General features: G+C 36.8%; 41 protein-coding genes and 2 pseudogenes (1 of these 43 cut by a window edge). 35 read left to right on the forward strand and 8 right to left on the reverse strand.

From position 1 onward, the window contains the following. The 8 genes from cas7c to BCR24_RS04630 all read left to right on the forward strand — a co-directional run. Positions 1-780: the 3' portion of a type I-C CRISPR-associated protein Cas7/Csd2 gene (gene cas7c / locus BCR24_RS04595; RefSeq protein ID WP_069639390.1), read on the forward strand. The gene continues 84 nt to the left of window position 1, outside the view; 780 of the gene's 864 nt are visible here — the last part of the coding sequence; its start codon lies beyond the left edge, outside the window; it ends in the stop codon at positions 778-780. A gap of 1 nt (position 781) precedes the next feature. After that, positions 782-1,435, forward strand: a complete 654-nt coding sequence (gene cas4 / locus BCR24_RS04600) for a CRISPR-associated protein Cas4 (protein ID WP_069639391.1) — start codon at positions 782-784, stop codon at positions 1,433-1,435. Then, entirely contained in the window at positions 1,432-2,460 is a 1,029-nt protein-coding gene (gene cas1c / locus BCR24_RS04605; RefSeq protein WP_069639392.1) for a type I-C CRISPR-associated endonuclease Cas1c, read from the forward strand. The genes cas4 and cas1c overlap by 4 nt, the downstream gene beginning before the upstream one ends. A gap of 9 nt (positions 2,461-2,469) precedes the next feature. Beyond that, positions 2,470-2,760 carry a CRISPR-associated endonuclease Cas2 gene (gene cas2, locus BCR24_RS04610; RefSeq protein ID WP_069639393.1) on the forward strand — a complete coding sequence of 97 codons (291 nt, stop codon included), beginning with the start codon at positions 2,470-2,472 and terminating at the stop codon, positions 2,758-2,760. Between the two features lie 489 nt (positions 2,761-3,249). After that, positions 3,250-3,957, forward strand: a complete 708-nt coding sequence (locus BCR24_RS04615) for a response regulator transcription factor (RefSeq protein ID WP_069639394.1) — start codon at positions 3,250-3,252, stop codon at positions 3,955-3,957. Then, entirely contained in the window at positions 3,944-5,323 is a 1,380-nt protein-coding gene (locus BCR24_RS04620; protein WP_069639395.1) for a sensor histidine kinase, read from the forward strand. Before BCR24_RS04615 ends, BCR24_RS04620 begins: the two co-directional genes overlap by 14 nt. A 102-nt stretch (positions 5,324-5,425) precedes the next feature. Further along, on the forward strand, positions 5,426-6,040 hold the full coding sequence (locus BCR24_RS04625) for a PepSY domain-containing protein (RefSeq protein ID WP_069639396.1): 615 nt from the start codon (positions 5,426-5,428) through the stop codon (positions 6,038-6,040). Between the two features lie 254 nt (positions 6,041-6,294). Beyond that, complete coding sequence (locus BCR24_RS04630; protein WP_069639397.1) at positions 6,295-6,831, forward strand: HdeD family acid-resistance protein; 537 nt, start codon at positions 6,295-6,297, stop codon at positions 6,829-6,831. 99 nt (positions 6,832-6,930) lie between these two features. Here BCR24_RS04630 and BCR24_RS04635 read toward each other — a convergent pair whose 3' ends face one another. Further along, positions 6,931-7,296 (reverse strand): hypothetical protein, encoded by a 366-nt coding sequence (locus tag BCR24_RS04635; protein WP_069639398.1) that lies wholly within the window; start codon positions 7,294-7,296, stop codon positions 6,931-6,933. A gap of 333 nt (positions 7,297-7,629) precedes the next feature. Between BCR24_RS04635 and BCR24_RS16380 the strand changes: the two are divergent. From BCR24_RS16380 to BCR24_RS04655, 5 genes and pseudogenes are all read left to right on the forward strand, one after another. After that, a pseudogene (locus tag BCR24_RS16380) lies at positions 7,630-7,788 on the forward strand (fibronectin type III-like domain-contianing protein); the annotation flags it as partial. A 197-nt stretch (positions 7,789-7,985) separates the two neighbouring features. After that, the gene (locus BCR24_RS04640) at positions 7,986-8,609 is read left to right on the forward strand and encodes a nitroreductase family protein (protein ID WP_069639399.1); all 624 of its coding nucleotides are present in this window, start codon (positions 7,986-7,988) and stop codon (positions 8,607-8,609) included. Between the two features lie 35 nt (positions 8,610-8,644). Continuing rightward, positions 8,645-9,736: a FecCD family ABC transporter permease gene (locus BCR24_RS04645; protein ID WP_083244317.1), complete on the forward strand. Its 1,092-nt coding sequence runs from the start codon at positions 8,645-8,647 to the stop codon at positions 9,734-9,736. Between the two features lie 2 nt (positions 9,737-9,738). Continuing rightward, positions 9,739-10,515, forward strand: a complete 777-nt coding sequence (locus BCR24_RS04650) for an ABC transporter ATP-binding protein (protein ID WP_069639400.1) — start codon at positions 9,739-9,741, stop codon at positions 10,513-10,515. 25 nt (positions 10,516-10,540) lie between these two features. After that, complete coding sequence (locus tag BCR24_RS04655; protein WP_069639401.1) at positions 10,541-11,548, forward strand: ABC transporter substrate-binding protein; 1,008 nt, start codon at positions 10,541-10,543, stop codon at positions 11,546-11,548. A gap of 189 nt (positions 11,549-11,737) precedes the next feature. Here BCR24_RS04655 and BCR24_RS04660 read toward each other — a convergent pair whose 3' ends face one another. Both BCR24_RS04660 and BCR24_RS04665 read right to left on the reverse strand, forming a co-directional pair. Then, positions 11,738-12,256, reverse strand: coding sequence for a LysM peptidoglycan-binding domain-containing protein (locus BCR24_RS04660; RefSeq protein WP_069639402.1), 519 nt, complete (start codon positions 12,254-12,256; stop codon positions 11,738-11,740). Between the two features lie 388 nt (positions 12,257-12,644). Then, entirely contained in the window at positions 12,645-12,971 is a 327-nt protein-coding gene (locus BCR24_RS04665) for a hypothetical protein (protein ID WP_069639403.1), read from the reverse strand. Between the two features lie 246 nt (positions 12,972-13,217). Between BCR24_RS04665 and BCR24_RS04670 the strand changes: the two genes are divergently transcribed. Both BCR24_RS04670 and BCR24_RS04675 read left to right on the forward strand, forming a co-directional pair. Further along, entirely contained in the window at positions 13,218-14,549 is a 1,332-nt protein-coding gene (locus tag BCR24_RS04670; protein ID WP_069639404.1) for a dihydrolipoyl dehydrogenase family protein, read from the forward strand. 264 nt (positions 14,550-14,813) lie between these two features. Next, complete coding sequence (locus tag BCR24_RS04675) at positions 14,814-16,073, forward strand: MFS transporter (protein WP_069639405.1); 1,260 nt, start codon at positions 14,814-14,816, stop codon at positions 16,071-16,073. 57 nt (positions 16,074-16,130) lie between these two features. On the opposite strand, the gene BCR24_RS04680 is transcribed toward BCR24_RS04675, so the two are convergent. The 3 genes from BCR24_RS04680 to BCR24_RS04690 are packed head-to-tail and all read right to left on the reverse strand — an operon-like array spanning position 16,131 to position 19,888. Beyond that, entirely contained in the window at positions 16,131-17,276 is a 1,146-nt protein-coding gene (locus tag BCR24_RS04680) for an ArgE/DapE family deacylase (RefSeq protein ID WP_069639406.1), read from the reverse strand. Positions 17,277-17,291: 15 nt separating this feature from the next. Beyond that, on the reverse strand, positions 17,292-18,689 hold the full coding sequence (locus BCR24_RS04685) for an MFS transporter (protein WP_069639407.1): 1,398 nt from the start codon (positions 18,687-18,689) through the stop codon (positions 17,292-17,294). A 2-nt stretch (positions 18,690-18,691) separates the two neighbouring features. Next, positions 18,692-19,888, reverse strand: coding sequence for a M20 family metallopeptidase (locus tag BCR24_RS04690; protein ID WP_069639408.1), 1,197 nt, complete (start codon positions 19,886-19,888; stop codon positions 18,692-18,694). 187 nt (positions 19,889-20,075) lie between these two features. Here BCR24_RS04690 and BCR24_RS04695 point away from each other — a divergent pair, with 187 nt between their 5' ends. From BCR24_RS04695 to BCR24_RS04745, 11 genes are all read left to right on the forward strand, one after another. Further along, the gene (locus BCR24_RS04695; RefSeq protein ID WP_069639409.1) at positions 20,076-22,415 is read left to right on the forward strand and encodes a helix-turn-helix domain-containing protein; all 2,340 of its coding nucleotides are present in this window, start codon (positions 20,076-20,078) and stop codon (positions 22,413-22,415) included. Between the two features lie 81 nt (positions 22,416-22,496). Further along, positions 22,497-22,970: a glutathione peroxidase gene (locus BCR24_RS04700; RefSeq protein ID WP_069639410.1), complete on the forward strand. Its 474-nt coding sequence runs from the start codon at positions 22,497-22,499 to the stop codon at positions 22,968-22,970. A gap of 354 nt (positions 22,971-23,324) precedes the next feature. Next, complete coding sequence (gene kdpA / locus BCR24_RS04705; RefSeq protein ID WP_069639411.1) at positions 23,325-25,007, forward strand: potassium-transporting ATPase subunit KdpA; 1,683 nt, start codon at positions 23,325-23,327, stop codon at positions 25,005-25,007. A 20-nt stretch (positions 25,008-25,027) separates the two neighbouring features. Next, positions 25,028-27,088, forward strand: a complete 2,061-nt coding sequence (kdpB, locus tag BCR24_RS04710; RefSeq protein ID WP_069639412.1) for a potassium-transporting ATPase subunit KdpB — start codon at positions 25,028-25,030, stop codon at positions 27,086-27,088. A gap of 36 nt (positions 27,089-27,124) precedes the next feature. After that, positions 27,125-27,655: a potassium-transporting ATPase subunit C gene (locus tag BCR24_RS04715; RefSeq protein WP_069639413.1), complete on the forward strand. Its 531-nt coding sequence runs from the start codon at positions 27,125-27,127 to the stop codon at positions 27,653-27,655. Between the two features lie 15 nt (positions 27,656-27,670). Continuing rightward, complete coding sequence (locus BCR24_RS04720; RefSeq protein WP_069639414.1) at positions 27,671-30,346, forward strand: sensor histidine kinase; 2,676 nt, start codon at positions 27,671-27,673, stop codon at positions 30,344-30,346. Continuing rightward, positions 30,331-31,017, forward strand: coding sequence for a response regulator transcription factor (locus BCR24_RS04725; protein WP_069639415.1), 687 nt, complete (start codon positions 30,331-30,333; stop codon positions 31,015-31,017). The genes BCR24_RS04720 and BCR24_RS04725 overlap by 16 nt, the downstream gene beginning before the upstream one ends. Before the next feature lie 153 nt (positions 31,018-31,170). Then, positions 31,171-32,289 carry a glycerate kinase gene (locus BCR24_RS04730; protein WP_069639416.1) on the forward strand — a complete coding sequence of 373 codons (1,119 nt, stop codon included), beginning with the start codon at positions 31,171-31,173 and terminating at the stop codon, positions 32,287-32,289. A 243-nt stretch (positions 32,290-32,532) separates the two neighbouring features. Further along, positions 32,533-33,225, forward strand: coding sequence for an ABC transporter ATP-binding protein (locus BCR24_RS04735; protein ID WP_069639417.1), 693 nt, complete (start codon positions 32,533-32,535; stop codon positions 33,223-33,225). Then, positions 33,215-34,498, forward strand: coding sequence for an ABC transporter permease (locus BCR24_RS04740; protein ID WP_069639418.1), 1,284 nt, complete (start codon positions 33,215-33,217; stop codon positions 34,496-34,498). The genes BCR24_RS04735 and BCR24_RS04740 overlap by 11 nt, the downstream gene beginning before the upstream one ends. 132 nt (positions 34,499-34,630) lie before the next feature. After that, the gene (locus BCR24_RS04745; RefSeq protein WP_069639419.1) at positions 34,631-35,572 is read left to right on the forward strand and encodes an NADP-dependent oxidoreductase; all 942 of its coding nucleotides are present in this window, start codon (positions 34,631-34,633) and stop codon (positions 35,570-35,572) included. A gap of 34 nt (positions 35,573-35,606) precedes the next feature. Here BCR24_RS04745 and BCR24_RS04750 read toward each other — a convergent pair whose 3' ends face one another. After that, positions 35,607-35,906, reverse strand: coding sequence for an ArsR/SmtB family transcription factor (locus tag BCR24_RS04750; protein ID WP_239574219.1), 300 nt, complete (start codon positions 35,904-35,906; stop codon positions 35,607-35,609). Positions 35,907-36,018: 112 nt separating this feature from the next. Between BCR24_RS04750 and BCR24_RS04755 the strand changes: the two genes are divergently transcribed. The 7 genes from BCR24_RS04755 (at position 36,019) to BCR24_RS04785 (ending at position 42,004) form a co-directional block, all read left to right on the forward strand. Next, positions 36,019-36,657 carry a nitroreductase family protein gene (locus BCR24_RS04755; RefSeq protein WP_069639421.1) on the forward strand — a complete coding sequence of 213 codons (639 nt, stop codon included), beginning with the start codon at positions 36,019-36,021 and terminating at the stop codon, positions 36,655-36,657. 10 nt (positions 36,658-36,667) lie between these two features. Beyond that, positions 36,668-37,033, forward strand: coding sequence for a DUF1304 domain-containing protein (locus tag BCR24_RS04760; RefSeq protein ID WP_069639422.1), 366 nt, complete (start codon positions 36,668-36,670; stop codon positions 37,031-37,033). A 163-nt stretch (positions 37,034-37,196) separates the two neighbouring features. Continuing rightward, positions 37,197-37,793: a nitroreductase family protein gene (locus BCR24_RS04765; protein ID WP_069639423.1), complete on the forward strand. Its 597-nt coding sequence runs from the start codon at positions 37,197-37,199 to the stop codon at positions 37,791-37,793. A gap of 25 nt (positions 37,794-37,818) precedes the next feature. Continuing rightward, the gene (locus BCR24_RS04770) at positions 37,819-38,664 is read left to right on the forward strand and encodes a VOC family protein (RefSeq protein WP_069639424.1); all 846 of its coding nucleotides are present in this window, start codon (positions 37,819-37,821) and stop codon (positions 38,662-38,664) included. A gap of 301 nt (positions 38,665-38,965) precedes the next feature. Further along, positions 38,966-40,288, forward strand: a complete 1,323-nt coding sequence (locus tag BCR24_RS04775; protein ID WP_069639425.1) for an LPXTG cell wall anchor domain-containing protein — start codon at positions 38,966-38,968, stop codon at positions 40,286-40,288. A 401-nt stretch (positions 40,289-40,689) separates the two neighbouring features. Continuing rightward, positions 40,690-41,238, forward strand: coding sequence for a sigma-70 family RNA polymerase sigma factor (locus BCR24_RS04780; RefSeq protein ID WP_069639426.1), 549 nt, complete (start codon positions 40,690-40,692; stop codon positions 41,236-41,238). Beyond that, the gene (locus tag BCR24_RS04785) at positions 41,228-42,004 is read left to right on the forward strand and encodes a hypothetical protein (RefSeq protein WP_069639427.1); all 777 of its coding nucleotides are present in this window, start codon (positions 41,228-41,230) and stop codon (positions 42,002-42,004) included. Before BCR24_RS04780 ends, BCR24_RS04785 begins: the two co-directional genes overlap by 11 nt. 413 nt (positions 42,005-42,417) lie before the next feature. Here the strand turns inward: BCR24_RS04785 and BCR24_RS04790 are convergent, their stop codons facing one another. Then, on the reverse strand, positions 42,418-42,816 hold the full coding sequence (locus tag BCR24_RS04790; RefSeq protein WP_069639428.1) for a pyridoxamine 5'-phosphate oxidase family protein: 399 nt from the start codon (positions 42,814-42,816) through the stop codon (positions 42,418-42,420). A 157-nt stretch (positions 42,817-42,973) separates the two neighbouring features. Here BCR24_RS04790 and BCR24_RS04795 point away from each other — a divergent pair, with 157 nt between their 5' ends. Both BCR24_RS04795 and BCR24_RS04800 read left to right on the forward strand, forming a co-directional pair. After that, the gene (locus tag BCR24_RS04795) at positions 42,974-43,234 is read left to right on the forward strand and encodes a transposase (protein ID WP_069639435.1); all 261 of its coding nucleotides are present in this window, start codon (positions 42,974-42,976) and stop codon (positions 43,232-43,234) included. Between the two features lie 563 nt (positions 43,235-43,797). Then, positions 43,798-44,034: pseudogene (locus BCR24_RS04800) on the forward strand (integrase core domain-containing protein); the annotation flags it as partial. Between the last annotated feature and the right edge of the window lie 1,290 nt (positions 44,035-45,324).

A 45,324-nucleotide genomic window follows, 5' to 3' on the forward strand; every position in this document is an offset into this window, starting at 1 on the left:
AACCGACCACGCCAAAATTTTGAAGGCTATGGCGAGATTTCGGATGTAGCGATCAAACGTAAAATCCGCAATCGTCTACAAGATATGGGAGAGAAAATTTTTGTGCAATCTGATGATCGAGCAGATGATGGATTGAAGAGCTTAAAAGACCGTGTAGATTCTGTCGAAGAATTAAATAAAATTGCTGCTGATAAAAAGAAAGCAGATGTGAACCGATTTAGTGAAGTAGCTTGTGAAACGTGGATTGATACGCGTAGTTTTGGACAGGTATTTGCATTTAAAGGATTGGAACTTTCTGTAGGTGTTCGTGGTCCAGTTTCGATACAAACTGCAGTCAGCCTTGAACCAATCGACATTAATACAATGCAAATCACGAAAAGTGTCAATTCAGTCAGTGAAGGTGGCGGTAAAAGCTCTGACACCATGGGGACCAAACACTTTGTAGACTTCGGAGTATATGTCTTCAACGGCAGTATCAATGTTCAACTAGCCGAAAAAACAGGTTTTACCGAAGCGGATGCTGAAAAAATCAAAGAAGCTCTGACCACTCTTTTCGAAAACGACGCATCGTCCGCTCGTCCAGATGGCAGTATGGCTGTCGAAAAGGTTTACTGGTGGGAGCACCCAAGCAAAATGGGTAAAGCGTCATCTGCGAAAGTCCATCGTTCTGTAAAAATCGAAAAAATTCCTGAAGTCGACCGCGCAAAATCATTTGACGATTACAAAGTAACCGTGGAGCCACTAGAAGGAATCGAGCTAACTGTCATCGAAGGGCTATAATATGTACGATGAACAAGATTATTTAATGATTTCAGGTATCCAACATTTTTTGTTTTGCCGTCGTCAATGGGCGTTGATCCATATTGAGCAGCAATGGCAAGAAAATGTGCTGACATTGGAAGGTCAATATTTACATGAAAAAGCCGATCAACCAACAATTCGTGAAAAGCGCAAAGATTGTTTGATTGTTCGCGCATTGCCGATCCATTCACCAACTTTAGGAATTACTGGAATCTGTGATGTTGTGGAATTTGTGCAAGATCCAAACGGTGTAACATTAAACGGAGAAACGGGAACTTATTTACCTGTACCAGTTGAATACAAGCATGGTAAACCCAAACAAGAGCTTAGTGATATATTCCAATTAACAGCTCAAGCCGTTTGCTTAGAAGAAATGTTAGTCTGTGAAGTACCTAAAAGCTATTTATATTATCATGAAACAAAACGCCGAGAAGAAATCGAAATCACGTCTGCTTTACGTGAAGAATTACAAAAAAACGTAGCAGAAATGCATCAATATTGGAAAAGACGCTATACGCCAAAGGTTAAAACTGGAAATTTTTGTAAAAAGTGTTCATTACAAAATATCTGTTTACCTAAATTAATGAATGTTCAAACAGTAAAAGGCTACTTAGATCGGAGGTTATGCGAGTGAAAAAACTGTTGAATAGCTTATTTGTAACAACCCGAGATGCCTATTTAGCTTTAGACGGTGAGAATATTGTGGTCAAAATTGATGAACAGAAAAATAGAGTTCCACTTCATAATATAGAAGCGATTGTCACTTCTGGTTATTTAGGTGCTAGTCCAGCGTTGATGCGTAAATGCGCTGAAAAAAATATAGGCATAACCTTTTTAACAAATTCTGGTAAGTTTGGCAGTCGAGTGACTGGCGGCACAACTGGTAATGTCACATTGCGGAAAAAGCAATACCGTCTATCGGATACAGAAGCAGAAAGCTTAGAAATTGCTCGTCATTTTATTATTGGTAAATTGTACAATCAACGTTGGATGTTGGAGCGAATGACTAGAGAAAACCCGATGAGAATTGATGTCGAGCGTTTTAAGCAAATTTCTGGCGAATTAAAAAAATACATTGAAGATATTCGCCAAGTTGGGGATTTAGAAACATTAAGAGGAATCGAAGGACAAGCTGCGAATCGTTATTTTCTATTGTTTGATCAAATGATTTTACAGCAAAAAAGTGATTTCGGTTTTTATGGTAGAAACCGTCGGCCGCCTTTGGATAATGTAAATGCTATGCTTTCTTTAGCGTATACTTTGTTAGCGCAAGAATGTGCTGCTGCATTAGAAACGGTTGGACTGGATCCTTATGTCGGCTTTATGCATCAAGATCGACCAGGTAGAGCTTCTTTAGCATTAGATTTGATGGAAGAGTTGCGAGGTATTTATGCGGATCGTTTTGTTTTAACGTTGATTAATAAGAAAATGGTGACCGAAAAGGATTTTGTCAAAAAAGAAAGTGGTGCAGTCATTTTGACGGATGATGGTAGGCGTACCTTTTTTCAAAAATGGCAAGAGAAGAAACAAGAACAAATTCAGCATCCGTTTTTAGGTGAGAAAATCAATTGGGGATTAGTTCCTTACGCTCAGGCATTGTTATTAAGTCGCTTTTTAAGAGATGATTTAGATGGTTATCCACCGTTTTTATGGAAGTAGGTGAAAAGTATGTTAGTGTTGATCACTTATGATGTCGCGACAAGTTCAAAAAATGGGACTCGTCGTTTAAGAAAAGTGGCAAAAAAGTGCCAAGATTATGGACAGCGTGTTCAAAATTCTGTTTTTGAATGTGTTGTTGATGCGACGGAGTTAACGAAATTAAAGAAAGAACTGATTGATTTAATTGATGAAGAGCTGGATAGTTTGCGCATTTATCGATTAGGAAATAATTATCAAAATAAAGTAGAGCACATAGGGGCAAAGGAGAGCTTTGATGTAGAAGCGCCACTGATATTTTAATAAGAAAATTAAGTGCGAACCCTAAGTACACATGAAATCGCTAAGGGATCCGCACCAAAATTTAGCCATTTTTATTAATAAAAAGTTGTTCCTCTCATGGAAATTTAATTTTACAAGTGTTTTTTTGTGGAAAGGTGAAAATTTGTCGTATATTTTTGCTAATTTCACAGTCTAGCTCTGTATAGAGCTAGTGGATTGAAATGTAAACTGCCAGATGGAAATAATATCATCCTGTTTTGTCTAGCTCTGTATAGAGCTAGTGGATTGAAATAGGACAATTACCGTATTTTTCCATTAGTTTGATACGTCTAGCTCTGTATAGAGCTAGTGGATTGAAATATAGCTGCTTCAGCTGCCAAAATATCAGTTTTTTGAGCCTAGCTCTATAACAACTTCAAATCAAAAAAATCAAAATGAAGATTTTTTCATCATCTCCTGATTGACCTGACTTAAATTACTAGGTACTCTATAAAAAAGGCGGGTGGGAGAATGAATGAAGTAGTCATTTTATTAATAGAAGATGAAGCAAGCTTAGCAAATTTCATTTCGGAGGAACTTCGGTTTGAAGGGTATAATGTTCTTTACGCCTCGGATGGTGAACAGGCATTGGAACTATTTAAACAAAATCAAAAAAGAATCACCATGCTGCTACTGGACTGGATGCTGCCAAAATATGATGGGATTACAGTTGCTAGAAGGATTCGAAGAACTAGTCAAGTACCAATCATTATGATGACCGCAAGAGATCAGTTGACCGACAAAGTGACGGGTTTAGATGCTGGTACGGACGATTATATTACAAAACCTTTTGAGATAGAAGAATTATTAGCGAGAATTCGAGTAATTATTCGTCGCTTAGAACAACAAGAGAAAAAACAAAAACAGTTTGTGTATCACTATGCTGATTTAACACTAGATTTGACCAAGCATGTAGTAGAACGTTTTGGCGAAGTCATTCAACTGACTCAAAAAGAATTCGAACTACTAGCAGAATTGATGAAGCACTCAGAAGTCGTATTAACGCGCGATGAGCTGCTTAATGCTGTATGGGGCTACGATTATTTTGGCCAAACGAATGTGGTGGATGTATATATTCGTTCTCTTAGGAATAAAATGGATCGCAATCCCAGTCAGCGATTACTTCAAACGGTTCGAGGAGTTGGCTATGTGCTGAGGTTAGATAATGAGGAGAATTAAAGAGACTTTTCAGCAGCAAAAAAATACGACTCAATTTCAATTGATGGTTCGTTTTGTCAGCCTGCTTGTTTCAGCAATAGTGATTTTAAGTATTGCTATCATGGGTATCACAATTGCGGAATTGTATGAAGTAACGGAGGAACAAGCGGTATTACTAGAAGGATCGCTAAAAAATAATGAGGCACAAGAGGCAGTTGAATGGCAAAAGACTTTGGTGAATTATGGCGTAACAGATAATTCACCTTACTTGATTCGGGTGGGATTAACTAGCGGTGAGACTGTTTTTTCTTCAGAGGATGCTCAAGAATTATATGCTGAATTTCCTCGTTTAAAACAATTGATTTTGTTTGATCAAATTTTATGGACAAGTGAAATGGAACCTTACTATTATAGAAGTTTCCAAAAAAGAAATGCGCACATTACTATATTAGTGGATCTAGAAGATCAATTTGAGGTAATTGGTAGAATTTTTTCTTTAACCCTTTTTTTGACTGTGATCGTAATCCTGATTGGTGCATTTGTCACGTATCGGTTCTCTAGAAAAATTAGCCAATCATTAGTTAAAATGAACGAGGAAATCAGTCAGCTGGAAAGCTCAGCCATTGAACAAAAGCTAACCGTTTCTAAGACACCTTTGGAGGTTCAAAATATAGCGCAGTCTTTTAACGAATTATTGGAAAAGCAACGCCAATCTCTAAAAAGAGAACAGGAATTTGTCACAGATGCCTCTCATGAATTGCGGACGCCACTAGCAGCCATTAGAGGACATGTCAATTTAATCAAACGTCGTGGAAAAACACATCCACAAGTGATCCCAAAATCACTAACTTATATTGATACAGAGTCAAAACGAATGGAGACGCTTGTTGAACAGCTTTTAACCTTAGGGCGATTAACAAATCAAGCAAGTTTACAAGAAGTTGATTTATCTTCCTTGATCCAACAAACAGTCACTGAGTTAAGTGTAATGGGTACGCAAAACGTAACGGTTCAAATAGAAGAGGGGATATTGATCACAGGTCAAACTGAACATTTCTATCAAATAGCGAGAAATTTGATTGAAAATGCCATGAAATATACTGAGGATACAGGAACAATTGGTGTAACCCTTTTTTCTAATGCCAACAATATTCAGTTGGTCGTGGAAGACTCTGGAATAGGTATTTCAAACGAAGAAAAAAAGAAAATCTTTGAACGCTTTTATCGAGTCGACCAATCACGTTCTAGTAAAATTCCTGGCTCTGGTATTGGACTATCGATTGTAAAAGAGCTGGTTGAACTTTATCAAGGGGAAATCACAGTAACGGATAAGGCTCCATTAGGAAGTTGTTTTACCGTGTCCTTTACAATAAATCATGAAAAATGAAAATTTCTTCATTTAACTTTCACCTTTATTTGTTTTTATTGAGTCGTTTAACTGTTAAGATAAGGGTATAAAGCGAATGGAAAACAGAGAGGATTGAATGAAATGAATAAAAAAATGATGATTGGAACAGTCTGCTTAGGATTATTATTAGCAGGTTGTACAAGTAATAACAAATCACTGGAAAATCAAGCACAGACAAGTAACAGCTCTATTAAGCAAACAACGCCAACGGATTCAGGTACGATTGCAAGTGATTCAACTAAGACAAGTCAAATAAAAGTAACGGTTGATGAAGCTATCAAAGCCTATGAAGCGGCCTATCCCAATACAGCAGTGACGTCCCTTGATTTAGATCCTTCGTTTGGCATTTACTATTATGAAATCAAAGGAGTAGATGATTCAAAGGAATATGAAGTGAAAATCCATGCTGAAACTGGCGAATTAACAAAAGATCGTGAAGAAACATTAGATCAAGATGAACAAAATGGCGTGGAAAAGAAAAACGAAGCACTAGATTTGACCAAACTAAAATCACTTGACGAAGCGTCAAAAATTGCCCAAGATACTGTAGGTGAGGGAACTGCGATCGAATGGTCACTAGAACGTGACTTGTCCATTACTTATTGGGAAGTAAAAGTCCAAGCAGGCAAAAAAGAAGTATCTGTAAAAATCAATGCCCAAACAGGGGATGTCTTAGAACAAGAATTGGATGATTAATAAAATATGGAGCGCGAGACAAAACTAAAAAAACAGTTTTGTCTCGCGTTCTCTTTATCCAAATAAACGGCGAGAAAAAAGTAATTCCTTCGAAAATAAACACTTTCATTTCGGACTATTTATCTTTTAAAGTCAATAAAAAGACTATGTTCATTATGAAGTCACAGATGTAATAGACCATATTATTCGTTTTATTCAAAGAAATTCTATACAATATATAGTGAAACAAGTAAAACGTTAATGGAGGGATATTTATGAATAATGTTATGGATCAATTAAGAAAATATGCGCTTTTAAGAGGAATTGTCTATATGATTTTTGGGCTCTTGATTTTGATCAATCCAAGAAGTGTCTTTCAATGGGCTGTCTATTTTATTTCTGCTTATATTGCAATTATGGGTGTACTGAATCTTTATGATGGCTTTAAAGTTAAAAAGGAAACAGGAACATATGGGATGAGTTTTCTTGGTGGAATCATTTTATTGGTGATCGCAGGAATCGTCTTGGTATTTGCAAAGGGGATCGTTAGTATTTTACCGATTTTCCTTGGGTTAGTGATCGTTGTCGTGGGCGTGACACGTGCGATTCAATCCGTTAATTTACGAGCTTATGTTAATGTGAGCTGGTTGCCAATGCTGATCTACAGCGTGATTTTGATCATTGCTGGCTTAGTATTGACATTCAATCCATTCAGCAGTCTTTTAGTACTGTTCCAATTGTTTGGTGGTATTTTGATTTTCATGGGAATCGGCGAAATCGTTTCGTTCTTTCAATTGCGCAATATTAAGTGATTGAACAAATGTAGTCGAGAAAAAAAGTATTTTGTTCCTTTTCGTTGTGAAGGAGCAAAATACTTTTTTTACGTGGTTTCTTCGGGTTTAGAGCATTAATTATTTTAATTCTTTCAATTCGGCTTCAGCATCAGCTAATTGTTTTTGTAGATCTTCAATCCCTTGTTTGCCTACAGCAACACTTTCATCAAAATTCGCTTGTATGTCTTCAAACGTATTTTCGGTTGCCATTTGTTCACTTTCTTTTTGGAATTTTTGCATAGTGGCGATTGATTCTTTCATGATTGAGATTTCTTCCACTAATTCTTGTTTTCTTTTTGCATCTTCTTCGCGTTTTTTTGCTTCTTTTTCAAATTGCTCTTCTGTTTTTGTACTTTCGGAAGTTTTTTTGTCCCCAGTTGAATTACCACAACCAACAAGAGTCAGCATTGATAAAATAGTTACTGCTACTATTATTTTTTTCATTTTTTCCCCTTCTCCCTAACAAATATAAGATTGAATGATCCCCTAAAAATCTTGAGTTCAACCACTATTAACCGTACCATAAAACATGCGCTCACTCAATCTAAAAATGAACCATTATTTCCGTTTGGATATGGATTATCGTACTTTACAGTTGAATATAGCAAACCACAAGTCAGCAGTAAAACAATGGAAGAGGAGCTTCAGGTTACTGTAACGGTGAGAAATAGATCGGAACGTACTACTGTGGAAACTGTACAATTGTATGTCCAAGATATGGTGGAATTAGTGGCGCGTCCGGTAAAAGAATTGAAAGCTTTTTAAAAAGTTGAACTTGCTCCTGATGAGGAAAAAGAAGTTGCTTTTCGATTGACTAGAGAAGACTTGAAGTTCTATACCAAAGAAATGTTTTTTGCAGCAGAATCGGGGAAATTTATTGTTTTTGTAGGTGCAAATGTAACAGAGGTACAAGAAGAACGATTCACATTAAGCTAAACTTAGAGAAAGCCGTAGTTCTGGATATCATCTGGAGCTACGGTTTTTTGTTAACAAGAGCAAATTTGACTTGCAAAAAAAATAGTGCAATGGTACTCTTAATTTCTAATTGAGAATGATTTTCATTTTCAACTGAAGAGGAATCATCATGATAAGGACGTGTTCGTCCTAAAAAATAAAAGACTAGGAGGAATAAGATGGAGACCTATTCAATCGAACAGATTATAAAAAAACGCAGAACCATCCGAACCTTGTTGGATCAGGATATTGCTATGAATGTTATAGAGGAATTATTAGAGATTTCTAGCTATGCGCCTTACCATTCAAAAAAAGAACCGTGGGAAGTCATTACGGTCAGTGAAGAACAAGAACGGCAATTATTTGTAGAAGAAATCATGAATAGCTATGATCGTTTGGATATCTGGGCGCGATATGATCAGCAAAATCTAGCGACTGCTAAAAAAAGAACGCAGGATTATTTCCTAGATGTTCCGTTGACCTTGATTGTAACGGCTCCTATTCATGCAAGTGAAAAATTGAACTTAGAAGCGGTCGGTGCAGTTTCAGCATTTATTCAAAATTTTCAACTAGCAGCTTGGTCCAAACAAATCGGTGTCACTTGGCGGACGATTCCTGTCATTTTCGATGAAGGATTTAAAAAAGCTGTTGGTGTACCAAGCCAGCGACAAATTATCGGCTTACTTGATCTGAGTTTAGTAGATGCCAAAATGAAACTGCCAACAAGTCGCAGAATCCCAGTAGAAAACTGGACAGCAGGGCTAGCTGAGAAATTAGCAGAGAACGGTGGCAGTAATGAGTAAAGTTGATTTTTCAGATATACAGGGGGCGTATTTTTTTGCAAGTAATGAAGTCAAATGATGCAAGAGTCAAAGCGAAGACACAGCATTATTATCCATTAGTTTTGGTCTGTTTAGTCCTTTTTATTTTGTTATCCATCATCTATTCTTTGATCAATGGACAGGCGAATATTTCAATTGAGGATATTGTTCAAATTTTATTGAGTAAGGTATCTGGTGGTAGAGTAGGATCGCTTGATACTATTACAAGTAATTCTGCGGTAAATATTATTTGGTTTGTGCGGACACCGCGTGTGATTTTAGCTGTTTTTGTGGGAATGGGACTAGCAATCACTGGAGCTGTAATGCAGGCGGTTGTACAAAATCCATTAGCAGATCCCTATATTTTAGGAATCTCTTCAGGCGCTTCTCTAGGCGCGACGTTTGCGATTTTGGTCGGTTTTGGAACAGGAAGTATCTTTTCACAGTTTGGATTAGCTTTTGGTGCATTTGTCGGGGCCATGGCAGCGGCTTTTGGCGTCCTGCTCTTGTCTAGTATAGGTGGACGGATGACGTCTGTAAAATTAGTTTTATCAGGTTCTGTGATTGGCGCTTTATGCAGTTCAATTTCTAGTTTCATTGTGTACTTAGCTAATAACGCGGAAGGCATCAAAACAGTGACCTTTTGGGCGATGGGCAGTTTGGCTTCTGCTAGTTGGAATAAACTTGCGATTTTATCGACGGTTGTTGTATTGATTACTGTTTTCTTTTTATTTCAGCATCGTATCTTGAACGTGATGTTATTAGGCGATGAGGCAGCGATTACGTTGGGTGTTCCTTTGAGTAAGTATCGACAGCTGTATTTATTATTGGCGGCTCTATTAACAGGTGTGATCGTGGCCTATTCTGGTATGATCGGCTTTGTCGGGCTGATTATTCCACACATTGTTCGTGGGTTGGTGGGGTCAGATCATAAACGTCTATTGCCGATCGTAGCTTTGTCAGGTTCTCTTTTTATGATTTGGGCGGATGTTCTTTCAAGAATCTTGATCCCAAGTGTTGAATTACCAATCGGAATCATTACTTCGGTGATCGGAGCGCCATTATTTATCTACATTATTGTCAAAAAAGGCTACAATTTCGGAGGCTAGCAATGGAATTACATGTAAAAGATTTAGAAATCCTGATCGGACAAGAAGCAATCGTTAAAAGTATCTCTTTTCAAACACGAAAACAACAGTTTGTGGGGATCATTGGGGCCAATGGCTGTGGTAAATCAACAATGCTCAAAGGAATTTATAAAGGCATCAAACCTCAAGCAGGTAGTGTCTTTTTAGATGAGTTAGATTTACTCGCTGTTTCTGAAAAGAAAGTTGCGCAACAATTAGGCGTCGTCAATCAATTCAATGAGTTGAATTTCGATTTAAGTGTCTATCAAATGGTTTTGTTAGGTCGTACGCCGCATAAAAAATTATTAGAATCGGATACACAAGCAGACGTTGAAATCGTGATGGATGCATTAGCCAAAACCAATTTGACTAACTATTGTGACCGGAGTTTTTTATCTTTATCTGGCGGTGAAAAACAACGTGTGATTTTAGCACGAACAATTGCACAACAACCTAATTATATGATCTTAGATGAACCAACGAATCATTTAGATATTCGTTATCAACTGGAAATTTTGAGTTGTGTAAAACAATTGGGTATCGGCGTTTTAGCAGCCCTTCATGATTTGGAATTAGCCGCTCATTATTGCGATTATATCTATGCAATGAAACAAGGCAAAATTATTGCAGAAGGACAGCCAGAAGCATTATTTACGGCAGAATTGATTGAAGAAATTTATGGTGTGAAGTGTACGATTTATCAAAACCCTGTGACCAAGCGTTTAGGGTTTGCCTATTCTTTAGGTGAATCACTAATGTAACAATAAAAGAAGAGGAAGCGAAAAAATGAAAAAAGCATACATTATTAGTTTATTAGGTGTACTATTTTTAACAGGTTGCAGCCAAACCACTCAACAAACTACAGAAAAAGGACAAGGCGAAGGCTATCCTGTAACGGTTCAGAATTTTTCTAAGGCCGAAGGCGCAGAAAGCTGGCAAAAAAAAGAGCAGACCTTTGAGAAAACTCCTGAAAAAGTTCTAGCCAATACGCAACCTGCAGCAGAGTTACTACTTCATTTAGGTTTAAAAGATAAAATCGTTGGTGTAGGTGCTGTTTTCGGAGCGCCAGATAAAGAGGTTGAAAAAGAATTTAATCAATTGAATCATTTGTCGACGGATTATATTGGCAAAGAAATGGCATTAAGCGTAGATCCAGATTTAGTTTACGGACGAGGCGGTTTATTTGATAACCAAGATTGGGGTGTGGGGACTGTGGACACCCTAAATGATATGGGAATAAAAACATTTGTCTTGAACTCCTCTGTAACAGGTGGAACTTTTGATTCGATTTATGATGATATCGATAATTTAGGAAAAGTATTCAATGTAGCGGACAAAGCGAACACATTCAAGTCCGAGTTGAAAGAACGTCAGACAACGCTCAATAAGAAATTAGCTACGATCAAAAATGATCAAACATTTGCCTATCTTCATACCACAGATCCAGAAGAGTTATATGTGTACCCTGCTCATAATGAAACCTTTTTCAATGATATTTTCAAAATGGTAAAACTAGACAATGTCTTCAAAGCTGAAAAAGGTGAAGTCAGCGTTGAAAAATTAATCGAAACAGATCCAGATGTTTTGATTGTAGCAGATTGGGGAACAATGAAAGATGGAATCTCTGGGGAGACGATGATCGATGCAGTATTGAAAAATCAAAAACTTTCTAGTATGAAAGCTGTTAAAAATAAACAGGTTTATGCTGTGGATTATAATTATATGTTTGGTTATGGTTATCAATCATTAGAGGGAATCGAAAAATTAGCGGACGAAATGTATCCAGCAAAATAAGTGTTCGATTTTTGATGAAAGTTCTAAAAATAAGTTAATTCCCCAAAATTTAAAGTATCAAATAGAGTATTTTTACTTGTATTTTTATGACCTAAAGAAGCGGGCAGTAAACTGATTTTCAGTTTACTGTCCGCTTCTTTAGTGTGTAACTATTTTGATTAAATTAGTTATGTAGGGGAAAATAGACCGCTATTGTAATGATAAGACTTGTCCGATATAAACGGTGGAATCACTTAGATTATTTTTTGTCATTAAATCTTGAAGCGATAGCTTATTTTTTTCAGCAATAACAGAAAGTGTATCACCAGCTTGAACAGTGTAAGTAGTTGCAGCAGGTGTTTGGACAGGTTCTGTTGAAGGTTCAGTTTGCGTCACAACTTCTGATGAGGATGCAGGTGTTTGAACGACTTCACTTGAACTTTCAGTACTCGAACTAGATTCATCTGTTGTACTTACTTGGGACGAGCTTTCGCTAGCTAAGACGTTTTGTTCCGTATTGTTAGTTACTTGTGCTTTATCAAGTTGGCTAACTTGTTCTTCTATACTGTTTAACTGCTCTTCATGTTTAGAGGTAGCTTGAACATTTAGAAATAGTAATACACCCAATATAAGCGTATTTATCAGCAATAATAAAATAACGATTACTACAATGGATTTTGACGTAGATGCCGGACGTTGTTGTTTCCGACGTGAGTATTCTTCTTCCAAAATAGTTTCACTCCTTTCATAACAAATTTATAAGGAAATACTATAAAACAAAGCATTTATAGTATATCACAATGTTATAGCTCTCTCAAAGGGGAAAAAAAATAGAGTGACTATTTACTAAAAAGAAATTTGTAAAAAAAGAATATAATAAAATGTAGTGAAAAATAAAAAAACATTTTATTTCAATCTATACTGATTAATTATAGTTATTATTTCGAAAAAACATATTTTTGTTTTTATCATTTTTAAAAAATAGTTTATTTATTAAAGGGAATTATTTGTGCTAAAAGCTTGGGAAATCAGAAATTTTAGTCACTCTTTTAACATCTAAATAGCAAAGAAAGGCTAGGATAACAGCCTATTTGATGAATTACAAGAGTAATTAAAATCAAGCAGAATAGAGCTTTAGTTCTTTTATATTCAAAAAGTTTTGGCAACACAAGGCAATTCCGCTATGAATACTTAAACTGACTGAGGTTTTTGATTCTAGAGAAAAGACATACTCTCCTAAGGCTGCTAGATTTGCTGAGACCACGATTCGTTTCTGTTGTAAGGACATGATGACTTCTCCATCTAAATAAGCAAGTGTTCCTTTCAAATAATCTACACCGATATCAAAAGATAAAATCAATGCAGCTTTTGGATTGAATTGTAGCAAGATCGGTTTTCTGCCTCCTAGCGTACTAGCATTACCGATTCCAGTTTCAAAAATCAAACCGTCATCCAATAACGTCTTTGTAATAGAAGAGACAGAGGCCTTGTTTAAGCCAGTTAATACCGCCAGTTTCGCGCGAGAAGTATTTTTATGGTCAATGATTCCTTTTAATATGAGTGATTGATTGATGCATCTGTCATCTGAACGTTTTTTAAGCGTCGTATCATATGCACTTTTAGGGATCGATTGCTATAATGAACTTGAATGACAGGATTCAAATGAGAGAAATTAGAGGAGGAAATCACCATGAAACGATTTGATGTAATCATTATCGGTAGCGGACCAGGCGGTATGGCAGCAGCTTATGATCTGGCGGCAGAAGGAAATGAAGTAGCAGTAGTGGAAGCTGATCTTTGGGGCGGAACTTGCCCAAATCGAGGGTGTGATCCTAAAAAAGTTCTCTATGGAGCGGTTGAAGCGAAAGATAAGCTAGCTCAATTGCAAAATCGTGGGTTCAGCAGTGTTCCTAAAATCAATTGGGCAGAATTAATGGATTTTAAAGAAACCTTTACGAAACCTGTTCCAACCGAGCAGAAAAAGGGACTAATAAATTCTGGCATCCAAACGATTACAGGGCGAGCAGTGTTTAAAGACAAGCAAACGATTCTTGTAGAATCAACGGCGTATCAAGCTGATAAATTTATCCTAGCGACTGGACAACGACCAGCTATATTAGATATTCCCGGAAAAGAGTATTTCGCTACAAGCACTGATTTTTTGGCAATGAAGGAGCTACCTGAGAAAATCGCGTTTGTTGGTGGCGGCTATATTTCACTTGAACTAGCAAATATTGCCAATAGTTGCGGCAGTGAGGTTCACTTGCTTCACCATAACGATCGACCATTGAAGGGGTTTGATGAACCTTTAACACATGAGCTGATTGGAAATCTTGAACAACGAGGAATTTATTTTCATTTTAATGAATCGGCTGAAACAATCACAAAGCAAGAACGACAATTTAAAGTTGAGCTGACTAGCCAGGGAAATTTAATCGTCGATCGTGTATTTTGTGCCACGGGCCGAATTCCGAACCTTGAAGATCTGGGATTGGAAAAAATAGGAGTCGAGTATACACTCAAAGGCGTGAACGTAAATGATCATTTACAAACCACTGTGGAAACTATTTATGCTTTAGGAGACTGCGTACAAAAAAAAGAACCTAAATTAACACCCGTTTCTAGTTTTGAAGGGAGTTATCTTGCTAAACTTTTCACTGGAAGCATTCAAGGAGCAATTGACTATCCAGCTATCCCAACCATTATTTTCAGTTCTCCCAAATTAGCACAAGTTGGTTTAACGGATAGCCAAATGATTGCTAATGACAACTATGAAGTGAAAGAGTTAGACTTATCACAATGGTTTACGTATAAACATCTCAACGAGTCTTTAGTCAAAGCAAAAATCGTCAGTGAAAAAGCAACTGGATTATTAGTTGGTGCAACCGTTTTAGGGAATGAAGCCGATCAATTGATTAATTTGTTTACATTAATGATCAATCAAAAATTAACAGCAAACAAAGTCAATAGTATGATCATGCTTTCTCCGACAGTAGCCAGTGATTTGAGTTATTTATATTAAAGATAAACTGTAAACGAGTAGTTATTAGACTCGTTTACAGTTTTTTTATTATAATTATAAGAAAAAACATTGACTTGTAGCAAAGCATAAGCAATAATAAAATAATTATCTTCAAAATTAGAAAATCAGTTCATACATATAATCAATAAATTTTATTTATCAATTACATGAAAATAAAGCATTAGATATTATAGGCATTTCTTTTTAAACTATAGATAGTGAAATGTTGAGCAAAGTTAATTTTAAACAATTAGGAGAATAGCGATGGACACAACGAAAAAAAACTACAAACCTTTGATCGGTTCTTTATACACAAATTTCATTTTTCAAGGGATGGCAGCGATTATTTTATCTCAAAATCTAAATGCCTTGATGGATAGTTGGCAAGCAACTGTGCAACAAGTAACGTTAGTGATTAGCGGTATCGGGTTAGGACGCGTCTTGATTTTATATTTTGCAGGGTACTTTTCGGATAAATTTGGTCGTAAAAAAACAGTTCAGCTTGGTATTATTAGTTATCTGATTTTCTTCATTGGGATTTTGATCAGTCAGAATTATTTACAAGGACTCTTTTTTGCCCTATTTGCTGGCTTTAGTAATGCCTTTTTAGATACGAGTACCTATCCAACCTTGATGGAGGCTTATCCTAATGAAAAAGATAATAGTTCCCTGAGTGTATTGAATAAGGCTTTTATTTCTTTGGGGCAATTCATCTTACCCTTGTTGACTCGTTTTATGTTGGATAATGGTATCTATTATGGTCTTGTTTTTATCGGCTGTGCGTTGGGTCTGTTTCTTAATTTATTGTATATATCTAGACTTGGATTTCCGCAAAGAATAGAAACGGATCTAAGTGAAGCCGCAATAATCAGTGAAAACGGCCACGATACAGCGGAGAAAAAACCGTTGTTCAAAGTTGAAGGAATTGCGTTATTGGTTTTTAGTTTTACGTGTGTATCTACCTTTAATATTTTTATTTTATGGGTGCCATCATTTGCTGAGTCATTGAATCTGATGAATCATTCGAATAGTTTGGTGCTAGTAAGTGCGTATAGCATTGGTTCATTTGCCTCAGTATTTTTGACGTCTTTGATTGTAAAAAGAGGTGTAGCACCGACTTTATTAATCGTTTGGTGTACGGTGATTTCACTGGTCTTATTAATCGGGATGACGCTGTTTCCAAGCGTTCCGATGTTTTTAGCAGCGTCAATCGGTATAGGGGTATTCGCAGCTGGAGGGATTTGGCAATTAGGTTTAGCGGTGTTATTAGAGCTATTTTCAAAGGGAAAAGGACGAATCACAAGTTATTATTCAATTGCAACGTCTGTTTCGGTCATGGTCATTCCTTATATTACAGGTCAACTGGAAAAAATCAATGTCTCTATGATTTTTGGCTTGAACATTGTCTTGACAGCAATTGGTGTAGTTGCAGCTGTGATCATTCGCTATCGCTATAAAAAAGTGACTAGTGAATGGGAAGCAAACACGGAAGAAATAGTCGCATTAAAAGAAGTCGCTGAATAATAGAGAAAAATACAGACGAAGATTAGAAAGGTAAACTTCGTCTGTATTTTCTCTATTTTAGTTTAAAAATGATTTTGCGATTGTTTCATTGATCGTGATCATTTGGTAAAAATCATGAATATTCACGAATTCATTTGGCTGATGAGCATATTTAGTTTCACCTGGCCCCAAAATCAAAATTGGAAACTCTTTTTTTACACGCCCAAATTGAGAACCGTCTGTATAGCCTGTCATGCCAAATGTGTTCGCATCCTTACCCGTAACGTCAGAAACAGCTTGTTGGGTCAATAAAGTGAAGGGATCATCGATTGCTGTTTTCATTGAAGGGAGATCATTGATAAATTCGACTTCCGCTTTAAAGTTAGGAACAGTTGCACTCAATTTTTCTAGCATATCAGCAAATTGTTGTTTTAACTCTGTATGATCTTGCGCTTTGATGGTGCGAATATCGATTTCTACTGTACATTTATCTGGAACAACATTCGTACCGTTTCCGCCATTAATGATATCCAAGCTAGAAGTAGAAGCGCCCACGAGTTCATCTACTGATTGTGAAAAATCAAAAGTTTCTTTAAATGCATTCAACACTAAAAGCATATGTTCAATTGCGTTCACCCCTTGATCCGGCATGGAACCGTGAGCTGTTTTTCCGTAAGTCGTGATCCGCGGCCACAAAGCTCCTTTGTGAGCGACGCCGATTTCAACATTTGTAGGTTCACCGATTACAAGTGCATCTAAATCATCTGCATATCCTTGATCGACTAATTGACCAGAACCAATCGCACTTGTTTCTTCGCCAACTGTTGCTAAAAGTTTGATGGTACCTTTAAAGGTTGCTCCAGCTTCTTTTAAACGAATCATTGCAACAACAGCTGCAATCAAGCCGGACTTCATATCACAAGTTCCTCTACCATATAATAAACCCTCTTTTTCAATTGCTGCAAAAGGCTCTTCATCCCAAGGAATTTCACCAACTGGCACAACGTCCATATGACCAGAAAAACCCAAGACCGGACCAGCTTGATTTCCTTTTAAAGTAGCGACTAACTGATTTCTACCAGTACTGTATTCGACTTGTTCACACGGAATATCATATGTTTCAAAAAGAGCCTGTAGTTTGTCGGCAACTTGTTTTTCTTGTCCTAAAACACTTTTGATTTGGACGACTTCTTTCAATAATTGTAATGCTTCTTGATTATCCATGAATGAATTCACTCCTTATACTTGATTTTCTTTTGGAATAATAAATAGGATGGAACCTAAGGCTAAAATACAGAAAAGAATATTGGTTAATAGACCAAACGTCGCGCCCAAAGTATAATTTTCCCCAGCGCTAACTCCGTTATAGACTGCAGCTGAGATTGCAACACCTAATGCGCCGCCAAGTGAGCTGGCCATTTTATAAATGCCAGAAGCAACACCAGCTTTTTCGTTTGGCACACTAGAAATGGCCGTATCTGTAGAAGGTGTGGCATACATACCTAGTCCCATGCCGAATAAACTGTAGCCGATAAAGACTAAAACAAAGTAAGCTGTACCTGTAACCATTGTTAGGGCCATTAAACCAACACCTATTCCAGAAAGAATTGTTCCCCAAAGCATTGGTTTTTTCGCTCCGATTGTTTGTAATAATTTTTCTCCGATTCGAATGGTAATCAAAACGAGACACAAATAACCAATCGATAACATCCCTGTTTTAGCAGAAGAAAGACCGCGACCTTGTTGGACATAGGTATTGATAACGATCAAAGTTCCTGCTACGGCATTCAGTAAGAAATTAGAAATAGTTGCACCAAGATAGCCCCGGTTTTCAAATAAAGAAAATTCAACGAAGCTATTGTCGATGGCTTGCTCCACTTTGTAAAAAATAAACAAACCTAAGATCACGACTATAGCCAAAATCAGAACGAGCGGACTTGTCCAGCCTAACTCAGAGCCTTTAGAAACAACCACATTCAAAGCCACCATCGAAATAATAAATAAAAGCAAACCAATCGAGTCAAATTTACTATTCTTATCACTAACGACCTTACTTTCAGGGGTACCAAAAATCAATAGCGCACTGCAAATCGATACAATAATAGAAAAAATAAAGACATAGCGCCAGCCTAAAGAACTTGCAATGGCTCCACCAAAGAATGAACAAAAACCAGAGCCGCCCCAAGACCCGATCGACCAATAACTCAAGGCCCGTTGCCGGTCTTTTCCTTCATAGTATGTTTTGACTAATGCCATAGTAGCAGGCATGATACAAGCAGCAGATAAACCTTGTAAAATCCGTCCGCCGATAAATAAAACAGGACCATGAGCTATCACTAAGGCTCCTGAACCGATAACACTTAAAATAAGACCAATATATGTTAATTTCATTCTACCGAGCTTATCTGCTAACCCACCAGCAACGACAATAAAAATACCTGAGAATAAACCAGTCATTGAAATTCCTATATTTAAAACACCTGAAGAGACGCCTAAATCGCTTTGCACTGCAGGCGCCATATTTAGTAAAGACTGAGCGAAAAGCCAATAGGTCAAAACGCTTAAGACAATTCCCACTAATAATTTATTTGTTCCTTTATATGTGACAGCATCAGCTGCATGTGTTGTTGCTTTCATCATTAAACTCCTTTAGATAAATAGTGTAAAACAGCTGCACCCATAGATTTTGCAGCAATCAATAAACAGTCTTCGTCAATATAAAATTTTGGATGATGATGAGGATACATCGGGGTTCCTTCTTTATGAGCACCAACGAAAAAGAAACAGCTAGGACGTTCTTTGGCATAATAAGCAAAATCTTCAGAAGGGGTTTGTGGACCACATTCAACTAACTGTTTGATTTCTGGAATGTGCGCTTCGGTCAATGCCGTTGCGACCATTTCTGTTGTCGGTTCGTCATTCACACAAACAGGGTAATCATTGGCATAATCAAGTTCATAATGAATCCCAAATGTCCGACAAATGCCATCTAGAATTTGTTTGAATTCTTTTTCTACGATGGCTCTAGTCTCTTCTTTCATGATCCGTACGTCGCCTTCTAGCGTGACAGAATCTTTGATAACATTCGCAGAACCCTTGCCATCAAATGAACCAATTGTTACAGTTGCGGTGTCAAAAGGATCGATTCTACGGCTGACGATCGTTTGAACAGCTGTTACAAATTGTGAAGCTGCAACAATCGTATCATTCGCATCTTGGGGTGTTGAACCATGTCCGCCTTTACCTTGCATAATAACTTTAAAGGTTGCGCGCCCTGTATGGACAGGACCTTTGTGGTATAAGACGTCGCCAAGAGGCATCATACTCATCACATGAATGCCTAAGACGTGATCCACGCCATCTAAACAACCTGCCTCGATCATTCCTTTGGCGCCACCAGGAGGTACTTCTTCGGCAGGTTGGTGAATGATACGGATCGTTCCTGCAAGTTCATCTTTTAATTCAATCAATGAATCCGCCAAAATCATCATATAAGCAGTATGACCATCATGTCCGCAAGCGTGCATGACATTTGGAATTTTAGAAGAAAATGGTAAACCAGTATCTTCTTGGATCGGTAAGGCATCGAAATCCGCTCGAATTGCTAAAACAGGTCCTTTTTTTCCGCCATGAATATCGACGACAAGTCCGTGACCGCCGCCAACATTCGTTTGAACGTCACACTCTTTTCCAGCGTAAAAGGCTGCGATATACTTGCTTGTTTCGGTTTCATGAAAAGATAGTTCTGGATGCTCATGAAAATGCCGCCGAATCGCGATCATATCCGCTTCTTTTTGTTGAAGTTTGTTAAATAATTGTGTTTGTAAATGATCCATTTAAAACGCTCCTTTCAAGTACACTACATATTTTATGCTTAATTAAAAACTTCACAATGCTTGAAATTTCCTAATTTCAGAAGAGGCTTTTTACTAGATCAGAATGGAAATAAAAAGACTGTTGATAGAACGATATTTTCAAATTTAGATGGTATAATAAAGAATGAAGCCAAGAAAGAGGTCAAAAATGATTGTAAACGAAAACTATCAGATCAATTATCGACAATTAAAGACTAAAATCAGCACATTTTGCAAAGAAACGACAATCTTAATTGCTTTAAAAGGGGCTATGCTTATAGCAATTGATGAAGAAATAAGCCAAATCAGCGAAGGTGAGCTGTTTGTGGTCAATACTGGTGAACAATTTGCTCTATCTAGAGATTCTGTAGAGGTTTGTTCTTATTTAGAATTGGGCATCAATACTCTTTTTTTTGCGACCCAATTTCCTAGCTTTTTTAATACACGCTTTGAATGCTTACCCAAACAAAAAGAACACGGCAAGATGCATGCTATTGCTGCTTTAAGAAGACAAGTCGCAGAGCTTTGTTTGCTAGAGTTTAGTAACGATTCCTCCAAAAGATTAAAAACCACCTTGTTTTTAGCACAAATCATTTTATCGTTGGTTCAGAATTTTCAAAAGGAAGAAGTCACAGAATATCATCCATCTGACAATCAAAAATTAAGAGAGATTCTTGAATATATTGAAGAGCATCACCAAGAAGGGGTTTTATTATCAGAGACTGCCGAGCATTTTTTTATGTCGGAATCGTCTTTATCGAAGTTTTTCAAGAAGGAAACAGGGGATTATTTTTCTCACTATGTTCGGACGGTTTGTGTCAAACATAGCTTGTCAGAATTACTCTATACGAAAAAGAGTATTGAGCAAATTGCATTAGATAATGGGTTTCGAAATAGTAAAACGTATCGACAGCATTTTAAGCAAATTTTCCATGATTCACCGACCCGTTATCGCTCGTCACATTTAATAGAAAATACCCAGACGCACCTAATCAATCAAAGCACCCAAATGACAAATCCTAGAGTGAAGGAAATCATGGTTCCTTTATATAGTTATATTCAAAATGCCCTAGAGGAACCGCGATCATCAGAATTATCATTGAAAACAAAACAACTTCTTATCACGACTGAACAAACACATGTTGACTATCAAAAAAGGGAAATTATTATCCACATTGGCTCATGGGAAGCGTTAGCTTCAAAGAAAGTTCAAACGGAAATTTTAGCCATAAAACAGCAAATGGACATCAAATATATCAGTGTATACTCTTTGTTTACGCAAATTCCATTAGCAGTTCAGATTCATCAAGAAGCGAAAATGAACTCTTTTCCAGCTTTTGAAAATTGGGATTACATTTTGACATTTTTGGAAGAGGCACAGTTGGCTATTTTTTATCAGTTATCACTTGTGGAGTTTAGACAGTTAAGTGTGCGAGTAAAAGAAGTTTATCGAAAATTTTTCCGCCATGTTCAAACTAAATTCGGAACAAAAGTGATAGGGCAGTGGAAAGTAAATTGTCTGTTTAAAGGGCAAAGTATTGACGCTTATTATCCTGAATTTTTAGAAGTGAAACAAATGTTAACGGCTATTTCTGATGAAATAGCAATTGGAGCAGAGATGCCTTTGTCAGATCCTTTTTTTGAAAAAAAAGAGCCAGAACAGATTCAATTTTTTTGTCGAACAATTGCTGTATTATGTGACTTTCTTTCCTTTTCTGCTGAACCAAACTATGTGTTTCAAAATCTTGACAGTACGTTTCCTGATTTGAAAAATTATCATCAGTATGTATTGAACAAAACCATGCATATCAAGCATCTTTTAAAGGAATATGAAATCAAATTGCCGTTGTATTTGACTGAATGGAATACGTTGACTGGCATGACGAGAAATAGTAATGGCACTTTTTTTAGAGGGGCGATTATTTTAAAAGATCTTTTGATTTTGGATACATTGGTAGCAGGATTTGGTTTTTGGCTGAATATCGAGTTATATGAGCAGCATACACAAGACCGTCCTTTAAAGAATGATGGCTTGGAATTATTTCATTACTACAGTGGGAAACGACCAGCCTATTTTTGTTTATGGTTAGTAAGAAGAATCAAAGGAGTTGTTTTAGCTCAGGGAGAAGAATATGTGTTAGCTTATGAGGATGGATGTTATCAACTGCTCTTGTTTAATACAAATTATTTTGATCCTCATTTATCTTCCGAGGAAGCATTCCTTAAAAGCCAAGCAGTCAATATTGACATTGCGTTAGCGGGCATTACTCCTGAACATTATCAAATTAAGCAAATTGAATTTAATCGACACAATGGTGCACTGTTTTACACATATGAAGAGTTTCGTAACGCAGCCACTCTTGATTTGGAGGCGCAAGAATATATTGTGAGCAGTACTCGACCTAAGATCAAAGTTTTTGATACCAAGATCGACGGTATTTTTAATTATTATGTGACCTTGGATACAAATGGAGTCGTCCTACTAGAATTGACACCGATTTTTCTATAAATAAAAGGGTGTTTTCTTGACGTAAAAGAAAGAACTAGCTTAGTATTGAAACAAGATAGCAACAAGAAAGGACGTTGTAAGATGAGTATCTATGATTATCAAGTTAAAACAAGCAATAATGAAACAGTTTCGCTAGAAGCATATCGTGGCAAAGTACTTTTGATCGTAAATACAGCGACTGGCTGTGGTTTTACTCCTCAGTATGAAGGCTTAGAAGAACTCTACAAAAAATATAAGGAACAAGGGTTTGAGATTCTAGATTTTCCCTGTAATCAATTTGGGCATCAAGCGCCAGGCACGAATCAGGAAATTAGCGATTTTTGTCAGCTGACGTATCAAACGACCTTTCAAACATTTGGCAAAATCGATGTAAATGGGGAGAACGCAGCTCCATTATACAATTATTTGAAAAGTCAAAAAGGCGGACTTTTAGGTGGTGCGATCAAGTGGAACTTTACGAAATTTTTGGTGGATCGTGAAGGGAATGTTGTGAAACGGTTTGCACCGACTGTGGAGCCAGAAAAAATTGCTGGAGATATTGAATCAATAGTGTAAGAAATACTTTTTTTATTTTTTATGTTGGTGGTAGCCTCATGATAAAATAATTTTGCTAAGAAAAAAGATAAAGAGTAAGCCCTTGGAGAATTAATTCTCCAGGGGCTTTTTTTGCTAATGTCGCTTAATATTCTGCTCCTTCTTATATTTGTTATTCATAAAAAATGAACCCCCCTACTAGTATAAAGATGGTATAAAGAATCAACGCTAACTTTAACACTATCTTTATACAAAATTTGATATCCTAATTTCAGCAAATGAAGGAGAGGAATTTTTAATGACGATTATTTCTGGAATTATCGCAGGATTACTGCTTATTTATTTATTTTACCAACTATTTTGGGGGGATCAACAGTGAGTACAATTTTTATACAACAAGCGATCTTTTTTATTGTTTTAATTGGTTTCGCTATTCCATTAGGTTTTTATATCCATCAAGTGATGACAAATCAAAAAACATTATTAACTAGAATCGTTCAACCAATAGAAACGAGGATTTATCGATTTTTAGGGACACCTGCTCAAAAAGAAATGACAGCCAAACAATATGGGCTGAGTATTTTATTTTTCAGTTTCTTTTCATTGCTGCTATTGATGGTGATGCTTTTAGGACAAGAATTCTTACCATTGAATCCAGAAAATCTTCCTGGCACTAGCTTGTCACTTGCTTTTAACACAGCAGCAAGCTTTGTGACGAATACCAACTGGCAAGCTTATGCAGGAGAAGAGACACTTTCGATTTTTACCCAAGCATTTGGTTTAACGGTTCAAAATTTTGTTTCAGCTGGAGTGGGGATTGCAGTATTGTTCGTTTTACTTCGTGGTTTTATGAATCGTACCACAAAATATGTTGGTAATTTTTGGCAAGATTTAACGAAAATTATCTTATATATTTTACTGCCACTTTCTTTTGTTATCTCACTGATTTTAATTTCTCAAGGAGTCGTTCAAACATTTGCTGGTTCAGTCGAAACTACTAGTTTGGAATTAGGCCAAAAGATTTTTCTCCCTTTAGGAACCGTGGCTAGTCAAGTGGCAATCAAGCAACTTGGCACTAATGGTGGTGGTTATTTTGGTGGGAACTCTGCTTATCCATTTGAAAATCCTAATTTAATCAGTAATTTTGTTGAAAATTGTTCAATTCTATTGTTACCAGCGGCTTTGATCGTGGCTTTTGGTTTGTTTGTTAAAGAATGGAAACAAGGTAGAACGATCATGATTGTGTCGTTTGGATTTCTGATTGCGGCTTTAATTGGCGTGGTATTAAGTGAATATTACGGACCACAATTTAATCATGTGATCGGTCAAATGAATATGGAAGGAAAAGAAACTCGTTTTGGGATTGGTTGGTCTAGTCTTTGGGCAGTTAGTACAACAGCTGCTTCTAATGGATCGATTAATGCAATGCTGGATAGCTTCATGCCGTTAGGCGGATTAATTCCAATGTTCTTGATGCAATTGGGAGAGATTATTTTTGGTGGCGCTGGCAGTGGATTGTATGGGATGATCGTTTTCATCTTACTCGCTATTTTTATTGCAGGTTTATTAGTAGGTAGAACTCCAGAGTATTTAGGAAAAAAAATCGAACCCTTCGATATGAAAATGGCTTGTCTCGTGATTTTGACCCCATTGTTATTAACCTTGATTGGAACGATGCTGTTTATTTTGAATCCGCAGGCGATGTCCTGGCTAAACAATCAAGGGCCTCACGGGTTTTCTGAAATTCTTTATGCCTTTTCTTCTTTGGCTAATAACAACGGAAGTGCTTTTGCAGGGCTGACGACAGATACCTTATTTCTAAATATAGTAGGTGGTCTGATCATGCTTCTTTCACGTTTCGTTCCGATGGTCGCAGTGATATATTTGGCTTCTAATTTAGGGAAAAAGAAAATCGTAGCAACTGGACCAGGTACGTTGTCTACTACCAATGCCACATTTGTTACGATGTTGATCATTGTGATCTTGGTGATCGGAGCCTTGAGCTTCTTGCCATCGATGGCCTTAGGTCCGATTGCAGAACACTTTATGACAAAATAAAGAGAAAGAAGGGGAAAATAGTGAAAAATACACAAAGTAAACGCAATGTTTATCAAGAGGCGATTCAAGCCTCTTTTAAAAAACTTGCGCCAACCATTCAACTAAAAAATCCAGTGATGTTAGTCGTTTATTTAGGGGCAATCTTGACAACCGTTCTCTATGTTCTAACATTTGCTGGCCATAATGACGCTGAACCTTTCTTTATCCTAGCGATTGCAATCATATTATGGTTGACGATTTTATTCGCTAACTTTGCGGAAGCAATCGCAGAAGGACGAGGAAAAGCGCAAGCGGAAAGTTTAAAACAAGCTAAAAAAGAGGTTATAGCATATCAGGTGACATCGTTAGAAGATGTTGCAAACAAAAAGTTTACTCAAATCAAGTCGTCAGAGTTGAAAAAGGGCGATCTTGTATACGTAGCGGTCAACGAACAAATCCCGATGGACGGCGATGTGATCGATGGTGCAGCTTCAGTCGATGAGAGTGCTATTACAGGAGAATCAGCACCAGTGATCAGAGAATCCGGTGGTGACCGCAGTGCCGTAACAGGAGGCACAACTGTTGTCTCAGATTATTTAGTGATCAAAGTGACCGCTGAAAATGGTGAATCCTTCTTAGATAAAATGATTTCTATGGTAGAAGGAACAGAACGGAAAAAAACACCAAATGAAATTGGTCTACAAATCATTTTGATCATGTTGACGATCATTTTCTTAGTCGTTTCAGCGACATTGTTGCCCTTTACTCAATTTTCTAGTGAGCTCGTTGGAAATGGTTCAGCATTGACTTTGACGACGATCATTGCGTTATTAGTGTGTTTAGCACCTACTACGATCGGAGCTTTAGTATCTTCGATTGGGATTGCAGGAATGAGTCGCTTAAATAAAGAGAATGTGATTGCCATGAGTGGACGTGCCATTGAAGCGGCAGGAGATGTCGATATTTTATTATTAGATAAAACTGGAACAATCACCTTAGGCAACCGTCGGGCAAGTGAATTTATACCCGTTACAGGTGTAAGTGAATACGACTTAGCCGATGCGTCACAATTATCTTCCTTAGCAGATGAAACGGCTGAGGGACGTAGTATTGTGATTCTAGCGAAAGAAAAATTTAATATTCGTGGTCGTGAGTTAAATCATGTTGAGGTTGAATTCATTGAATTTACCGCTAAGACGAGAATGAGCGGAATCAACTATCAAGGAGCTGAAATCCGGAAGGGGGCCGCTGACACGATGAAAAAATATGTGGAAGAAAATGGCCAGCCTTATCCTGAAGAATGTGATTCGATCGTACAAAAAGTAGCAAACGAAGGGGGTACCCCCTTAGTCGTTGTTAAAAACAACCAAGTGCTTGGCGTAATCTATTTAAAGGATATCGTGAAAAACGGTGTTAAAGAAAAATTTGAAGATATGCGTAAAATGGGAATCAAAACGATCATGATCACAGGGGACAATCCAATGACCGCTGCCGCAATCGCAGCAGAAGCAGGTGTGGACGATTTTCTAGCGGAGGCCACACCAGAAAATAAAATGAGCTTGATTCGCGACTATCAAGAAAAAGGACATCTAGTGGCTATGACAGGTGACGGAACAAATGATGCACCGGCACTGGCACAAGCTGATGTTGCCGTTGCCATGAATACAGGTACCCAAGCCGCCAAAGAAGCAGGAAACATGATTGATCTAGATTCTAGTCCCACAAAATTGATCAGCATTGTCAAAATTGGAAAACAATTATTGATGACGCGCGGTGCGTTGACGACCTTTAGTATTGCCAATGATATTGCCAAGTATTTTGCGATCATTCCCGTCTTGTTTTTCAGTATTTATCCTGCTTTAGAAGCATTGAATATTATGAAACTAACGAATCCGACAACAGCTATTTTATCTGCGATCATTTACAATGCCCTGATTATTGTAGCCTTGATTCCCTTAGCGTTAAAAGGAGTATCCTACAAAGAAAAACCGGCTAGTCAAATATTACGTCACAATTTACTCGTCTACGGATTAGGTGGTGTCGTCGCACCATTTATCGCAATTAAATTGATCGACATCATCTTGTCGCTTATATTGTATTAAACTGGTGATTAAGTTATCAAATAGGAGAAGAAAACGATGAAAAAAATAATGATTGCTTCACTAAAAAGTATTCTATTATTCACCCTACTCTGCGGTGTGCTTTATACCGCAGCTGTTACAGCTGTTGGTCAACTACTATTTCCAATACAAGCAAATGGTAGTTTAATCAAGAAACAAGAAACAGGGAAAACGAGCATAATAGGTTCAGTATTGATTGGACAACCTTTTACAGGAGCAAACTATTTACATGGTCGTCCCGATCAAGTCAGCCAACTATCTCCCGTGTCTAAAGAACAACAGAAGCGTGTGGAAAAACGAGTTCAAAAGGCTGATGTGAAAGAAGTCCCCATTGAGTTAGTTACCGCTTCTGCCAGTGGTGTCGATCCTGAAATATCAATTCCAGGCGCGATGATACAGGTTGAACGGATTGCTGCCGCTAGGAACATGAAAAATAGCGAAGTCCGTGCTATAATCAAACAAAATATCACTGGACTTAAAATTGGACCTGTTGATTCACAACGCGTGAATGTTTTAGGCGTCAATCATACGTTAGATGAGTCGGAATAAAAGGTGGCGCAAAAAATGGAAGAACAACGTTTAGATCCAGAACAACTATTAGCAAAATGGAAGAACACCGAACAAAACCTGAGGTCTGGACGACTGAAGGTTTTCTTCGGTTATGCGGCAGGAGTAGGTAAAACCTATGCGATGCTAAAAGAAGCACATGAGCAGCAAGCAGAAGGCAAAACGGTTTTGATCGGCTATGTAGAGCCACACGCCCGCCCAGAAACAGAAGCATTAGTGTCGGGTTTGCCTGTATTGCCTACCAAACAATACGAATATAAAGGCATTATGATCAATGAATTTGATGTGGAGGCAGCGTTACAAACAAAACCGGAGATTATTTTGGTAGATGAATTGGCCCATACGAATGCGATTGGTGCTAGAAATAGAAAAAGATATCAAGATATTGAAGAATTGCTAAAGGCTGGGATCGATGTCTATACAACGGTGAATGTTCAGCATATCGAAAGCTTAAATGACATAGTTGAACAAGTGACAGGGGTACACATTTCTGAAACGGTACCAGACACTTTTTTTGAAACGAGAGCATTGAAAGTGGTGGACATCGAAACAGAAGAATTGTTAGAACGACTGAAGCAAGGGAAAATCTATCATTCAGAAAATGCTAAAAAAGCGATGGCTAACTTTTTTAAGGTAGACAATCTGACCTTATTACGTGGTCTAGCGATTCGCAAAGCATCGGACCATATCAATACAACGAATCAACAAGAAACGCAAAAAAACACTGGCATCCATTCTAAGCTGTTAACGATCATTGATGAAAAAAATCCTGATATGACTAAGAAATGTCTACGTTGGACAGCTCGTTTAGCGCAAGCCTTAGGAACCGAGTGGATCGCATTAGAAATTTTAGAAGACATGTCTGAACATTCAGAGTCGGATAATTCAAAATTAGCAGCTAAACTTGGCGGGGAAGTTGTTACGTTAGAAAGTGATAATCAACGAGAAACAATCGTACAGTACGTGAAAATGCGTGGCGTTACAGATTTAGTAATGGGCAAAATAATCAAACGCTCGCGCTTTCTCCGCTTATATCGACCGGACTTAGAAGATGAACTTGTGGCTCTTATTCCAGAGGTGGATATTCACTTGGTTTCGTATCAATCAAATAAATACTTGCTTAATAACTACGCTGTAAAGAAAAAAAAGTTACAGAGTATTTTCACTTGGAAAGATTTTTACATGACATCAGGCCTACTCATAGTTGCCACGTTGCTTTCTGAACTAGGATTATATTATCATATTGGGGATCAAAACCTGATTTTGATTTATATTCTCTTTGTTTTGCTTGTGGCACGTATTACAACAGGGTATTTGTGGGCCGCTATTGCTTCGATCGCCAGTGTACTAATGTTTAATTGGTTCTTTGTGGAACCATTATTTTCATTGACTGTGTATAAACAAGGCTATCCAGTGACGTTGATTTTCATGCTTTTAGTGGCATTGTTAGTGAGTAATTTAATGATGCAGATCAAAAAACAAGCTTTTTATGCAATGAAACGGGAGCATCAATTAGAAATTTTGTATGAACTGAATAAAAAATACCTTGTGACACATGATCAAAAAGAAATATTGGCAACAACCGCTGACTATTTATCGAATATGTTGGATAGAGAGGTCCTTTTATATGGTGAAGAAGACGTCAAAAATCCCATTGGGGCACCGATTAAAGGACCATTAAGAAGTTTAGAAGAGTTAGCGGTTGCAAATTGGGTTTTTGTGAATCAAAAAGAAGCTGGTTATGGAACCGATACATTAATGGGGGCAAAAGCATTATATTTACCCGTTTTGTCTAACGGAATAACACTAGCTGTGATTGGGATCGAAAAAAGTAAAGAGAATCCGATCACAGATGAAATCATTACCTTCTTAGAATTGATTTCGACTCAACTGGCTTTAGCGATCGAACAAAATAAATTGACCTCAGAGCGTCAGCAGATTTTATTTGAAAGTGAAAAAGAACGAATGCGTGGCAACTTATTACGGGCAATTTCTCATGATTTACGGACGCCGCTTACTGGAATCTCTGGCTCAGTTGAAACGATCTTAGATGACAATGGCGCAAGCAAGTTAGCTGAGGAAACGAAACGCAAGCTCTTGATTGGGATCAAAGACGACGCAGATTGGTTGATCCGAATGGTCGAAAATTTATTATCAATCACTCGGATCAATGAAGAAACCATGAAAGTTGCTAAAAGCAAAGAAGCAGCGGAAGAAGTTGTGTCCACAGCCATTCAGCGGATCAGGAAAAGTTATCCGAAAAGTGAAATCAAGGTGACCTTGCCGGATGAATTTGTGTTAGTGCCAATGGATTCAATCCTGATTGAGCAAGTATTATTCAATTTAATGGAAAATGCAATTCGCCATTCCCACAGCGAGTCACCGATTTTTGTAACGGTTTCATTAATTGAAAAAGCTATCAAGTTTGAAGTCGCTGACCAAGGTAAGGGATTGACCGCAGAACAATTGCAACTATTGTTTAATGGCATGACCAAGCAAAGTACACCTGTTGATTCCAAGAGTGGGATGGGCATCGGCTTGTCTATTGTGAAAACGATCATTTTAGCTCATGATGGCACGCTTCATGCTGGAAATAGAGCACAAGGCGGCGCAATTTTTACATTCACCTTACCATTGGAGCGAAAGGAGCAAAGAGAATGGCAACGATTTTGATCATTGAAGATGATGATGTGATTGCCGAGTTTATGGGCGCAGTGTTAGCAAAAGAAAAACATACCATCCATTTAGCTCATTCAGCATTGGAAGGCTTATCGACTTTTAGAATGTGGTCAATAGATCTAATTTTACTTGATTTAGGATTACCAGATCAAGATGGAATCGAGGTGTTGAAAAAAATTCGCGAAACCTCCTCTGTACCGATCATTATTATTTCAGCACGTGATCACGAAAACAATAAAGTCGAAGCCTTAGATTTGGGCGCAGATGATTACATTACCAAACCTTTTGGTACACCTGAATTACTAGCTAGAATCAGAACGGCATTAAGACATGCTGTAAGTAACGCTGGTTCTCAGACAGAAATAAAAAAAATCATTAATGGTGAATTATGTATTGATATTGAGCATCATACAGTCAGCAAACAAGGGAAAGAGATTCATCTAACCCCAAATGAATATAAGATCATTCAAGTTTTAGGTGAAAATATCGGCAAAGTGCTTACCCACACGTATATTTCACAAAAAGTTTGGGGACCCTATAGCAATGAAAGCCAAACGCTTAGAGTTAACATGTCCAACATTCGAAAAAAAATCGAAGATAATCCAGTTGAGCCCGAGTTTATTATGACAGAAATTGGCATTGGTTACCGTATGCTGGAAAAATAGTCAAGTGTAGGTTAAGACAAAACAGACAACGTTTTGCTCTTAACCTATTTTTTTGATATAGGATTTAGTTCTTATTGACTCTCTTAAATGCCAAAGGATGGTAAAATAAAGCAAAGAACGTGAGGACGATTAACGGACGAAAGGGTGTTGAATATGAAAATTGTCACAGCAGTCGATTCCATGAAAGGTTCACTAACAAGTATTGAAGCCAATCAAATAATTGCCAATGTTTTTACTGCTAACGATCACTCGGTCAAAGAAGTGGCCATCGCTGATGGAGGAGAAGGAACAGTGGCAGCAGTTATTAAAAACAATGACGCTCAAAAAATATCAGTACAAGTACGAGCCTTAAATGACCAACTCGTCACAGCCGATTTTGCTTGGCTACCTTCTGAGAAGCTAGCGGTAATCGAGTCAGCTGCTGCATCGGGCATTCAATTTTTGGATGGTAGCAAGCGGACACACCCTTCAAATACCTCCTCTTATGGTACCGGCGAAATGATGTTAGCAGCTCTTGAGCAGGGGGCTGAGACAATTGTTGTAGGGTTAGGCGGAACCGGGACTATTGATGGCGGTATCGGATTACTAAGTGCCTTAGGCGTTCTCTTTTTTGATGCAAAAAACCAGCTACTACCTCCTATAGGAAGTAGCTTGGGGAAAATTACTCGTATCGATAGTGAAAAATTAGATCCTAGATTAGCGACAGTGACTGTCTACATTGCCTCCGATGTAGACAGCCCATTAATTGGGAGAACCGGTGCAGTCCAGATGTTTGGTGAACAAAAAGGGTTGCACAAAAACGAGTTGGAAAGCTATGAAAAAGAAATGAGCCATTATCAGAAAATTATTGGTACAACCAACAATGTATTCAAAGGAGACGGCGCGGCAGGTGGCATTGGATTTGCTATCCGACTATTTTTAGATGGCATCGTCTGCTCAGGATTCGAGTTTATTTCGGAACAAACAGGCTTAGAAACCATGATCAAGCACGCTGATTTAGTCATCACTGGTGAAGGGAAGATGGATAGCCAGAGTCTCCAAGGGAAAGTGCCAGTAGGAATTGGACGAATAGCTAAGAAATATAATGTACCTGTGATCGCTTTTGTTGGAAGTGTCAAAGGTGAACCTGAACTATTTTATAATGAAGGAATTTCGGTAATTGTTCCAATCATTGATCAAATCACTACACTAGATGAAGCGCTAAAAAATGCGGATAAAAATCTTTATAATGCAGTAAGAAGAACGAGTATATTAATGACGTTAGTAAAGTAATTAAAACAAAAAATATGTTATATATTTGTTTGGTAAACAGTATCAATTAGCCATTTCGGGAAATTGATACTGTTTTTATTGTAAGCGGATTCATCTCATATATAGGTCTCTAGTACCATGACAAAAGTTAGTTCTTCCCTCAAAATGAATAGAAAAGGAGGATGTAAAATGAAAAAGGGCGAACAAAAATAAAAAAATGACTGGGAAACAGTTGCGAGTAAATAGAATCCATGGAGGGATAACATGTCTGTAATCGAAGCAAGAAATATCAAAAAAAGTTACGGTCGTAACGAATCAAGATTTGATGCCTTAAAAGGTGTAGATTTGAAAATCGAAGCAGGAGAATCCGTTGCGATCATCGGGAAAAGTGGTTCGGGAAAATCAACATTTATGCATATTTTAGCATTATTAGATAAGCCTACTTCGGGCGAAATTTTATTAAATGATCAAAATGTGACAAGTATCAGTAAAAAAGAATTAGATAAAACAAGAAATAAGCAATTTGGGTTTGTGTTTCAGCAATTTTTTATGAATCCTAAAGATACCGTTTTAAATAATGTGATGTTACCATTGAAGATTGGTGGTATTTCAAATAGCAAACGAAAAGAAATGGCGTTAGAAGCACTCAAAGCGGTTGAATTAGAGGATAAAGTCAATAATAAGGCCAATAATTTATCAGGTGGACAAAAACAACGAGTGTGTATTGCTCGTGCCTTGGTAAACAACCCTAAAATCATTTTTGCAGATGAGCCTACTGGAAATCTAGACTCGACTACAGGGGATAAAATCGAGCAATTACTATTTGATTTGAATAAAGAAAAAGGCATTACGTTGATCATTGTCACACATGATCCAGAACTGGCTGCACGTTGTGATCGACAAATCCACGTTCGTGATGGCGTGATCATAGGGGGGGGACGAGTAAATGAAATTTAGTGATATCTTAAAATCAGCTAGTTCAAATTTAATGCGTAATAAAGGACGTACGATCTTAACGATTGTTGCCATATTTATCGGAGCATTCACAATTTCACTTACAACAGGTGTAAATATTGGGGTCAATGATTATATCGATAAACAAGTCGGTAGCGTTGGTGGTCAAAATCAAATCATGATCCAACCTAAAATCAGTGGCAGCTTTGGTGAAGACGGTGAGCCGGCGAAGTATGATGCAGATAAAAAATCAAGCTCGATGCAGCAACAAGAAGCATTGGATAGCAAAGATTTAGAAAAAATCAAAGAAATCAAAGGAATCAAAAATGCGGAAGCGATGAAATCAGTTGCGACAAGCTATATTTCAGGAAAAAATAATGAAAAATACGTATTTTCAGCAATGCCAATGGTAGAAGATTTAAATGTGGACCTTGACGCAGGTAAAGCTGCGGATCAAAAGAGTTCAGAGTTTCAAATCAATTTAGCACCAGAATATGTCAAATCACTAGGATACAAATCTAGTGAAGAGGCAATTGGTCAAACCGTTAAAATTGGTGCAAGCTCTTCAGCAACAGGAGAAGAGAAAGAAATTGAAGCGACGATTGTTGGTGTGCGTAACACTAGCTTGATCCAAGGTGGGATGTCTTTATTAAATAATGCGCTCGTTGATGAAATCTCAAAAGCTAACGAAGAAGGCTTGCCAGAAACGATGAAAGGTCAATATGGCCTGATCATGGGCGAAATGAGCAAAGATGTCACTAAATCTGAGATCGCTGACGTTAAAGAACGTTTGGACAAAGCAGGTTATATGGGACAAACAGTTGAAGACCAAATCGGTATGATCCGCAATGTAATCAATGCTATCACAGGTGTTCTAACAATGTTTGGCGCTATTGCCTTATTAGCAGCAAGTTTTGGCATCATCAATACCTTGTACATGTCAGTTCAAGAACGGACTAGGGAAATTGGTTTAATGAAAGCCATGGGACTAAGCAGTGGAAAAGTCTTTACGATCTTCAGTGTAGAAGCGGCTTTGATTGGATTCTTAGGTTCCCTTCTAGGTATTTTAGGAGCAGTCGGAGCAGGCGCTTTGATCAATCAAATCGCTGCTGATTCATTCTTAAAGTCCTTGACAGGCTTTACGTTGCTTCAATTTTCAGCTTCTTCATCTGCGGTAATTATTCTTATAATCATGGGAATTGCGTTCCTTGCAGGAACCTTGCCTGCCAGAAGAGCAGCGAAGTTAGATCCAATTGAATCCTTGCGTTATGAATAAACTTAAATAATCAGTAAGAACAAGACGTTTAACGTTTTGTTCTTATTTTTTGTAAGCATATTTTTTACTTAAATCAAAAATAAGGAGTATACTAAACTCACATTTTACTTAAAAGACGGAGGAATCATAAATATGAAAGCAGTTGTCATCAATCAATACGGTGGAAAAGAAGAATTAACAGAACAAGATGTGATCTTACCTGAATTAAAAGAAAATCAAGTATTGATTAAAGAGCATGCAACATCAATCAATCCGATTGACTGGAAATTAAGAGAAGGCTATTTGAAACAAATGATGGATTGGTCTTTTCCAATCATTTTAGGATGGGATGTTGCTGGTGTGATTACCGAAGTAGGTAGTCAGGTGACAGATTGGAAGGTTGGAGACCAAGTGTTTGCTCGTCCAGAAACGACTCGTTTTGGAACCTATGCTGAAGAGACGATCGTCGATGATCATTTAGTAGCAAAAATTCCTGAGAATGTAACTTTTGAAGAAGCAGCTGCAGTTCCTTTAGCAGGTTTGACAGCTTGGCAAGCACTTTTTGACCATGGGAATCTTCAAAAAGGAGAGAAAGTTTTGATTCATGCCGGTGCAGGTGGAGTTGGAACCTATGCGATCCAACTAGCAAAACAAGCAGGAGCTTATGTGATCACAACAGCCAGCAAAAAAAATCATGAACTATTAGAGAAACTTGGCGCGGATGAAGTGATTGATTATCATACGACTAATTTTGCAGAAGTACTGACAGATATTGATCTAGTGTTTGATACAATGGGTGGAGATGTACAAAAATCAAGCGTTTCTGTCCTCAAACAAAATACCGGTCGCTTGATTTCAATTGTTGGCATCGAAAGCGAAGACTTAGCAAAAGAAAAAAATATCAAAGCGGAAAGCATCTGGCTACAACCCGATGGCAAGCAATTGCAAAACATTGCCGATCTAATGGCCGCTAAAAAAGTAGTTTCGGTGATTGGCGAAGTGTTTCCCTTTTCTAGGCAAGGAATTTTTGATGCCCATGCCTTAAGCGAAACGCATCATGCCGTAGGTAAAATCGTTATTAAGATGGCTGATTAAGTAAATAGACCATCCTCATCATGTTGAGGATGGTCTATTTCGTTGATTTACTTGCTCTAAAGTGAATTAGTTCTAACAAGCCAGGTAATTCTTGCTGGATGTAGTCATGATTCAAAACATAGGTTTTAGTGGTGCCCGTTTTGATCTCTTGAATCAAATAAGCATCCTTAAGTAGTTTGACATGATGAGAAAGAGTTGATTTTACAATATTATATTTTTCAGAAGTAATGCGTTTCTCTCCGTCACGTAACAGGCATGTAAGGATATTTAAACGGATCGGATCACTAACAGCTTGTAATGCTTGAAGAACAGGATCATCGTTGGTATCGCTCATTTTATTTTTCATAAACAGATTATAACACAAACATTCTACTTTACATATGTAAGAGAGCGTGCTATATTTAATGTTCGAAAATAATCGAACTAAAGAGAGGTATGAACCGAACATGTCTAACACATATAAAGTAAATGATTTTTCAAAAATCATGAACGAAAGAAGATCAATTCGTAATTATGACCCAACTGTTAAAATCAGTCAGGAAGAAATGACGCAAATCATCAATGATACTGTTAAAGCTCCGTCATCGGTCAATATGCAGCCATGGCGTTTTGCGGTAGTTGCAAGCGATGAAGGGAAATCAGCTTTAGCGCCGTTAGTTCGTTTTAATAAAGTTCAAAATGAAACATCTGCTGCGATGATCGTGATTTTTGGTGATCTGAATAGTTTTGAACATGCAGAAAAAATTTATGGAACGGCTGTTGAACAAAACTTGATGCCGCAAGAAGTGAAAGATCGTCAATTAGAAGTGTTAAGTCCGTTGTTTGAACAAATGGCGACAGAAGATAAAAAAGAAATGGCGATTATCGATGGCGCTTTAGCTGGGATGAACTTAATGTTAGTTGCTCGTGCATATGGCTACGATACTAACCCTATCGGTGGATTCGAACGTGAGAAAATTGCGGAGGCATTGGATATGGATAAAGAACGTTATTACCCTGTGATGATCGTTTCGATTGGGAAAGCGAACGAAGAAGGTTACCCTTCATACCGATTACCTGCTGCTGATATCACAACTTGGAAGTAGGAGGCACCTCATGCATATCATTCCGTTAATTTTAGCTATGATCGTTGCAGTTGAACATTATTACATTTTATATTTAGAAATGTTTCAAACTACGTCTACAAGTGCGCAGCGTAGCTTTGGTCTGGATAAGGAATTTTTGGATGATCCAAGAGTGCAAACGTTATTTAAGAATCAAGGACTATACAATGGTTTTTTAGCAACTGGAATTTTATGGGGGCTATTTTTTGCTTCAAATAGTTGGAGCGTTGTGCTGTTTTTTATCATTTGTGTGATTGTTGCCGCAGTATATGGAGGCTTAACTTCTTCTAAATCAATTTTGATAAAACAAGGGGTGCCAGCAATTATTACGTTCATAGCACTTTTAATTTTTAGATAAATGAAGAAAAGTTTAAGACAAGAAAATCATTGTCTTAGGCTTTTTTTTGTATTCTGAAAAAAACTTATAAAAAGTAAGTCTAAATACTTTACTTACTTTTGGTAAGGATATATACTATACCAGTAATCTAAAAATTAATTGAAAACGAAAAGGAGCACTATACATGACAGAATTTATGCAAGCATTAAAAAAACGCCGTTCAATCTACGCTTTAGGAGATAATCTACCACAATCACAAGAAGAAATCACCGCTTTAGTAAAAGAGATCGTTAGAGAAAGTCCAACTTCTTTTAACTCACAAACACAACGTGTGGTTTTCTTATTCGGCGACGCACACAAAAAATTATGGTCAATGACAGAAGAAGCGTTGAAACCTTTAACACCTGCAGAAGCGTTTCCAAATACACAAGCTAAATTGCAAAGCTTTGCAGCAGGATATGGAACATTGCTATTCTTTGAAGATATGGATATCGTAAAAAATCTACAAGAACAATTTGAATTATATGCAGACAATTTCCCTGTTTGGTCAGAACAAGCAAGTGGTTTAACGCAAGCCAATGTTTGGACTGCCTTGGCACAAGAAAATATTGGAGCAAACTTACAACATTACAACCCAGTAATTGATGAAGCGGTAGCTAAAGAATGGTCTATTCCAAGCCAATGGAAATTAAGAGCGCAACTGGTTTTCGGTTCGATCGAAGCTCCTGCTGGTGAAAAAGAATACATGGAAGATAGCGCACGTTTCTTAGAATTTAACTAATAACGAGCAAATGGGGGAGAAAAGTATGGTGGGCAGATTACCTGAAGAAACAATCGTAAAGCAAGTAAAATTAAAAGTTAAAAATTTAGAGGCAATGACAGATTTTTATACAAAAATGATTGGGCTTGTTTTACTAAATAAAACGGAAAACACCACTTTCTTAGGTGCACAAGCTTCTTCGGAAACCATGATGATTCTAGAGGAACTTATTGATCCTATCGTGAAAAATAATACGACTGGCTTGTACCACACCGCTTTTCTCTTACCTTCTCGCAAAGATTTAGGCAATAGTTTAGTGTGGTTGCTGCAAAATAATAATGAAATTGGTGCTGCGGATCACGGATATAGTGAAGCGATCTATCTGACAGATCCAGAAGGTAACGGGATCGAGATCTATCGTGATAAACCAAAAACGGAGTGGGATATTCGTGCAAATGGAGAAATCATCGGTGTAACTGAAGAGCTCGATGGGGATGCTGTTGTTGCTGTGTCTGATGGACAATGGCTAGGACTAGTACCAGGATCACGAATCGGCCATGTTCATTTACAGGTAGCTGATTTAGCTGTGACGGAGAAATTCTACGAACAACTTGGGTTCTCTTTAAAATCTAATTTTGGCGGACGTGCTAAATTTTTCGCTGCTGGTGACTATCATCATCATATTGGAACGAATACTTGGAATAGCCGCAATGACGCTTTGATCAGTGAAAACCAGTTAGGATTAGCTTGGTACACGTTTCAGTTGCCGTCTAAAGAGGCACTAGATGCGTTGCTCGACCGACTCAACGAACAAGCTATTGCTTATGTCTATGAAAATGAACAACTAACGATTCAAGATCCGAACGGCATGCAGATCAAATTTGAATACTAATATAAGATAAAAGGTCAACTTCATTGCTGAGGTTGGCTTTTTTTTATTTGAGCAGACTTTAGATTTGATAGACTGGAAGAAAAAGTATGTTCACAGTTGTGAGTCATAAAATCTATTGAAAGCGAAAAAGCCTAGCTGAACTCATAAATATCTCATTTAAAGAGCTATATTCTCATTTTTTTTAAATAATAACAATTAAAATGAAAAATTATCGTAAATTATTATGGTAAACTTCAATAAGTGAGTTATTACTGATTTTTAGTAATAATGAGTTAGAATAAAAAATGGGAGGGATTTAAGGGTGAAAAAGTATATTCATTTATTAACAGTTGGTGTCCTATTGGCTTCGAGCATTCCAATGACGGCTAATGGGGAAGAAGTTCATGTAGAGGATAATAATACAATTTCGGATATTTCTTCGGAAACAAACGGAATTGAAGTAGAACTTATTGAACAAGAAACGACAGATACAGAACTTTTAGATTCAGAAAGTGAAAATGCGCAAACAGAAATAGTAGATCAAGAAAACGAACAGGAAGATGCTAAGGTTGAAGAAACAAAAACATCAGGAACTGAACAAGAAACTGTAAATGAAGCTGCCGCAGTTACTAACGAAGTGAAAGCAACACCACAAGCATATGCAATTTCGCCAGAACTTGGGATACCAATTCCTGATTATGATGGAAAATTAGTAGATAAAGAAAATACAATAACGGACATCGAAAATTCTAAAGTTACCTCAGATTATGCTTTCATGCCTCAAATTACAGATAAAACACAAGTAGTTGTTGAGGGAAACCATGTTACTGCAGATGGGAAATATATCTTTTATTTGAAAGAAAATAGCAAGGGAAAAGTCACAGTTACCTATAAAAATGTCGGGACTTATGATGGCAAAGTTATTGATTTAAAAATTTCTTTTGATGATTGGACGTTTATGCAAGTATTCAATAACGCTGGCTGGAACCCTAGACTTACAATTGGTCCACAGAGTACTGGGATTTTTATGTATGGTCTGTCAGATCTAAAGGCAAATTACTATTTCTTGGATCATTTAACTGGTTTACAAGCCCAAGTTTCCGGATTTTTCAATTTTACTGATATTGACAATAATCAATACTTAGATATTTATAATAATGCAAATATTAAAAATTTCTACGCAAGTAAAGACAACGTTCTCTATTATAAAAATAATGACGGTTACATTAGTGTAGGGGATTATATTGGACAAGATGCAGATGATGAGTTGAAAGATAATAAATATTGGTTGACATATACTTACAACAAAACCTCCAATTTTACTATTACTTTTCATGAGCTAAGAGAAGCGATTCGTGGATATGGTGCATTATTTGAGTATACGTATGAAGCACCTGTTGTAATTGAACCACAAGCAGAAACAAAAACGAAGAAGCTAACCGCGAATAACACAAGCATAAAACCTGTATATCAATCCTTAAATACAGCTAAAGTAGAACAAAAAAATGCAGGTGAAACCGTCACTAACCCATTGTCAGCTAATCGGTTACCTGAAACGGGAGAACAGAATAGTAGTCACTTATTTACGTTTGGACTGTTGCTACTTTCAAGCCTACTATTTTTCAAACGAAAAGATCGTCTATAATATACTAGAATGTTGTGTATTGGTCAAAATAGAAAATATAAAGGAGAATCAGGTACTCTATGATTCTTCTTTATTTTGTCTACCCTATAAAGCTAAAAAATTAAAGTTTTCAGTTAAGTACAAAATGGCACGACAAACTAATTTATAGCAGCTATGAGGAATCTAAGAAGTTTACTAGACTTATAAGTAGCTGGTTGATATTTTGAATAAGTATGTTGAACGGCTGCAGAGCTATAATTTTGAGAAGTGGGATTCTTACCAGATCACTATAAAATGAGTACTCTTAATTTAATCAGACTCAATATAACATAAGCAACAGAGCATACATAGATAAAATAATGAAATAAAGTGAAACTTCCGACTTTGTTTTATACACTAATAAAGTGAAGGGAGCGTATTTAATGGTAAAAATGACAACTGAAACAATAACTTTAGTGAAAAAAGCTAAAAAAGGGGATGATTCAGCATTTGAGAAACTTTTGAAAGAACAATATGAATATATTTATCGAACCGCATATCATTATGCAAGTTCTGAACAAGACATCCTTGATATTATTCAAGAAGCAACGATCGAAGCATACAAAGGAATAGCCAAATTAAAAAGTGAGCAGTATTTTTATACATGGTATATTCGAATATTGATACGAGTTGCAACTAAACTAGCAAAAAAAGCAAATAGTGTGAAGCAAGTAAATATTGAAGACTATTCAGAAGATATTATCAATGGGGACAATAAACATGAATTAGAACAGGAGCTAGATTTAATTCATTCTTTCAAAAAGATTGATAAAAAATATACGGAAGTTTTGCAGCTTTTTTATTACCAAGATTTATCGATTCAGGAAATCAGTCACATTTTAAACGTGCCAGTGGGAACTGTAAAAACGAATTTATTTAGAGGAAAGCAAAAATTGAAATCAATTTTAGGAGGCGACTATTTTGAAAGATAATTCTAAAAAAGTGATAACTAAAATCAATTCAACCATCCAGGTTCCAAAAGATAAAACATATCAAGCAATAGAAGAAGGTATCCGCTTAGGAAAAAAAAGTAGCAGAAAAAGAAGAATCTATCCCTTCATACCAATCGTTGCACTAGCCGCTATAGCGATGATTATTATCATTCATACACCGATGGTAGATGCACTAGCCAATATTCCAGCTATTTTGGGTGCGAAATTAACGAAAGTCGAACCTGGGGAAACCAAAGAAACAGCACCTGTAACCATCAAGACACCGAATCATGCCCCTGAAAGTACTGAGACAATAAAGCCGATTAAGCTTATCGATGGGACTGAAGTGACGCAACAATTGCTAATGACACATGCCTGGGCACCTTTAATGAATTCAATTTCAGGTGAGCCCTTCATGGATATTGTTGATTCAAAAGTTGTAATTCATCGCTTCAACGCAAATGAGCTATTGCTGTCATTTGTAGATATCAGAACGGGTCAAGAAATCTCGGAAGCAGATACTATATATTATGATGATAAGAATGAACCGATTGAACGCTATAAAGAGTTAGATAAACATCTTTATAAAATTCAAGGAAATATATTAGAGCAACAAGTGTTATTCTCTTCGAAAAGACAATCAGATCCAACATATATGGAGTTGAGGATAGTGGATGGATTACTAGTAATGTTTCCCCACGATGATTTTGATCATAAAAAAGACCGACAACTCATTTTACAAGCTGTAGAAATAGTTCCGAATTAATAAGGATGAGGTGAATAATTTTAACCTAGATTAAGTTTATAGGACTTTTTAGAAGTAAGAGAAACGAATGATGTAAAACAGAAGATTTTGTTGTGTAATTTTTATTAAGAGGTTTAATATCAAAAATTAGAAAGGGTGAAGTTTGCTGGCGGATCCTAAAAATTATTTTTTATCCAATATTTAGATGAAACTATTTATCTTTATTTTTTGAAATAATAACTAAGTAGAATTATGCTGGATTTGATTGTGAATGATAGACCCAATCCGTTGATTGATGCAATTTTGGACAAAAATAATGATGGCACTTTAAGGAATAGTGCTGTTGGAACTTCCTCTGATTTGGATGACCTTCTGATACTTTATATAAAAAAAGATGTCGATAATTCCTCACCAACATCAGAAAGTATAGACCCTTATGTGCCCCTATACTTTTTTAATCTTTCTATATCAAAACTTAGTGTTTCAAATAATAAAATACACGGATTCTCATAGCTCAAGTTAGAATCATATCTCTTATAATCTTCCGATAAATTCGTAATATCATCTAGTTCAACCAGTGTGAATGTTCCTTTTAAGTTAAGCGTTGTGACGTATCCAGCATCAAATTCAGCATAACAAGCTATTGTCGCTTTTGGATTGGCTTGTATATCTTTGACAATATCAGTATTTTTATCTAAATAAAAATACAAGGTTACAAAACTGAATCGACTCATAATCGATTGCAAAATCAACGTTTTTGGAAATCCATTTTCGTTAATTGTTGAAATAGCATATGCGTGTGTACGTTCTAAAATAGTTTCTGCAGTTACCATAGTTTCCCCTCCATATGAATCATGATTTTAACATAGAAAAAAAGGGGAAAAAAGACCCTATATAAATTAAAAGATATTTTTAATTTATTGATGCTAGGATGAAATCAAGGATACGATTTAGTAAAATTATACCTAAGGAGAAAAGGACGTGTCTCACATGGCAAATCAACGATTTACTGATGAATTCAAACAAACAATTGTTGACCTCTATCACGCAGGTAGCTCAGTTGAACAATTAGCAAACGAATATGGGATGGTACCACAAACTTTTTACAAATGGATTAATTTTTATACTCCAAATGACTATTCTGACGTTACGGAGGCTGGATTTCTTAAGTTGAAAAAAGAAATGGCTCAGCTTAAGGAAGACAATAACATCCTAAAAAAGGTCTTAATCATATTCGCAAAAAATAAATGATAAGACACTTTTTGAAACGATTCATCATTTATCAAGCGAGGTAAATGTTTCGAGAGCTTGCCAGTTATTTGAACTCCCCGCTCAAGCTATTATGGGCGACTCACCCGAATCGAATCGAGCAAAAGAAAATAAAGACTTGAGCGACAGAACTCTAAAAATATATTTAGATTCTAGGCGCTGATACGGTGCTTCCAAAATTCACAAGGAGCTTGTCAAACTAAAGATTAAGATCAGCTTAAAACGAGTTTGAAATTTAATGAGACAATTCTTTATTCAATCGATTATTATCAAAATATAGCAGTCTGGCCCTTCAAAAGCAGCCGAGCTTATTCAAGAACGTGACAATCTTCTCAAACGTAATTTTTCAACCACAGGTTTAAATCAAAAATGGGTAACAGATATCACTTATATTCACACGTAAAAGATGGTTGGTGCTATTTATCATCATTTCAAGATTTGCATTTTAAGAAATCATCGCTTGGTCATTTGGTAAATTAATGAAAACGGAATCATTTTTAGAAAACTTAGACAAAGTTATCTTGACGCAAAAAGTGACAAAAGACTTGATCCTTCATTCAGATATAGGCAGCCAATACACGAATGACCCTTATGGGGCACACTTGGGTGAATTGGAAATCCGTCATTCATTTAGTGGGGAAGGCTGTCCCTATGATAACGCAAGCATAGAATCATTTCACGCTACGCTGAAAAAAGAAGAAGTCTATCAAACATATTATCAAACTTTTGAGAAAGCCTCGACAAAATTATTTCAATATATAGAAGGCTTTTATAATCGCAAATGAATTCACGGTGACGCCACAAAAAATGAAGGGACGTGCTCAAAAAGTCGCTTAATTCTTTTACACTTACCATTTTTTTTTGCGAAAAAATCATGAGTATCATTCGCCATCGCTTCCCACAACGGTCATGCATTTGAGTTTGAGGGTTATGGGAAACGATGGCACACTCTCGAAGTGACATTTTTCAAAAAAAGTCTCCCACAATGTGTCCAAGATATTGACTTAGATCCAAATTCACTAAAAGGTTCTCGGGGAGATAAAGCAAAAGAAAGTTTTACAAAAAATAGTGAGAAAATAGATAGTATTTCATCAAAGTAGTTAATTGATCTTCCCTAATGTAAATAAAATGAGAGTAAGAGAGCCTGAAATATAATTTTTTGAGTTACGTTCCAGGCTTTTTTCTTGCAAACGATACTATCGACACTCAAAAGTATCAATCGGATAAATTATAGCTGCATGAATCATGTTAGTAGACTATCAAAGGTTACAATCACAAATATCAATATAAAAGAAACTGACATATTTTACAGTATCAGTTTCTTTTAAAAGTGTCCATACCAAAAGCATTGATTTTAGGTTAAGGAAAGAGTGATATATTATAGAGCCTAATTAATTACCAAAGAAGACTGTAGTACTATTCCGCTAAAATCAGATAGTACAGAATTGTTTAGCTACCTAATCAAGAGATAAGGGCCAAGCAGGAGTTGAACCTGCAAAATCTCCCAAATGAGTTCATGACCCAAAAAATAAATTGACTTACAAAAATAGTATATATTATTTTCTTTTGAGTTGGAAATAATTAGCTTTTTAGTATTTATGATAAACTGTTTGCTTAATTAGCATACATACAATTAACATAGTTGTTGAATGTACGAACTTATATCACACAATTAATGAAAGAATTATAAAGCTTCATATATCTGAGGATCAAGTAAAGGATATTTATGAGTATTTAGATGCAAAAGGATTTATTGTAGCTTTGGACTATTACGAAGTATCATTCTAAAGTTAATAAAAAAGTATATAGTAAAATCTGACACAATATGATTGTGTCAGATTCTCTTAAATGTACCTATACCAAAAACATTCGTTATTGGGAATGGATATTTTACAAATAATTAGAGTTCCCGTCGAGGTGCTTATCTTCATTCTATAATGTCAAAGAGTCTTCCCTTTTTAGTTACAATCATTTAAACTAATGATAGCAAACTGTATTTTACAAAAGGAAGGCTATAGTTGTTTATTAATAGCACAACCAGTGTAGCAGGGGCGTGTCAGCTTCATTCAGCC

The sequence above is a fragment of the Enterococcus ureilyticus genome (assembly GCF_001730315.1).
Lineage (GTDB): Bacteria > Bacillota > Bacilli > Lactobacillales > Enterococcaceae > Enterococcus_L > Enterococcus_L ureilyticus.

Bases quoted from the DNA above. Each gene is read 5' to 3' on its own strand.
- cas4 (WP_069639391.1), top strand. From the start codon at position 782: ATGTACGATGAACAAGATTATTTAATGATTTCAGGTATCCAACATTTT.
- cas2 (WP_069639393.1), top strand. From the start codon at position 2,470: ATGTTAGTGTTGATCACTTATGATGTCGCGACAAGTTCAAAAAATGGG.
- BCR24_RS04615 (WP_069639394.1), top strand. From the start codon at position 3,250: ATGAATGAAGTAGTCATTTTATTAATAGAAGATGAAGCAAGCTTAGCA.
- BCR24_RS04620 (WP_069639395.1), top strand. From the start codon at position 3,944: ATGAGGAGAATTAAAGAGACTTTTCAGCAGCAAAAAAATACGACTCAA.
- BCR24_RS04625 (WP_069639396.1), top strand. From the start codon at position 5,426: ATGAATAAAAAAATGATGATTGGAACAGTCTGCTTAGGATTATTATTA.
- BCR24_RS04630 (WP_069639397.1), top strand. From the start codon at position 6,295: ATGAATAATGTTATGGATCAATTAAGAAAATATGCGCTTTTAAGAGGA.
- BCR24_RS04635 (WP_069639398.1), bottom strand. From the start codon at position 7,296: ATGAAAAAAATAATAGTAGCAGTAACTATTTTATCAATGCTGACTCTT.
- BCR24_RS04640 (WP_069639399.1), top strand. From the start codon at position 7,986: ATGGAGACCTATTCAATCGAACAGATTATAAAAAAACGCAGAACCATC.
- BCR24_RS04650 (WP_069639400.1), top strand. From the start codon at position 9,739: ATGGAATTACATGTAAAAGATTTAGAAATCCTGATCGGACAAGAAGCA.
- BCR24_RS04655 (WP_069639401.1), top strand. From the start codon at position 10,541: ATGAAAAAAGCATACATTATTAGTTTATTAGGTGTACTATTTTTAACA.
- BCR24_RS04670 (WP_069639404.1), top strand. From the start codon at position 13,218: ATGAAACGATTTGATGTAATCATTATCGGTAGCGGACCAGGCGGTATG.
- BCR24_RS04675 (WP_069639405.1), top strand. From the start codon at position 14,814: ATGGACACAACGAAAAAAAACTACAAACCTTTGATCGGTTCTTTATAC.
- BCR24_RS04680 (WP_069639406.1), bottom strand. From the start codon at position 17,276: ATGGATAATCAAGAAGCATTACAATTATTGAAAGAAGTCGTCCAAATC.
- BCR24_RS04685 (WP_069639407.1), bottom strand. From the start codon at position 18,689: ATGAAAGCAACAACACATGCAGCTGATGCTGTCACATATAAAGGAACA.
- BCR24_RS04690 (WP_069639408.1), bottom strand. From the start codon at position 19,888: ATGGATCATTTACAAACACAATTATTTAACAAACTTCAACAAAAAGAA.
- BCR24_RS04695 (WP_069639409.1), top strand. From the start codon at position 20,076: ATGATTGTAAACGAAAACTATCAGATCAATTATCGACAATTAAAGACT.
- BCR24_RS04700 (WP_069639410.1), top strand. From the start codon at position 22,497: ATGAGTATCTATGATTATCAAGTTAAAACAAGCAATAATGAAACAGTT.
- BCR24_RS04715 (WP_069639413.1), top strand. From the start codon at position 27,125: ATGAAAAAAATAATGATTGCTTCACTAAAAAGTATTCTATTATTCACC.
- BCR24_RS04720 (WP_069639414.1), top strand. From the start codon at position 27,671: ATGGAAGAACAACGTTTAGATCCAGAACAACTATTAGCAAAATGGAAG.
- BCR24_RS04725 (WP_069639415.1), top strand. From the start codon at position 30,331: ATGGCAACGATTTTGATCATTGAAGATGATGATGTGATTGCCGAGTTT.
- BCR24_RS04730 (WP_069639416.1), top strand. From the start codon at position 31,171: ATGAAAATTGTCACAGCAGTCGATTCCATGAAAGGTTCACTAACAAGT.
- BCR24_RS04735 (WP_069639417.1), top strand. From the start codon at position 32,533: ATGTCTGTAATCGAAGCAAGAAATATCAAAAAAAGTTACGGTCGTAAC.
- BCR24_RS04740 (WP_069639418.1), top strand. From the start codon at position 33,215: ATGAAATTTAGTGATATCTTAAAATCAGCTAGTTCAAATTTAATGCGT.
- BCR24_RS04745 (WP_069639419.1), top strand. From the start codon at position 34,631: ATGAAAGCAGTTGTCATCAATCAATACGGTGGAAAAGAAGAATTAACA.
- BCR24_RS04750 (WP_239574219.1), bottom strand. From the start codon at position 35,906: ATGAGCGATACCAACGATGATCCTGTTCTTCAAGCATTACAAGCTGTT.
- BCR24_RS04755 (WP_069639421.1), top strand. From the start codon at position 36,019: ATGTCTAACACATATAAAGTAAATGATTTTTCAAAAATCATGAACGAA.
- BCR24_RS04760 (WP_069639422.1), top strand. From the start codon at position 36,668: ATGCATATCATTCCGTTAATTTTAGCTATGATCGTTGCAGTTGAACAT.
- BCR24_RS04765 (WP_069639423.1), top strand. From the start codon at position 37,197: ATGACAGAATTTATGCAAGCATTAAAAAAACGCCGTTCAATCTACGCT.
- BCR24_RS04770 (WP_069639424.1), top strand. From the start codon at position 37,819: ATGGTGGGCAGATTACCTGAAGAAACAATCGTAAAGCAAGTAAAATTA.
- BCR24_RS04780 (WP_069639426.1), top strand. From the start codon at position 40,690: ATGGTAAAAATGACAACTGAAACAATAACTTTAGTGAAAAAAGCTAAA.
- BCR24_RS04790 (WP_069639428.1), bottom strand. From the start codon at position 42,816: ATGGTAACTGCAGAAACTATTTTAGAACGTACACACGCATATGCTATT.
- BCR24_RS04795 (WP_069639435.1), top strand. From the start codon at position 42,974: ATGGCAAATCAACGATTTACTGATGAATTCAAACAAACAATTGTTGAC.